The organism is Veillonella sp., from assembly GCF_041333735.1.
Taxonomy (GTDB): Bacteria; Bacillota; Negativicutes; order Veillonellales; family Veillonellaceae; genus Veillonella.
This window is the reverse complement of record NZ_JBGKFB010000001.1, coordinates 1658529-1716199: the sequence shown is the minus strand read 5'-3', so window position 1 is coordinate 1716199 and position 57671 is coordinate 1658529. Positions and strand designations below refer to the sequence as shown.

The following is a 57671-nucleotide window of genomic DNA, read 5'->3' as shown; positions in this document are numbered from 1 at the left end:
AATAGGTTCATGTTCATGATAACAAGGATTAAATTTACATGTATCAACATAATCACTAAATTCAGGGAATAACGTAGGTAACCGTTCTAATGAAACATCATTGAACTCAATGGCGCTAAAGCCTGGTGTATCCATGATAAAGGAATTTGAATCCAAACTATATAAGGAAGCATGACGAGTAGTATGTTTACCACGCTTAATTTTGTCACTAACCTCTCCCGTTTGGAATGCAAACTTAGGGTCCACTGCATTTAATAAACTACTTTTACCAACCCCGGAAGGACCTGCAAAAGCAGTTACCTTGTGTTCTAAGACATGACGTAAGTCATCAATACCAGTCATATTATATGTTGATGTCATCAATACTTCATAGCCGATAGATTGATAAAGTTTTACCATCTCTTCCGTATCTGAATCCATCAAATCACATTTGTTGATACATAATACAATAGGAATATCTGCATGCTCAATCATAACCAACATTTTATTGAGCAATAACTCATTAATATCCGGCTCATGGGCAGCTACAACCAATACAACTTGGTCTATATTGGCTACCGCAGGTCTTACCATAGCATTATGACGATCATGGATGGACTCAACGAATCCATCCTCTGAAATCGTAACACGGTCACCAACAAGTAAACTGTAGCGACCTTTCTTTAATCTGCCTCGAACTTTACATTCATGAACAGTACTGTTATCGTCTTGTACGTAAAAGTAACCATTCATATTTTTGACAACAATGCCTGTAATCATAATTCCCCTTATAATGCTGTTTCTTGTACTAATGCACCATTGAGATAAACCTCAATACGTACATTACCTACACCAGACACTTTTTTAACGATACGATCACCAGGTTTATTTGTATCATCATAAATAACAGCAGAACCTTCATCATCCTTTACGACAATTTTTAACTCTTGGTTTTTAGAGCCTGCCGGTACTGTAATATCTACCGTACCAGTAGTTTTATTACTACTACTGTCAGATTTTTTATCATCTTTCTTTTTGCCATCTTTATATTCAGTAGTTAGATTTACTGCAGTACCTTCATCAATTTCATCGCCAGCTTTTATGCTTTGTTCTGTTACAATAGATTTCTCCTCTACAGAACCAGCGACTTGATTAACGCCAAGATGAGCATTGCTCAATTTATCGCGCGCATCTTTTAAGGTCATACCAATAACATTTGGCATTTGAATCTTTTTAGCTTTTGCTTTATTTACAACGAGATCAATTGTAGTGCCTTTAGAAACTTTAGAATCACCAGATGGACTTTGAGCAATAATAACGCCATCAGGTTTATTATCAACAGATTGTTGAGTTACTTTACCAACAACTAAACCTACATCTTTGAGACGTTGTCGTGCTTGTTCTACAGTTAAACCGGATAAGTCTGGTACTGTAATATCACCAACACCTTTAGAAACGACAAGGTGTATTGTTCGCTGTTCTTTAACCTTTTCCCCAGCCCCTGGAGTCTGAGAAATAACTTGACCTGCTGGTACATCAGGGTTTGTAACTTCACTTGTAGATACGCGCAAATGTTTATCTTCTAAAATATTTTTAGCTACAGATACTTGCTTACCTACAACATTAGGTACATCTACTGTTGTATTGCTCCAGAAGTTACCATAACTCAAGAAGGCACCTAAGAATGCTACTAAGAAAATAACAGCAGCACCTAGAACAATATATTTTTGTGGAATCGATGCTATTTTGCTTAACATACTCTTCTTTTTACCCTCATCTTTTTGCTCTTCTTCAATGGTGCTGAAATCCTCCATAGCTTCAGGATCGACAGCTGGAATCATTTGTGTAGCAAAGTCATATGGTTCATGACGTTGTGTTTTTCCCATTGTAAATCCTTGGGACAATCGTAAATCGCTAATCATATCAGAAATAGAATCAAAACGATCCGCAGGATTTTTAGATAGAGCCTTCATTACTACTGCTTCTAAAAGCGGTGGAATAGACGGATTATATCGGGTTGGAGGAGCTACTTTTTCACGCACATGTTTTAATGCTACTGCGATTGGTGTTTCCCCTTCAAAAGGAACCCTTCCAGTAAGCATTTCATATAAAACTACCCCTAAAGAGTAAATATCAGTATTTCCATCTACAGGTTTACCACTAGCTTGTTCTGGTGATAAATAATGGGCTGACCCTAAAATAGAGTTCGTATACATCACGGTATTGGTAGCATTCATAGCTCGAGCGATGCCAAAGTCAGTAACTTTTACACGACCAGTACGAGTGATAATAACATTATGTGGTTTAATATCACAATGTACTATTCCCATTGTATGCGCGTGCTCTAAACCCTCAGCAATAGCAATTGTGAATTTAACAGCCTCATCTATGGATAGTCTGCCATGACGAGTAATGTATTCTTTTAATGTTTCACCATCTACATATTCCATAATGATATAGTGTAAGTCTTGATCAAACCCTACATCATACATGTTTACAATATTAGGATGATTTAGTTTGCCTGCAGCTTGTGCTTCTCGTTTAAAACGCGTAACAAACTCATCATCATTGGCAAAGTTAGCATGCAATACTTTAATTGCTACTTGTCTACCTAGTAAGGTATCTTCTCCAAGGTATACGTCAGCCATTCCACCAACGCCAATTTTATCAACTATTCGGTAGCGGTTATCTAGAAGTATACCTTTTATATTCATAGTACTCATTATTTCTCCATTTCTAGATTAGATTGTTCCCACCACAATGGTCACATTATCTCCTGCGCCGACATCATATACGGTTTCCATTAATGATTCTATAACTTTCATATCATCATCAGTAGATTGTAAAGCACTAGCTATTACATCATCTGATACATAACCGCATAGTCCATCAGTGCAAAGTAAAATACGATCACCTGGAAGAATGGATTCTACACCACTATCTACCTCTAAAGTATCATCAACACCGACTGCACGGGTTAATAAGTTTCTTTGAGGATGATTTAGCATTTCATCCTTTGTAATCTCTCCAGCAGCTAATAATTCTTGTACCATAGAATGATCTGTAGTAATTTGTCGTAAAAGACCATCTCTATATACATACAAACGACTATCGCCAACACTTGCCCAGTATAATTGGTTACCATTAATAGCTGTAACAACAGCAGTAGTACCCATACCAGCAAGACGTTCTTCATGAGCTACGCGATTGGCTATACGTTCATTTGCATGAATAATAGCATCACATAAGTCTTGTTGACCAACCGTTTGAAGGGAGGCCAAATATTCTTTTATTTCATCAACAGCATAGGTACTAGCAATTTCACCACCACTATAGCCACCCATGCCATCAGTGACAGCACAAATAGGACCGTCTATAAAAAATCGATCTTCATTGCGCTGACGCACAAGTCCAATTTTACTTAAACCAACAAAATTATTCATGATTCTCCTTTTTCCGACCGTGAGCTGCTTTTAATTGCCCACATGCGGCTTGGATCGCATCGCCCATCTCTTTACGTACCGTTACAGATACACCATAGGAAGCAACGATGTCTTTAAATGTATTCATATTCGTAATAGATGGTTTATATAATTCAATATGTTCATTGCCATTAACAGGAATTAAATTTACATGGCAATTAGGGAAATTCTTACAGATTTCTCCCAAAGCATGAGCCTCCTCCATAGATGCGTTTACAGAATCTATAAGGATATACTCAAAGGTAATACGACGTTGAGTCGTATCATAATAATATTTTACCGCATCTAAGACTTCCGTCAATTCATAACGAGCCCCAACAGGCATAATACTACGACGCACTTCATTATTTGTAGCATGTAATGAGAGTGCTAATGTTATAGGCAATCCTTCATCAGCTAGCTTATAGATGTTAGGAACCCATCCACAGGTAGAAATCGTCATCTTACGATAACTAATATTACAAATTACAGGATCGTGTAACAGTTGTAAAGCTTGTAACACATTATCATAGTTTTGTAACGGCTCACCTGCGCCCATAACGACAACAGAATGAATTTGCTCTTTAGTAAGAGCCCCGAAGATAACAACTTGACCTATGATTTCAGCCACTGTCAAATCACGGTATAAACCGCCTTGTGTTGAAGCACAGAATACACATCCCATAGCACAGCCCACTTGAGAAGAAACACATACAGAATATCCATAATGTTGTTCCATCAAAACGGCTTCTACTCGGCTTTGATCTGTCATTTCAACGAGTATTTTACGAGTCTTCCCATCTGGAGAAACAGACTCTGTAATTAATGTAGGTAAAGAAATAATACAGTTATCACTTAACCATTGACGCAATTCTTTTGGAAATTGTGTCATGTCTTGAAAATCAAACACATATCTATGATAGATATAGTCGATTAACTGTTTCGCTCGAAACTTTTGTATATTATGGGTCTTAAAGATAGATTGTAATTCTTCTAAAGACTTACCCAATAATTCTATCATGGTACTCCATTTCTATTATTATGATATGCGCTTCATACGAGCCATGAAGAATCCATCCATATGATCTCGCGGTGGATATGTTGTAATCATACCATCGGTAGATGGTGGTAATCCTTCATAGGATACAGGGTCAATAACAAAGTTCTTATGAGTTGCTAAGAATTTTTCCAATACATCCTCATTTTCACCGCTATTGATCGTACATGTAGAATATACTAAATATCCGTTAACTTTGACCATTTCAGCGGCTTTTTCTAATATTTCAAGCTGTAATGGAGGCAATTCAGTAAGTAAGGATTCTGTTTTTCTCCAACGCATATCTAATTTTTTTTGTAAAATGCCAAGTCCAGAACATGGTGCATCAACTAAGACACGATCGAATTGTTCCTTCCAATTATCAGGTAAATAACGACCATCTTGGAGCTTAGTAGAAACAATAGATACGCCCAATCGCTGAGCATTGTGATTCATAAGGTCTAATTTATGATCGTATATATCACAACTCATAATAGCGCCTGTATTATTCATGAGGCTTGCCATATGCATAGACTTACCACCTGGCGCAGCACAACAATCTAATATGCGCTCTCCTGGCTGCGGATTTACTACATGGGCCACTAACATAGATGCTTTATCCATAAAGGTAATGTGCCCATCGATAACAGGTTTTGCTTTTTCTAAATGGCCTTGATGCGCATTAATATAAACTACTTCTGGAATATATGTATCCTGCTCAACGGTCCAACCTAAATCTTGTAATTCTTTTAGGCAATCCTCAATAGATATTTTTATCGTATTGATACGTGCCGTCAATCTAGGTTGTTCATTAAACCAAGCGCAAAGATCTATAGTCTTATCCTTACCCATTTCATTCATCCATAAATTAACCAGCCATAATGGTTGATTATAAATGAAAGAAATTTCTTCAGCCTCAGATTTAGCAAGTTCACCAATAGAAATACTATCACTTTCACGCAAAACGGAACGTAACACTGCATTTACAAAACCAGATAAACCTCTAGTTAACTTTTTAGCCAATTTAACAGATTCATTGACAGCTGCACTTTCAGGTACCTTATCCATATAGATAATTTGGTAAATACCTAGTCTAAGAATTTCTACAACCATTGAAGATAATTTCTTGAGAGGTCGTTTTGCAAAGTGAATAATAATGGCATCAAGATAATTTTTTCTACGAATAACACCATATACCAACTCAGTAAAAAATCGTCTGTCTAAATCGGATAGATGATATTTCTGTAAATACTCCTGTAACTTGATATTCGCATAAGCACCATTACGATTAATATCACTCAAAGCTTTCACTGCGAGCAATCGAATATTTTGTTGTTCATAACTTTTTACTTCAGTCATCGTTTTTCCTACCAATTAATTGTTCAACTGCTGCACGAACTCGTTCAGGATCCACTGTAGTATTGCAACATGGTCCATTAGGTCTTTCATTTAAAACACCAATGACAGGTATAGGAAATACATCGGCCATACCACTTGCTAAATCACGTTCACAAGCAATGGCTACAATAGCCTTAGGCCTTGCTTCTTTTACCTTCATTCGCGCTAATGTACCACCTGTAACAACTATAAATTGACAACCATAATCTTTGGCAACTTGTAATAAACTTCCAACCTGGCATCTACCACACTGCTTACAATTATATACATCATGTGTAACCTTATGAACACAAGAGCTTTCCTGTAAACAATGCGGTGTTAATAACAATATGCGTTTTGGATCAACCGTATACATATCTAGCATCACGAGATGATTAATCAAATCAATCATAGATTGACGCAATTGATCCTTAGTAACCCCTCTCACTTTACCAATCAATAAGGATAATGGAAATAATCCATATATAAACTGATTGGCTAGTCTTAAAACAATAGGATGTAACCGTATTATACCGAAACTAGCAATAATCAAGGATAAACACAATAACCATATAACACCAATACATACAGAAAAAACAACTGTAATAATTATGGGTGCAATAGGATGTAATTGTGTAAGCCCCGGTTCTAACACATACATTAGAAAGCCGATTATGGCAGTAATTAAAGCACATGTAATTGATGATAATATCAGGTATAACGGATACGTTTCGTACTGCTTACATTGAGTCTCCAAAAACGATACCTTCCTTTATTTGATGTCCATTAATAAAATCGGTAGCAGAAATACGCTTTTTATTTTCCGGTTGTACTTCTGTTAATAGAAGTATATTTCCATCACCACAAAATACACCTAACCCGGCTGTTTTAGATACGATTGTACCAGGAACAGTTGTGGCTGAAATAGCAATTGGTACATGTTTACCATGAACATCTATCAAACAGTGAGTCGTATCACTGGGAACCACTTCTCCAGACCATACTTTTAAACGTTTTCCATCGAGATATGTATAACATCCAGGAGCTGGGTTAAGTCCTCTAATGAGGTTTGCAATTTCATTAGCAGGCTTAGACCAATCAATGTGTCCCATTTCTTTTGTAATTTTGGTCGTATGTGTAGCTATTGAGTCATCTTGTGGAGTAGCTACAATCTCTCCGTTAACCCAACGAGTTAATACAGGTACAATCGTTTCGCCACCAAGTACGGCCATACGTTCAAATAATTGACCCGTTGTTTCACCAGGTAAAATATCGGTCTCTACGATATCGATGATATCACCAGTATCAAGACCATCATCCATATGCATAATGGTAACACCTGTTTTAGTATCCCCATTTAAAATAGCATAGTGAATCGGCGCAGCCCCTCTATACTTAGGTAAGATAGATGCATGAACGTTAATACATCCATATTGAGGTAAGCGAATAAGCCATGGCGGTAAGATTTTACCGTATGCAATAACCACTACTACATCTGGTTTTAATGCTTCTAATTCAGCTTGCACTTGCTCATCCCGTAAGGTAACAGGTTGGAAAACAGGTAAATTATGTTCCAGAGCTGCCACTTTTACAGGTGGCATTTGAACTTGTTTACCGCGACCTTTTTGTTTATCAGGCTGACAGTATACACCAACTATAGAGTGTCCAGCCTTAATTAATGCTTCTAAAGTAGGAACCGAAAAGTCTGGCGTCCCCATAAATACGACGCGCAATTGTTTTTGATTAGACAATTTCTTTCTCCTCTGGATGATCCGTAATCAATCGTAAATTAGTTGCTTTTTCAATAAACAAATGCCCTTCTAAATGGTCAATTTCATGTTGAAAAATACGCGCCAAGAACCCTTCAGCTTTAATTGTTACCTTTTTATTATGAGGGTCAATACCTTTAACTGTGATTTTATCGAATCTTTCAACATCACCAAAATAACCAGGTACACTCAAACATCCTTCTGGGCCCACTTGGGAGCCTTCAGCATGAGTAATCTCAGGATTAATTAAAGCAATGAGACCACTACCAGCATGATCATCTACGACGATAATTCGTTTAGATACAGCTACTTGAGGTGCAGCAAGTCCAACGCCTTCGGTTTCATACATTGTCTCAGCCATATCATCGATAAGGGCTCTAAGTTTTTTATTAACATGTTCTACAGGTTCCGCAATTTGTTTTAAAACGGGATGACCTGCTTTCACAACGTCTAATACTGCCATTTATACTCCTATACTAAACTGGATCTACATCAATCAAAAGTCCTTCTTGTGTGAAGATCCACGAATTATATATATATTCTTTTAAATTTGATAAATCGGTACCGCGAATCATAATCGCTAAACGATACATATCCCGTACCTTTTTAATACTTGCTTCATAAGGACCATTGATGAGAATATCGCTATTATCTTTATGAGCCTCTAAATCGCTTACAATGCGATTAGCAATGGTCTCCAAGGTGTCCATGTTCTGATGACGCACTACCATATGTATCATCTCTCTAAATGGAGGATATCCTAAGGCTTTACGATTTTGAATTTCTTCATTGTAAAAGCCTACATAATCATGAGCCTTACTCTTTATTATAGCATAATTTAAAGGATTATATGTTTGTATAACAACACTGCCCGTTTTATCACCTCTGCCAGCCCTACCAGAAGTCTGGGTAAGCAGATCAAAAGTTCGTTCAGATGCAGTATATACAGGAATATTTAAAACGGAATCAGCCGTTAAAATACCAACAGCTGTTACATCTTTAAAGTCATGCCCTTTTGATACCATTTGAGTTCCCAATAAAATATCATATTTATGGGCCCCAAAATCATGTAAAATATCTTCTGCTAATTGCTTATTCTTTGTCACATCTTGATCAAGTCGAGCAATACGTGCAGATTTAAAGTGCCGTCGTAATTCTTCTTCAACCTTTTGTGTACCTGAGCCAAAGAACTTAATACGTTTGCTATGACATTTTGGGCATACTGTAGGAATTGGTTCATGATGTTCACAATAATGACAACGTAATTCCTCACCAGCCTGGTGATACACCATGGCCACATCACAATGTGGACACATTATGGTTTCCCCACAATCTCTACACATAACAAAGGTATTGTAACCACGTCTATTCAAAAGAATAATCATTTGATTATGTTCATTCAATGTTTTTTGAATCAAGCTACTCATAGCATCAGAAAAAACAGAATAGTTACCATGAAGAATTTCTTCCTTCATATCAACAATCGTTACCTTTGGCATTGGTTGTTCAAAAATTCGATGTGGCAACTCTAGCAACTGATACTCCCCTTGCTTGGCTTTATAATAAGAAGTAACAGCTGGTGTAGCAGAGCCTAATATAACTGGACAACCATGTGCTTCTCCACGCCATAAGGCAACGTTGCGGGCATGGTAACGAACCATATCCTCTTGCTTATAAGATGTATCATGTTCTTCATCGACTACGATAAGACCAATATCCTCTGCTGGAGCAAAAACTGCTGATCGAGCACCAATAATAATATGACTATCCTTACGACGTAAACGCTCCCAGTTATTATTGCGTTGTTGGACCGTCAATTTACTATGAAATACTACAACTTCATCACCAAAGGTTTCTACAAAGCGCCGTACAATTTGATCTGTCAGAATAATTTCTGGAACTAGTATAATAGCCGTCTTATCTTGACTTATACATTTTGCTGTGGCTTTTAAATACAGTTGCGTTTTCCCACTACCTGTTACACCATGCAATAAAAAGGTTTTATGTTGATGTGAATTCATCGCCTTTTGAATAGGCTCATATACCGCTTGTTGTGCATCAGTTAATGGTATATTTACTTCTTCTGTAAACAGTTCATCAAAGGTAGTCTTTGTAGCTTTAAATCTAGATTCAATGGTAATCCCTTGAGCTTCACTCACTTGTTTAATGACCATACGTGAAAATCCTTTGGCCAATAATAAAGCTTTTGATGCACCACCTACTTCAAGTAAATATTTGGCTAACTCTCGTTGCTTCTTTTTTCGCTCACTAAATTGTTCTATAGAAAAAGCAGGCGTAACAACAAGCCATTCTTCCTTAGGTGCTTCATAGGATTTAAGAGTTTTATTAACTGTAAACAAACGTAATGCATCGCCATAAGAGAATAAATAATATTCATTTAAACGACGTGCAGTATCCATCATTTCAGGAGTAAACCACGGTTCATTGTCTAATACTTGAACAATATTTCGTAATTTAAATTCAGGGGGTTCTAATAATTCTTCATAACCAATTAGAATACCCTCTTCACGACTATTGCCTAATGGAATGAGTACACGTGTGCCAGGTAAGACATTCCCAAACTTTTCAGGCATTAAGTAGCTTAATGGTTTATGAAGTTGTTTAGCAGGTCTATTAATAATAACTTTTGCGACACGCATACACTATTTCCTTTCATTTATTATAAAAGGTCTCAGTAGAAATTCTACTAAGACCTTTTGTATTATAAGCCAGCTTCAGCTTTTAAAATTGCTGCTTTGTCAGTACGTTCCCAAGGTAAATCTACATCAGTTCTACCGAAGTGACCATATGCAGCAGTTTTGCGATAATGAGGTTTTAACAAATCAAGCATTTCAATAATACCTGCTGGACGAAGGTCGAAATGTTTCTTAACGAGTTCTTGAATTTTAGTTTCCTCAACATGACCTGTACCAAAAGTATCAACTAAGATAGATACAGGATGAGCAACGCCGATTGCGTAAGCAACTTGTACTTCACATTTATCAGCAAGACCTGCTGCAACAACGTTTTTAGCTACATAACGAGCAGCATATGCTGCAGAGCGGTCTACCTTAGATGGATCTTTACCAGAGAAAGCACCGCCGCCATGACGAGCCATACCACCATAAGTATCTACGATAATTTTACGGCCAGTCAAACCAGCATCCCCATGAGGGCCACCGATTACGAAACGGCCAGTTGGGTTGATGAAGTATTTTGTATTTTCATCAACAAATTCAGCAGGTAACGCTGCGTCGATAACAAAGCGTTTCAAATCTGCTTTAATTTGTTCTTGAGTTACTTCAGGACTATGTTGCGTAGAAATAACAATTGTATCAATACGTTTTGGTTTACCATCAACATATTCAACAGTAACTTGAGTTTTACCATCTGGGCGAAGGTATGTCAAAGTGCCGTCTTTACGAACTTCTGTAAGACGACGGGATAAACGATGAGCCAAAGAAATAGGCATTGGCATAAGTTCAGGTGTTTCATTAGATGCATAACCGAACATCATACCTTGGTCACCAGCACCGATTTTATCTAGTGCTTCACCATTACCATCTTTAGATTCAAGAGCTTCATCTACGCCCATAGCGATATCAGCAGATTGTTCATCAATAGAAACAAGTACACCGCAAGTGTCGCAGTCAAAGCCAAATTTTGCACGTGTATAACCAATTTCACGAACTGTATCACGTACGATGCGAGGAATATCTACATATGTATTAGTAGAAATTTCACCTACTACATGAACTAGACCAGTAGTAACTAAAGTTTCACAAGCTACACGAGCAGTTGGATCCTTTTCAATAATCGCATCCAAAACAGCGTCAGAAATTTGGTCAGCTATTTTATCTGGATGGCCTTCAGTAACAGATTCAGAAGTAAAAAACATATGTTTTTCAGCCATTTTATCCTCCTAATACGAAAAAAAGCCTCTCATGTACTCATGAGAGACCCTCCCATCTAACGACATTTGTCATAGGAATTAGCACCTTTTCCTCTTGGAATGGTTGCTGTAGCTTCATAGGGCCTATCCCTCCACTACTCTTGATGAGTTACAGAAATATTATAGTGTATTTACATTGATAAAGCAAGTCATTATTACATATCTTTCTATCAATTACAAACTACAAACATAAGATTCTCTCATGTATGGTGTTATTTATTTTTTACTAATTCCACAACTTCTTTCATAATATTATGGGCCAATTCAGATTTTTTCATATTCGGCATTTCTTTTGGATCTTTATGAGGATATAAGAAGTATCCTTCATTTGTATCTACATTAAAGCCTGCATTAGATTTACTAACATCGTTTGCTACGAGCATATCTAAATTTTTTCTAGCAACCTTATCTTGACCGTATTTAATAACATGCTCAGTTTCTGCTGCAAAACCTACAAGAATTTGATGATTCTTTTTAGTACCTAAACCTTGTAGTATATCTGGATTTTTAACAAGTTCTAAAGTCATGGACTCCATTTTTTTTATTTTTTGTTCTGCCTTATGAAGAACTCGGAAATCAGATACAGCAGCCGCCATAATAACAACATCTACCTCATCATATCGAGATTCAACAGCATGTTGCATAGATAAAGCAGAATCTACAGGAACAAACTCTACACCACTTGGGACAGGTAACGATGTAGGAGCACTTACCAAAATCACATTGGCTCCCATACGAACAGCTTGTTCCGCAATAGCATACCCCATCTTACCGCTAGAACGATTACCAATATAACGAACAGGATCGATATTTTCTTGCGTACCACCTGCTGTAACAAGTACTGTAATACCTTCAAGCTCATTAGATTTGCACATCTGTGATTCAAGCCAATCTACAATGGCTTCAGGCTCTGGTAAACGCCCTATACCGGTAACCCCACAAGCAAGCCATCCTTCAGCAGGTTCCATAATATGGTAGCCAAGAGAACGTAAACCTTCCAAATTACGTTGAGTAATCGGATTGTTATACATTTCTGTATTCATAGCGGGACAAAGATATTTTGGAGCCTTAGTAGCCATTATTGTTGTTGTTAGCATATCATCTGCAATACCAGCATATATTTTACCAATTACATTTGCCGTAGCTGGAACAACCACATATGCATCTGCCCATGTAGCTAATGCAATATGCTCCACATCCCATTGATGTACTTGTTCAAACATGTCGATAGCTACAGGATGTCCACTAATTTCACCAAATGTAAGAGGTGAAGCTATATGAGTGGAGTTTTGAGTCATAACCACCTTCACTTCAGCACCTTTTTTACGAAATCTGCTAACTACTTCAATTGCCTTATACGCAGCAATACCTGCAGATACAGCGACAATGATATGTTTTCCTCGCATTTTCTTCTCCTTTTAAAAATTCCTTGTATCAATGATACAAGGAATTGTTGTTCTTATTTAATGCCTTCTTTAGTGCGTTTATAAGTCACTTCACCTTCGGCAATTTCATAGAATGCCAAGGAAACAGGCTTGTCAGTTGCATGTGTAGATTCAGCTAAGCATGGTTCACCATCTGTTAGTTCACGAGCGCGTTTAGCTGCCAATGTTACCAAAGTGTATTTGCTATCTACTTGATTTTCCAATTTTTTCAATGGAGGTTTTACCATCATACTATCACTTCTCCTTAGACTCTTGATATTGTTTATAAATAAATTGAATTTGCTCTTTATTGCGACTAATCTTACAGGATTCAGCTCGTAAAATAGATGCAACCTTCTCAGATGCCTCTCCGAGATCATCATTTACAACTATATAGTCATATCGATGGGCTAATGCCAATTCAGAACAAGCTAATGACAACCGTTTATCAATAACTTCTTTCGCATCTGTACCGCGGTTGTGTAAGCGCTCAGATAACTCAGTTAAAGACGGTGGTACTATATAAATAAACACAGCATCACTAAAACGCTCTTTTACTTGCATAGCACCTTGAATATCAATTTCTAACAGTACACTTTTACCATCATCCAATAAATCCATTACATGTTGCTTCGGTGTACCGTAGTAATTATCATATACTTTTGCATATTCTAAAAATGCATCTTCACTTAATAAAGTTTCAAATTCTTGTTTCGAGCGAAAGAAGTAATTAACCCCTTCTACTTCACCAACACGAGGTGCCCGTGTGGTCATTGAAACAGAATATACTAAATTAGGCATTTCTTTTCGAATATTCGCACAAATCGTACCTTTACCTGCGCCAGATGGCCCGGATATAACGATTAATAATCCTCTGTCTGACATATGTACTCCTATGATTCTACTGTATCTTCGTCTACATCATATTGCACAAGTCGATGTGCTACGGTTTCTGGTTGAATTGCAGATAATACAATCTGACCACTATCCATAACTAATACAGCACGAGTCTTACGACCATATGTAGCATCAATGAGCAGGCCCTTATCACGTGCATCTTGAACCATACGTTTAATTGGTGCAGATTCGGGACTAATAATAGCCATAACACGATTAGCAGATACCATATTACCAAAGCCAATATTCAATAATTGAATACTCATTTATGGACCTCCTATTACTCTACATTCTGTACTTGTTCTCTAATTTTCTCTAACTCACATTTTAGCTGAACCACAAACTCTGTAATACTTGAATCCATAGCTTTGGAACCAATTGTATTCACTTCACGATTCATTTCTTGCAAAATAAAATCCACCTTACGACCGATGGAATTCTCATCTACAAGTGTGTTTTTTAATTGTACCACATGTGAGGTAAATCGGACAATCTCTTCCGTAATATCAGTCTTATCAGCCAATAAAGCAATTTCCTGCAAAAAACGATCTTCACTGATACTCGCTTCTAAAGACACTAAATATTCTTGAATTTTTCCCTTTATATGCTCACGATACGCATCTACAGCGCCGGCCTTATTCTCATCAATACTCTTGATTATATTTTCTAAAGTAGTGATACGAGACAATAAATCTTGTTCAATATGTTTACCTTCTACAGTACGCATTGTTATTAAGGCATCTAGTGCTTGGTTTGTAGATTCTTGTACTATTTCTGAAAGCACATCTTCTGCAATCGGAGTATCTTGTTGTTGTATCCATTCATTAGAAATAGAATTGACCGCTTGTAAAGGAACCTTTTTAGGGTCATCATAAAACTCTTCTTGAACAAGTAGTTCTTGTATCTGTTTTCTCAATACACTGTTTATTGTAAAGGTCTTAGGTCTCTCTCCCGTATCTTGGATAGAAACCGATACTTCGACCTTACCGCGGGTAATTCGATCTTGTACTAAACCGCGAATAATGGTTTCAAAAGGGTTTATTTGCTTTGGACTACGTATAAACAAATCAAGAAATCGCGCATTTACGGACTTTATTTCTACCGTGCAGGTAATGCCATCTTTGGTTGCCGTGCCAGAACCAAAACCGGTCATACTTTTCATGTGATATCCTCCTTAGCAGTTTTTATTATTGTACCACGAATTATACATTCCGTGTTTAAATACTAAGAATTATATGTACATTATGTTATACTAAACTATACTTCTAAATAAAATTGAAAGGAGTACCATGAATTTAGACGGACTTACCATGTCTGTTCTCGCTAAAGAATTAAACGAGCGATTACAAACAGGTCAAATACAAAAATTATATCAAATAGATAAAACTACATTACTATTTAAAATTCGAGCCCTTAACGAAGATCAAAACTTGATTATTACCGTTGGTGCAACCCCTGCAATGTATCTTAGCAAACCGCTCCAAGATTTACCAAAAGAACCAAGTTCACTATGCATGTTTCTTCGTAAACATATTGAAGGTAGCCGCATTGTAAAGGTGGAACAAATTAATGGTGACCGAATCATGTGTATCCAAACGGATAAGCTTGAAATGGATGGATCTATTACAAGTACATTTATCTATGTAGAATTAATGGGCAAATATTCAAACTGTATCTTTGTGCAAGATGGAGTTATTTTAGAATCCTTAATTCACGTATCCCCTTTAATGAATCGTGAACGTTCTATTAGCCCCAAACTACACTATGAATTACCACCAAATGCTAATCGTGTTAGTTTAATGGACTTCAATTATGAAGAAATAAGAAATCTACTGACTTCCTTTGGTAATGGTAATGTACAACAATCTATACGAGCTATCTTTAACGGTTTCGGTAAACCTTTATTAGATGAAGTATTATGGACTTCCAATCTAAATGGAGATGAATCTATAACTGATTTAAGTCCAGATCAAATAGATACATTAGCTAAATCATTATATAACCTAAAAGCAAAACTCCAAGACAGTCATGGCTTGCTTACTTTAATCAATGAGAATAATAAAAAAGCTCACGCCACCTTTACGTTACACAATTACAAGGTACTAAAAGAATATAGTACGATTTCAGAAGCTCTAGAAGAATCGATTCACAATACAAAATCTATTCACACTGCTGATAAGGAACTAGAAAAGATTTTAACAGCAGCCATCAAAAAAGAAGAAATCCGTCATCAAAAAATCAAAGATGAATTAGATGATACTAATAAAATGGATACCTATAAACTGTATGGCGATATCTTAATGATCAATGCTCACTTACAGGTGCAATATGAACCTTCTATCCAATTACCAAATCTTCTTTCTGAAGATGGAGAGTTATTAACAATCCCTCTAAAGCCAAATCTTACGATTGTAGAAAACGCTCAATGGTATTATAAGCTCTATACTAAATTAAAAAATCGTATGGTCAGCGGTGAATATCAACTTAATGCTAGTACTACAAAACTTGAATACCTCAAATCGATTTTATATAGTATTTCATTAGCTACTACCCGTGAAAGCTTAGAAGAAATTCGCAAAGAATGTATGGATGCGGGCATCATAAAAAAATCTAAGAAGCCTCTCTCTTATAAGCTAGGGAAATCCAATTACATTCATTTAACCATTGATGAAGGCGAAATATTTATAGGTCGAAACAATCAACAAAACGAATATTTAACTCATCGATTTGCAAAACCAACCGATATTTGGTTCCATACACAAGATATTCAAGGTTCCCACCTCATATTAAGACTCAATGTGGAGCCTGATGATATGATTTTATCTAAGGTTGCTCAATATGCAGCCTACTTTAGTAAGGCTCGTGAAACTAGTAAGGTGCCTGTAGACTACACATATATTAAAAATATTAAAAAACCACCTGGGTCTCCTCTTGGATTTGTTATCTTTAATACTCATCAAACAATGATTGTAGAGCCTAAAAAACCTGATAATTATACTGAATAAAAAAGAAGCGAAGGATTTCCTTCGCTTCTTTTTTATTTATATTATTGGTTTTCTTCTGTACGTTGTTCAGTTTGTTTCAAACTTTCACGATTTTGACGTAAGCTTTCCAATGTTTTCTCTAAGTTGTTTTCCACATATTTAAGAACATCACCAGCATATTGAATAGAGCTAGATTTCAATTCTTCAGAGGATTGGTTAGCTGCATTGATAATTTGATTTGCTTGTTCTTGCGCTTGTTTAACAAGTTCGCTTTCAGCAGTTAATTTAGCAATGTAATCTTTTGCTTGATCAATTAAAGTTTCAGCTTGACGTTGAGCATCAGCTAATACTTTATCTTTATCAGCTACAATACGACGAGACTCTTCAAGTTCCAATGGTAAGGACTCTTGAATAGAATCAATAATACGCATAATTTCGTCTTCCTCAACCATACGTTTAGTAGTCATAGGAATACGGCTGCTAGATTCAATAAGAACCTCTAAATCTTCTAATAATTTTTCTGTTTTCATACAATTCACCCCTATTTATTATGGACCGTATTAAAGCGTTCTTCAAGTTTTTCCTTAACATCATCCGGAACTAACCCATCTAGCTTACCGCCAAATTTTGCAAGTTCACGAATACCTGTGGAGCTGACGAAAGAGTATTTATTATTAGTCATAATAAATACAGTTTCAATATCATCATCCAAATATTTTGCAAACAAAGCACGTTGAAATTCATATTCAAAGTCGCTTAACGCGCGCAAACCACGAATGATTATAGTAGCATTCTTAGATTTAACATATTGGTTAAGCAAACCGCCTGTACAATCAATCTCAACATTAGGAATATGTTTGACAGAATTTCGAATCATCTCAACCCGTTCTTCCATGGTAAACAAGGAATTTTTATTCGGATTAGAGCTAACAGCAATAATTAATTTATCAACTAATCGACTGCCACGTTCAAAAATATCAACATGTCCATTTGTAACTGGGTCAAAACTACCCGGACACACACCTATACGCACAGGTTTAGCTCCTTTCAGCTGTGTTTACAAAATAGGAAACCATCGTATAACCAAATTTCTGTTCTTTTATACATTTCCATGATTCAGGCAAGGTAAATGCCTCGTCCTTATGGTGCTCTAGTAATAAAACACCTTCGGGCTTTAATAAATCACAGTCTACAACCATATCTATGGTCTCTTGTATAAATCCATTTTCATATGGTGGATCAGAAAAAATATAATCGAACTGTCGTCCCATTATATAATTTTTTAATTGTGAAAGTTTCCTCGGAATGATTTCTAACCGATCTTCCACATGACAATGTTTGGCATTCTCCAAAATCAATTTTCCTGTTTTAAAGTCTACCGCTACTGCATGTGCTGCACCACGACTTAAGGCTTCAATAGCTACTGCACCTGTACCTGAAAATATATCTAATACATTAGTACCAAATATACCTCTATTAGATAATACATTAAACACACTTTCACGAACACGATCAAGTGTAGGTCTAGTATCTACCCCTTTAGGTGCTTTTATAGTATGTCCCTTTGCAGTTCCGCCAATAATTCGCATACAACCCTCACAAGATTATACTCATTAATTATAGTATATAAATAACCAAATTAAAAGTATCTTTTATTTATGATACTTCAATTTTAATATCTCGTCCCATCAATTCAGCTAATGCCAAAGCTGGAGATTTTTCTTCATATAAGACTTCATATAAAGCCTTAGTTATAGGCATTTCAATATGATGTTCACAAGCCATCTTATAAACAATGTCTGTAGCAAAAAAGCCTTCTACAACCATATTCGTATGATTAATGATATAGTCCATTGTTTTTCCATCTGCTAATTGTTGACCAGCGGCTCTATTACGTCCATGAGGACTCATACAAGTGGCAATCAAATCACCCATACCAGCAAGACCAGCATAGGTTTCCTTTTGTGCCCCCAAAGCTACACCAAAGCGAGTCATCTCATGTAAACCACGAGTTAAGAGCAATGCTTTACAATTATCCCCTAACTTTAGACCGTCTACAATACCAGCAGCGAGAGCAATAATATTCTTTGTAGCCCCAGCTAATTCAACACCAGTAATATCTGTATTTGCATAAATCCTAAAATTTTGACTACATAATATCTTCTGTAACATAGTGGCCACTTCAAGATTTTCTGTACTCAATACAGAGGCAGCGGGCAGATCACGACCGATTTCCTCTGCATGATTTGGACCAGATAGAACTGCGAGATTACATCCAACTGTTCCTAGAACCTCTCTCATAACTGTAGTCAGCAATTTGCCAGTAGTACGCTCTACACCTTTTGAACAAAGTATATACGATTGTTCTTTATGAGCATATGGTCTAATAGACTCTAAACTAGTACGTACATGTACAGATGGCGTAACCATGAGAATGATATCGGCCCCTTTAATACAGGTAGCAAGATCTGAACTATATACTAATTCATTTGGTAATGTTACGCCAGGTAAATACTCTTTATTCTCTAGATCTTTAGCTAATTGATCTGCAAATTCTGGGCGACGACAATATAAAGTTGTAGTATTTCCAGCTAATACGGATTTAATAGCAAGAGCAGTACCCCAGCTACCAGAGCCGACAACAACAACATTCATATATTAATCCTTTTTGATACGTTCTACTTTTAACTCATTACCTGCAAGTAAACGTTTGATATTATCCCAATGGCGAACAATGACAAATAAAGCAGCCAAAGCGCCAAAGCCAACGAACCAATACGATTCGCCTGTAAAATACATTAAGATTGGTACCAAAGCGGCAGCTATAATTGATCCTAGTGATACGAGCTTAGTGAAATAGACAATAACGCCCCATACCAAGAAAGCAATCAAAGCAACTAATGGTGACAAAGCAATTAATACACCTAGTCCTGTAGCTACGCCACGACCACCTTTAAAGCCTAAGAATATAGACCAGTTATGGCCCATCATAGCAAGGATACCTCCTAAAATCATATACATAGGTCCATAAGAGGATAATAATATTACCCCAGCCGCGCCTTTTAAGGCATCACAGAGAAATACAGGTAATGCAGCTTTGAGACCTATAACGCGATATGTGTTAGTGGCACCTATATTTTTAGAACCATATTGGCGGACATCTGTATTAAAGAAGGTCTTACCAATAATTAAGCCACTAGGAATTGAACCAATAAGATATGCCAATATAGCATATACGATAACCATAATATCCATTAGTCTTCATCATCCCGTTTCTTACCACGCAACACTAAACGAATTGGTGTTCCTTCAAAGCCAAAGGACTCACGTAATCTATTTTCCAAGAAACGCATATACGAGAAGTGAATTAACTCTGGTTCATTTACAAACAAAATAAATGTAGGTGGTTTAACACTTGCTTGTGTCATATAATAAATTTTTGGAATTCTGCCATTACGAGATGGTACAGGATTAACTGTTTGGGCATCTTGCAATAATTGATTTAATGTACCTGTAGATACACGGCGATACTGTTGTTCAGAAACGAATTTTAACATATCTGCTAAGCGATGAATACGTTGCTTAGTCAAAGCAGATGCAAATAGAATCGGCGCAAACTGTAAGAACCCTAATTCATCATAAATATCTTCAGTAAAGCGCAGAGTTGTTTTATCATCTTTTTCAACAAGATCCCATTTGTTTACAACAATAATTACACCCTTACCTGCTTCATAGGCATAACCAGCAATTTTCTTATCTTGTTCTGTAACACCATCTTGAGCATCAAGCACAAGAACAACAATATCCGAACGGTCTACAGAGCGTAAAGAACGCACAATACTATATCGTTCAACAGCTTCTTCGATTTTAGATTTACGTCGCATGCCTGCAGTATCGATAAGGACAAATTTTTGGTCTCCATGAGTCCAATATGTATCGATAGAATCACGTGTTGTGCCTGCTACATCAGATACGATTACGCGGTCTTGTCCTAATAATGCATTAGTCAAAGAAGATTTACCTACATTAGGACGGCCAATAACTGCTACGTGAATAGTATCTTCATCATCAACATTTGTACCAACTGGAGGGAAATGTTTAACAGTATCGTCAAGCAAGTCACCTAAGTTCATTAAATTCTTAGCAGAAATACCAATTGGATCACCTAAGCCAAGATTATAGAATTCATAAATATTAGGTTCTTGATTAACACTGTCAATTTTATTAACAACTAAAACTACAGGTTTGCCGCTAGCACGTAATATATTTGCAACTTCTTCATCAGCCGGAACAATCCCTTGTTTACCATCAACAACAAATAATATTACATCCGCTTCTTCAATTGCTAATTCAGCTTGTAAACGCATCATCTTAGGAATAACATGACTATTATCTGTTATGAATTCGATACCACCTGTATCTATCATTGTAAATTCACGATTTAACCACTCTGCGTCAAAGTAAATACGATCCCGTGTTACACCAGGAATATCTTCAACAATAGAGATTCGTTTATTAACAATGGCATTAAAAAGTGTAGATTTCCCTACATTTGGACGACCTACAACAGCCACTAATGGTTTTGCCATGGTTTCACCTCATTATCTAATCTAATACATTACTATATTTTATCATATTCTACGTAAAGTACGCAAAAAGGCTAACCAAGGAAACCTTGGTTAGCCTTATATTAGACAATGAATTATTCAGCGTCTTCTGCAGTTTCTTTTGCTTCCATCAATTCAGTTAAAGCCAAACCCAATTTCTTTTCGTCTTTGTTAAGAGAAATGATTTTAACTTCTACTTCTTGACCGCGGTTTAAGTAGTCTTCAACTTTCGCATTACGTTGTTTTGTAATTTGAGAAATGTGAAGTAAACCTTGAATGTCGTCGTTAACAGCTACGAATGCACCGTAAGCTACCAAACGAACAACTTTGCCGTTAATAACATCGCCAACATGCAATGTTTCTTCAGCTACGTCCCATGGGCTCTTAGTCAAAGCTTTTAAGGACAAGGATAATTTGTTGCTTTCAGCGTCGAAGGATTGTAATTTAACTTCGATTTCTTGACCAACGGAAAGAACATCTTCCACTTTTTTGATTTTTTGCCAAGAAATGTCGGAAATGTGAAGTAAACCTTCAATACCACCGATATCTACGAAAGCACCATAAGGCATGATTTTACGAACAATACCTTTATAGTTGTCGCCAACGTTGATGTTTTTCAATGCTTCAGCTAATTTAGCTTGACGTTCTACTTCCAATACTGCACGACGGGAAAGAACCAAACGGTTTTTCTTTTCGTCGATTTCAAGTACTTTAGCTTCGAATTCTGTACCAACCAAGTTGTCCAAGGATTTTACGAAATGAACATCACCTTGGGACAATGGAATGAAACCACGAAGGGATTTAACAGTTACTACCAAACCTGCTGGGATAGCATCAATACCTTTACATACGATAGCTTCATCTTTTTCTTGTGCTTCGATAACATATTGCCAATCTTCATCTTTAGCCAAGCGAGTCATGGAAAGATAAATAGGATTATCTTCTTTGATGTGGTTCATGATAACTGCTTTAATTTCATCACCATTTTTCAACACATCTTTGGCAGATTCTGGTGCGGGATAAGAAATTTCAGTTCTGTTCAAAATGGCTTCAGTTTTGTAGCCAAAAGATACATAAGCTCGTTCATCTTCAACTTGAACTACTGTACCTTCTACAACGTTCCCTTTCTTAAATTCTTCTTGACCTTCTGCTGCTAATAATTCTGCAAAATCTTTCATTGTCTCAATGACCTCCTTAATAATCCAGTCGGGAGTCGATGCTCCTGCTGTAACTCCTACCGTCTGTACTCGGTTAAACCATTCCAGTTGTAATTCAGTAGAAGTTTCAATGTGATAAGTTGTACATCCAACGTCACGACAAACCTCTGCCAATCGGTTTGTGTTTCCGCTATTCTTACCGCCTATCACTATCATAAGATCTACATTACGTGCTAAGTCAACGGCAGAGTTCTGTCGTTCTTGCGTTGCATTGCATATCGTTTTGAAAACCTTAAGATTCTTAGATTTTTTCTCTAATATCTCTATTATACTGTTAAATTTGAATTGTGAAAAGGTTGTTTGTACAACAACACCCATTTTTTCCACAATTTGTAGTTTTTTGGCGGATTCTTCATCTTCAATGATTATTCCTTTGTTATTTGCCCATAAATTGATACTTTTTACCTCAGGATGGTTTTTTTCGCCCAAAATCACCAAAGTCATTCCATCTTCTATGACAGACTTAGCATCTTGTTGCGCTTTTTTTACATGAGGACATGTAGCATCTAAAATATGTAATCCCTTTTCTTCAGCTTCTTCATAAATAGCAGGGCCTACACCATGAGATCGAATAATCATTGTCCCTTCGTCAATATCTGCTACCTCTTGAATAGGACTTACACCTTTACTTTCAAGGCGACCTACAACTTGAGGATTATGAATGATAGGACCTAATGTATAACTTTTACCCTTACCATCGGCAGCTTCATTAGCCATTTCAACGGCTCGCTTAACACCATAACAAAAGCCATGGTTTTCAGCCAAAATTATTTCCATAAAGTCTCCTCTATACGATTTTCATGATACGAATCTATCATGCGTTGAATTTCACCTTTAACACGATCATTAACCTCTTTGATTGCTTCAGGTGTTGGTTTAGCTTTATTTACAGGAACTTGTTTACCAATAATACAAGCTACTTGATTTTTCTTCATATTATGAGATCCAATAATAGCAACTGGTGTTATACCAATGCCTGTACGCAATGCAATTGATGCTGCGCCATCATGAAATCTTCCAAGCTTACCGCTCTTTTGACGGTTTCCTTCAGCAAATATCCCTAGCACCTTATTGTCTTTCAATAATCCTAAGGCATGACGTATAGCTACCTTGTCGATAGCACCGCGATTTAGTGGAAATGCACCAAGCCATGTACAGAAAAATCGAGAAATGGGATTCACAAATAATTCCTGTTTCGCCATGAAATGTACATGTCTAGGTAATGCATAGCCACAGATAGGCGGATCATTGTTACTCAAATGATTTGGTACAACAATAACGGGACCTTCCATAGGAAAATTATCACGCCCATATACCTTTAGTCCATAACCGACTTTATAGCGCAACCAAAAGGCAGTACGCCAAAGCCATGTAGAAAATTTATTCATCTTAGATTCGCTCCTGTACTAGATGTAATATATGTTCCACTGTTTCATCAAACGTCATGTTACTAGAATCCACAACAATAGCATCCTCAACGCACACCAGTGGAGATTCATCGCGATTTTTATCCATTTCATCGCGACTTTCAACATTCTTTTTAATGTCTTCTAATGATTGTTCATTAGAAGTACCTTGAACTTCAAGCCATCTACGTTTTGCTCGTGCATCTACAGATGCTGTTAAATATATCTTCAACTCAGCCTTTGGTAGTACAACAGAACCTATATCGCGACCATCTAAAATAACACCACCAACAGCAGCCATAGCTTGTTGGCGTTCAACTAAGTATTCACGAACACCTTTATAAGAAGCAATAGTCGATACATTCTCATTGATTTGTTGTTGTCGAATTAGATCTGTCACGTCTTGACCTTTTACAAATACTTTACAAGCATTTGCAGTAGGCTCTAATGTTAGATCTAATGAAGGGAGCAATGATTCTACATCTTTTTGATTGTTCACATTAACATGGCTATCGAGAATCGCCCATGTTACACCTCGATACATAGCGCCTGTATCAATATATAAATAACCCAATTCATTGGCCACTACTTTTGAAATACTACTTTTACCAGCCCCTGCAGGACCATCAATAGCAATGGCAATTTTTTTAGTATTCATAATAACCTCTATTCTTCATCACCATGTACAGCATGCATTGCCGCCACATAACCAGTGGAAAAAGCAGCTTGTAAATTATAGCCGCCCGTAAAGGCATCAATATCTAGAACCTCACCAGCACCATATAAGCCTTTCACCAATTTAGATTCCATGGTTTTGGGACTAAACTCTTTTAACGAAATACCACCGGCTGTAACAATTGCTTCTGTTACAGGGCGTAACTCCTTTACAGTTAATGTCATATGTTGTAATACATGACATAAACGCATACGTTCTTCTTTTGTAATTTGATTAATGGGTTTACTTGGATCTAATTCAGCAAGGTTTATCACAATCGGAATCAGATTGACAGGTAACAAATCTTTCATCCCATTAGCTAATTGTTTTTTTGAATATAAATCAAAATCCTTCTGTAAGCGTTTGTCTAAAACTTCTGCAGTTAATGCAGGCTTCAGATTTATTTCAATAGTGATTTGTGGATTTTTCTTACGCAACAATTTGCCTACTGTATGACTTAAAGACAAGATTGTAGGACCCGTAAGGCCAAAATGAGTGAACATCATTTCCCCAAATTGTTTTGCTTGTAACTTATTTTTCGAAATAACGGATACCTCAACATTACGAAGACTAAGCCCCATAATATCTTTTACCCAAGATTCCCCTGTTACAATTGGTACCAATGATGGTCTTATATCTGTAATGGTATGACCAATTTTTTTAGCTAAAGCATATCCATCACCAGTAGAACCAGTTAACGGATAAGAGGCACCACCGGTACAAATGATAGCGGCATCACAAGCATATTGTTCCTTATCTGTTGTAACTCCTACAACACGACCATCCTCAACAGTAATTGATGTAACAGGTTCATTTAAATGAACTTGTACTTTATACTTTTTAAGGATTTTCATGAATATATTGCGTACTTCTAAAGCAGAATCAGATTCTGGGAATACACGTCCCCCTCGTTCAACCTTAGTTTTTAAGCCCCAACTATGTAATAATTCAAGCAAGTCTTCATTACTAAAGCGTTCATAAGCGCCATATAGGAACTTACCATTACCAGGCGTATTTTTAATGAACTCGGTCATATCTGCACTATTTGTAATATTACAGCGACCTTTACCTGTAATGCCCATCTTCTTACCAACCATATTCATTTTTTCTAGTAAGATGACACGTGCCCCTTCACGACCAGCTATAACAGCTGCCATAAGACCTGCTGCACCACCGCCAATGACTACAATTTGTTTCATTCCTTATCTGCTCCTAACGCTTTTAGAGCTTTTACTTCACGAATTGTAAGCTGACGAGAACCACCACGTTTAACACCACCTAAGGTAAGCCCAGCATAGGCAATTCGTTTTAAGTTATGAATACGGTACCCAAAGTGTTCAAACATACGACGAACTTGGCGATTACGACCTTCATGGATTGTAATTTCTACTTCATGAACACCATTATGATCATCAAAACCGAGATCTACAATTGTTGCAGGAGCTGTTATACCATCTTCCAGTGCTACACCATTGGCAATAACCTGTAAATCTTCATCACGAACACGGCCCTTAATACGCACCTCATATGTTTTTTCTACGCCCTTAGACGGATGAGTTAAGTTTTGTGCTAACTCACCATCATTGGTAAGTAATAATAAACCTTCAGTATATAAATCGAGACGACCAATAGGATAAATGCGTTTAGATTCATTTTTGATATAATCTAAAACAGTTTCTCGACCTTGAGGATCAGATACCGATGTAATAACGCCTTTTGGCTTATTTAATAAATAATATACAGGCTTTTCTTGCGCCAATAATTGGCCATTAACCTTAACCTTATCTTTTTGAGGGTCAATTTTAACGCCCAGCTCAGTTACCTTGCGGCCATTAACCTGAACTTTCCCCTCCGTAATTAATTCTTCTGCCTTGCGTCGTGATGCTACACCACAACTAGCAATAAATTTTTGTAATCGTTCCATATTATCCTTCTGTTTCTGAAACTTCTTGATGTAAAGCTTCAATAGATTCTACGCCAGCACTTCTTAAAAACTCGTCAGTTGTTCCGTAAAGAATAGGTCTTCCTACAGTATCTTTATGACCTAGTTCCGCAATAAGAGATCGAGTGAGTAATTGTTTAATAATCTTATCACTATTTACACCGCGGATTTCTTCAATTTCAGCTTTAGTTATAGGTTGTTTATAGGCTATGACAGCTAATGTTTCCATCGCTGCATTAGATAATTTATCTTCTCTCTTACGGATATGACCTACATAGTCAGCACTTTCCATGGCACTAACTAACTCAATACCTGCTCCAGATACTCTCAAACGGATGCCGCGATTTTGCTCTTCTAGTTCCCGTTGTAATGTATCTATATAATCTTGTACTTCCTCTTTTGAAAGTTCAAATACTTCTTCAAGCATTTCTATTGATATAGGTTTTGCCGCTGAGAACAACACGGCCTCTAAATGCATTGTTGGTAAGCTCATATAGCCCCCTTTCTATACGGTACCTTCTAAGGCTGCAGTGAATATAATATCATCCTCTTCATAGCGCATTTCCATAACTTGTTGCTTCAACAATTCTAAAACAGCCATAAAGATTGTTACCATACCACTTTTTGTTTCAATTGCTATTAATAACTCCCTAAAATATAAACTTTCACCACGTCGTACTCGACTAGATAAAGACAAAATCATATCCTCTAGACTATAACTGTCTTTTTCAACCTTGACCTCGCGAATAGGCTCCTCTTCAGGTAATTCCTTAGCGCGTTTTATGGTCTGATAAAAAATCTCATATAATCGGGAAAGTTCTAAATTATATACATTATCTAACCCAAGTACGCTTGTTTCTTCAGGTCTACTAAATATATTGGCGGATACAGCCGTACGTTCCATCAGTATAGCTGTAAAATCTTTGATTTTTTTAAACTCTACTAATTTAGCTACCAATTCATCACGTGGATCTTCAGCATCTTCTGGCTCAGGTTCAGCTTTAGGTAATAGCATACGCGATTTAATCTGTAACAAAGTAGAAGCCATTACAAGAAACTCACTACTATAATGAATATCAAAGTGATTCCAATTATCTAAATATTCTAGGTATTGACTCGTAATTTCAACGATAGGAATATCGGTGATTTCTATTTTATGTTTTTCAATAAGATGCAAAAGCAAGTCCAAAGGGCCTTCAAAGACATCCAACTTATAATTATAATCTCCCATAAACCCCAATCCTTAGAAAATATACTTTAACTATATAATTATAAAGCATTTATAGTAGTACTTTCAAATAATTGTTTTTTTTACAGTCATCTGCTATCTTTATTATAGTAATTATTATATATTATAGAAATAAATTATTGTGTATTCCTTCAAGAGGGGATTTATTATGTCATCTAATTTAAAGCAAATTGGGAGAAACCCCATCTTTCGCTTTGGTATCATTGGTATTGCTTTATATATAGCTCTATTTTTCATCTATGAACCTATTACACTAGGTCTAGATGTTGAAGATATAACGATTTTAGCAGTACCAACAATTGTAGGTACTTTTTTATTTCAATATTTTATGGGATGTACCGTTTTTCATAGACCATTTTTGGGATATGGCTTAGTCGGTATTCTTTGGGCCCTTACATTCCCACTTTTGTTCCACTGGTCCTATGTAAAACCTTTATATTTTTATGAATTTGCTAATGATTTTTTATTTGGCTTATTAATCTTTATGGGTTTATCGGGGATTCAATTTTTACTGAACCAAACGAATCGTCTCCATAAAACTACATCATTAATCATGGCAATTATTACCATGATATTGAGCCTTATCCCATTCTTACAAATAGGATACTATCTAACTACATGGCATTGTTTAACGCCAGCTAGTTTACTAGCAGTATACATGACAAATCCTGAAGAAGCATTTGGTTTCTTAAAAAATGCTGCTGGTATTCCTGGTCTTATCGCTGTTGGTATTGGCCTTGTAATATGGACCTATCTACTCTATTGGTCTAATCTAGGAATGAAAGCGGTAGTAAACTTAAATACTACACGACCTATGCGCTCTACATTGCTCATTGCATCCATAGTAGCATTCTTAGTATACGTACCATTCTTCTTATTCCCGAAAACATGTATTGTAGCAAACTGGATTGCAGCTGGCGACTATGTAAAACAAATGCAACAATATAATGATAACCATCATTTAGTATTCGATTCCTTCAATTTGGATACAAAGGAAACTTCTGCTAATAAAACACCAGGTACTATCATATTAGTCATCGGTGAATCTAGTTCTCGTGATTATATGAAGGTATATAATCCAAACTTCCCTTATGATGATACGCCATGGCAAGGTACTATGCGTGCAGATAATAAAGATTTTGTCTTCTTTGATAACGCATATTCATCATACGTACAAACAGTACCTACCCTCGAACGTGCTTTATCAGAACGTAATCAATATGATGATAAACCGTTCCTCGATTCTGCAAATATTTTAGATGTTGCTAAAAAAGCTGGATATACTACTTCTTGGTTTAGTAACCAAGGTGTATTTGGTGAATATGATACAGCTATTTCATTAATGGCTAAAACAGCAGACACCACTAAATGGTCACATGAATCTTATGCTTTCTCTGATCGCTATGATGAATCACTCTTACCATTATTACAGTCTGTTGATCCAAGTAAAAATAACTTCATCGTCATTCATATCATGGGTAGTCATATTTACTACAACGACCGTTATCCACATGAATTTAGTAAATGGAAACAGGGCCCATATCCAGATGGTCAAGAAGCATATGCTAATAGCCAACTTTATACAGACTGGTTATTACAACAAATTTATACTTATGGTAAGGAAAAATTAAACTTGCAAGCCATGGTGTATTTCTCTGACCACGGTGAAAGTTTAGATAAATCTCATAATCCAGATACATTTGACTTTGTTATGACTCATATTCCATTCTGGATATATTTATCACCTCAATATCGTGCTGAGTATCCTCAAACAGCAGAAGAACTCTCTAAACACGAACATCAATACTTTACAAATGATTTACTATATGACACATTGATTGGTCTTATGCACGCACCTAATCAACGGTATGATGCAACAAGAGACTTTAGTAATGGTAAATATCGATTCAATTTACATAACCTAACTACCTTACTAGGGGAACAACCATTAACTAATGATCCTGTAAACGCAGGAAAATAAACTTTAACATTTCTAGTAATATAAAAGCATTTTTATTATGTTAGTATAAAGTAGTTTAGGTTTCATTAACACGAAAAAAGAGATGAGTTAAAAACTCATCTCTTTTTTTGTTCCATTAATAAGTCAATTTCTTCTTCCGTATAAACCTCTATATTATTCATTAATAAGGCCTCTACAGTACATCCGTGCCCCTCTCGCAGGGTTTTACTAAAGGTACCATCATAAATACGCTTATAACCGCAACTAGGACTTTTTGCTTTCATTAGAGCCTGCTTACATCCCCGTTGAATTGCTATATGCAATGCAATTTGAGCTCCTTTATGGAATTCTGTGGTTACATCAGTTCCATTAGCCGTACATACACGTTTACCTTGTCGTTCCGCAGGATCTCGAGGTATGGTAAGACCACCTAATACTTCTGGACATACGGTTACTAGATCAAAAGTATCCTTTAACAGTGGTAACTGTTCTATAAGATTGTCTTTCCCATCATAACGACAGGATACGCCACATAAACATTCACTAATTAATAATTTTGCTTTATTATTCATAACATTATTAAACATAGAGAATCGTATTTGAAATATGCCATTCTAATAACAAACGCACTCTCATATTTTTAAATTATACACATTTAAAATCTAGATTTACATAAGAAAAAAGACTAACCGAAGTTAGTCTTAATTGGTGCCGAGGACCGGAATCGAACCGGTACGGTTGTTTCCAACCGACGGATTTTAAGTCCGTTGCGTCTGCCTGTTCCGCCACCCCGGCATGGGTAACGATTGTGGAGGCGGCACCCAGAATCGAACTGGGGAATAAAGGTTTTGCAGACCTCTGCCTTACCGCTTGGCTATGCCGCCATATAAAGTTGGAGCGGGAAACGAGATTCGAACTCGCGACCCCCGCCTTGGCAAGGCGGTGCTCTACCGCTGAGCTATTCCCGCATGTACATGGTGCCTCAGGACAGAATCGAACTGTCGACACACGGATTTTCAGTCCGTTGCTCTACCAACTGAGCTACCGAGGCATGAATGGCGACCCCGATCAGATTTGAACTGACGATCTTCGCCGTGACAGGGCGACATGTTAACCGCTACACCACGGGGCCGTATCCAAAGTACTTGCTTAGTATATCGGTTATCAGGACTTTTGTCAACACTATCCTACAATATTTTTGATGAATTCTTCTTCATCTTTTAATGTTGTAGATTCTTTATGTCCTGGTTCGACAATTAAATCCTTTGACAACGTTAATATATGCTTCAAACTAATGATTAAATCACGGGGATTACTCTTATAGTTGTCGGTATTTCCTACATTTTGTTTGAATAAAGTATCTCCAGAAAATAGATGTCCACCAATCTCCAAACAAACTGAGCCAGCACTATGGCCTGGTGTATGATGTACGATTATTTTAAAAGGCCCTACTTCTAATTTACCGGCCACTAAATCTTTACAATTCGTGTACATCTTCTTTTTATATACACTAGGTCTACGTCGGATTAGTTGTAATAACTCTTGATCCAAAGGATGTAAATAAGCAGGAATATTATAATACTCACAAACCTCATCAAGAGCCGACACATGATCACAATGACCATGTGTTAATAATACTGCTATAGGCTCAGAATCTCCTACCATTTCAATTATATGCTTACTATGAAACCCGGGATCAATAATAAGAGATTTTCCATCTTTAATTAATACATAACAATTTGCTTTATAAAGCCCTAGAGGGCGTTTTATAATATTCATATTATTCGCCCTCCTATAGGATACGATACCGTTTAGCAGATTGTTTTTTTATAAAATACCCTTCCCAGAATTGAGGATGAAGCATAACAAGAATTGTAAATAATTCCAAACGACCTAATAACATGTCTGCCATTGCTACGCATTTAGCACTATCAGACATACTACCAAAGGCATCTGTAGGCCCAAAACCACCAAATCCAATGCCTACATTACTAAGAAAAGCTGTTATAATTTGCATCGCATCATAAGTAGACATTCCAGAACAAGTCATAAGGAAAACAGATATAACGTAAATCATTAAATATAAAAATAAAAATTGCTGTGACATCTGTATCCATTTAGTAGGCATCGGTTTACCATTAATGCGCACGACTTGTACCATCTCCGGATGAATTGATTTTCTTAAATAAATAATGCTGCTCTTAATTAGAATAATGAGGCGAATAATTTTTACGCCCCCTGTTGTAGAACCACTACAACCACCAAAAAATGATGAAATAAATAACATCATCTGTGCAGCGGCTGGCCATAAATCATAATCGCTTACAGCAAATCCACTACCAGTTTGAATCGATACATAATTAAAGGAAACATCTCTAAAGATTTGAATTGGATCATTAATATTTGATTGTACTACCATCGAAATTGATACTATAGCAATTCCAATAAAAATAACTAGCCAATACATACGTGTTTCAAAATCATCAATCAAAACACGAATGCCTCTTTGCAGTGCATTATAATATACTGCAAAATTACCACCAGCAAGTATCATGAAAAATATAAATACAAAACAGATATAGTTGCTTTGTTCATAAATAAATGTACCTGCAGATGTAGGTGCAAAACCACCTGTAGCAATAATGGAAAATGCATAATTTAATGCATCAAAAGGCTCTATACCACCAGCCCATAGCATAACGAAACAAATGGCGGTAAAAGCAACATATAAACGCCAAAGTTTACTGGCCATTGATTGAATACGAGGCATAACAACACCAGGTTTTGGTACCGATGCTTCTGCATTAAACATATGAGCTGCATCTGCACCTAAGTTCTTTAAGAACGATAAAATAAGGACAATAATCCCCATCCCACCAATCCAGTGCATTAATCCACGCCATAAAACATATGTCTTAGGTAAATCATCTACGCTATTAATAATTGTAGCACCAGTTGCTGTAATCCCTGATGTAGCTTCAAATAGAGCATCAAATACATTGGTTAATATACCACTAAGAATAAATGGTAAGGAACCTAAGATAATTGTTAATATCCATGTAGATGATACAACTAAAAACCCATCACGAAGACTAAAGCTTTGAGTTTCATGACCATAATAAGATAAAAGTCCACCTAAGCCAAATGAAATACCAGTAGTAACCAAAAACGACCAATATGCAGTTTCAAATACAATACCATATATAAAAGGAATTAATGTAAAAATCCCAAAGATATATAATAATCGCCCCACTAAGGACATGACAATTTGAATGCGCATAGTCCCTCCATACTAGGTAAGATATTTAAGTAATTTACTTACAGATTCAGGTAACGCAAATAGAACAATGTGATCTCCATCTAAGATTTCAGTATTACCACGTGGTACGATGGCTTCATCTCCACGTAAAATTACACCAACTAACGCCTTCCCTGGTAAACGGATGTCCTTTAATTGTTTACCAGCCACAGGTGATTCACTTGTAATGGCAACCTCTATAGATTCCGCTTTTCCACCTTCAAAGGTCGAAATAGATAAAACACCTTCTCCACTACGCACGAAACGTAAAATTTGACTCGCTGTAAATAAACGTGGCGAGAATACCACATCAATTCCCACTTGTTCCATAAGCATAATGTATTCAGGTCGACCTACGCGCACAACTGTCTTTGGTATGCCCATATGCTTGCCTACAAGAGCAACGAGCAAGTTGAGCTTATCATCATCTGTAACAGCAATTATAACATCACTATCTGCAATTTCTTCTGCTTCTAAAAGGTCAAAGTCTGTAGCATCTCCATTGATAACCATAGACTTATCTACAAGATTAGCAAGTTTTTCACAGCGGTTAAAATCTTTTTCAATAACCTTAACAGAGAATCCAGCTTGTTCTAAAAGAACTGTTAGATTTCTACCTAATAGACCAGCCCCAATGATAACAGCCCGTTTATAAAATGTACTGTGATTATGGAACCAAAGATTTTCTACTTCTTCAACAGACTCTTTTAAGCCTAAGAAGAATACACTGTCATCAACTTGTAGAATACTTTCACCATGGGGAATAATCATTTCACCATAACGTAAAACCCCTACTAGTAAAACACCTTCAGGGAATTTAATTTCTTTTAAAGGTTGACCTATTAATGGAATATCATCTGTAATCTTAAATTCCATAAGGCGTACAGTACCTTGGCCAAATTCTTCTACATCAATAGCTGATGGAGTCTCTAGAATTTGTAAAAGCTCTTGAGCCGTAACCATTTCAGGATTGATAAATAAATCGACCCCTAATTTAGCACGCATCTCATCATCCATATGTTCTGCTACGGTATTATCTCGCACACGAGCAATCGTTGTAGGAACACCTGTAATTTTAGCTACAGAACAAGATAACATATTTACTTCATCAGAATCGGTAACAGCAATAAACATTCCTACATCATCCATACCGATTTCGTTGAGCAATTGTATATCACTGCCATTTCCTTGAACAAGGCTAACATCTAGTGTATTTTCAAGATTTTGTATACGTTCTGGAGAACGATCAATTACATATACATCATGATTATCTTGTATCAAGCGTTGTGCTAAGGAATAGCCAACCTTACCAGCACCTACAATGACAATTTTCATCGCCTTTATTCCTCTTCTTGTGATTCATTACCAACAGGAGGTGTCCATTGACGTCCTGTTTCAGTTAACAATGTCCAACCATTATCTTGAACAATTTTTTTCTCTTTCATCAAATGCCCTAAAGCACGCTTAAAGGCAGCTTTACTGATATTAAATTTATCTTTAATCAACATCGCAGAAGATTCATCGCTATATGGCATCTTGCCTCCACGATTAAGAAGGTACTCCATTATAATGTCTCCATCAGAAATGAGTGCCTTTTCCTTAGTAGGACGCATCGATACATTGACACGACCATCTTCACGTTTGAAAGTAATACGACCTTCAACCATTTCTCCTACATTTAATTTTCTAGTCATCTCAGAACGATGTAAAAAGGCAATCCATCGTTCAGGAGTGATGAAGAATGCCCCATCACTAGTCAAGTTGTAGATAGCGCCTTTAACAAGTTGTCCTACTTTAGCATCTGTAGCAGCCTTAGATGCGCGACGCATTTCGTCATCAACATCCATAGATACTGCAAAACGACCAGATTTATCTGTATAGAGACGAACCCAAACTTTTTCGCCCACTTGAGGACGACCACGCATCTCCGCGTGAGGCATGAAGATACCACGCTCAGTACCAACCTCTACGAAACAGCCAAAGTTTGTAGTATTGATTACCTCAACATACCCAATTTGCCCTACCTTCATCGCTGGTAAACGCATAGAAGCAGTCAAACGCCCCTTTGGATCGCGATATAAAAATACCTCTACTTCATCACCAATGGCAACAGGAGATGTTTGTTGATCCTTATGAAGCAAAATATCATCATTTGTATTGCCAGTTTGACCATCTAGAAAAGCCCCTTGATCACTAGTACGCAATACTTTTAATGTGGCAATTGTATTTTCCAACAATTCTGTAGCCATACTATACTCCTTCAAATGGAACTCGAACTGCATCATTCCATAATTCTTCTAAACCGTAGAATTCTCGCAACTCATCACCACCAAAGACATGACAAATAATATCGCCAAAATCAAGTAAAATCCATTCACCTTCACGATAACCTTCTCTATGATTTACTGTCATGCCCAATTCTGCTGCTTTATCTTCCATTTCATCAGCAATACTCTGAGATTGCTTAATATTATTTGCACTAGCAATTAGGAAGTAATCCCCTAACATAGATACACCTTCTAAATCGAGAATTTCGATATCTCTGCCTTTTTTATCAAAAGCAGCTTGTGCTAATTGTAATACGATTTGTTTAACTTCTTCTTTATTTTTCATACTATTCCCCTTTTAACGTTTATTAGTACTCTCATCACCCGGTTCTGATGGCTTTGTGATAGTGCCGCCATTATGTTCTGATTCAGGTGCAACCTTAGCTGTGCTATTGGTTGGAGCCGTTACAAATTGTGTCATTTCATTGGCTGGTAGATTTCCCATCGTAATGCCTACTAATCGTTGTGCTTCCGTTGGATTTACCTTCCAATATGTCATATCGCCAACTAACTCTTTTTCACCAGGAAGAATATAGAAATGAATCTCTTCCTTATTAATTTTACTAGCATTATACACGAGCTTAATGGCATCTAATGTAGAAATATTACTATCATAATGATCCCAAATTCTCCAAATATGCCATGCATTTGTTAAGAAGAACGAATTATGCTCTTCTTCTACCCAAAGTTTCAAAAATCTTTCTTGTCGTTGTACACGTGTAAATGTATCGTGTTTTGGATCAGAATACCGTAAATAGGATAAAGCCTTATCACTATCTAATGTTTGATATCCTCGTTGCAAATCAATATCTTTATTTCCGTCTGCATCCACGTGTTCCATAGTCTGTTCTACATAGATTTGTTGATTTCCTAATACATCGTTAGTCTTTTTGAAAGCATTTTGATTAACTACAACATAATATGGTATAGAAATATGGAACATATCTTCTATAACAGCCTTTGTTAGATCAATACCACCTTTTTCATAGATGCTATTGAGCATTGTTGCATCAGTCTGATCTCTGTTATCAATTTTACTATTACTAGGTATGCCAATAACATCCATAGTCTTTTGATCTAAATTAATAGATAACAAGAATAAGCTATCACTTTGACTGGGATTATTATCATCAGTACCGACAACAAGAATATATAATGGTTTATCTAAGCCTTTTTGCTCTACAGATACCGTATTACCATCTTGTTTATTTCCATTATCTCCAGATGCATCAGTTGATTCAGTAGTACCTACAATAGCTCTATATGCATAAGATACGCCAGTATATAGACCGTATCCTATACCGCCAAGTAATGCTACTACTACAATAATAGCTAATATAATTCTAGGCCATTTAACAGATGACTTTTGTTGACGTCTTCTTCTTCGACGGCGAGCTCTTGCTCGTTCACGTTCTTCCATATATAAACTCCATTATTTACAAGATTGTAACACATCATTACGACCAAGAATGGTCAAAGGATAAATAGATTGTTTTTGCTCTATAAGATGAATAATAGTATTATCAAAACCAAGCAATACAGCCTTATCTAAATCTAGTTCTGAAACGTTACGCAACTCATCCACACCGGGAAAATTTCGATTAGGCTCAATATAGTCTGCTAAAAATATCACCTTATCTAGCGTAGACATATGTACCTTTCCAGTCGTATGAACCCTAATAGCTTCTAAAACCTCATTATCAGATATAAAAAATTCATGTTTAGCACGAATCATACCAGCTAAACCATGTAAGAGATTACCATTACTTAATAATTCTTGATCAGCATCATAAGATTCACTTTTCACAAGATTTTGCATATCCTGTAAAGGCAATTCTTTAGCGCAATCATGTAGTAATGCGGCTAATCTAGCCTTTTCCACATCAACGCCATAAAGTTCAGCTAAATGAGTGGCTGATTCAACAACGCCAAGAGTATGCTTAAAACGTTTTTTACTCAACCATTGACTCACGCTAACTTGTATTTCATCAAATGATAACATCCTTTATTCCTTCCCATAAATATGGTTTTCTTCTATATACTCCACTACACATTTAGGCAACATGTACCGAACAGTTTTTCCAGAACGTAACCGCTCTCGCAAATACGTAGCAGATAATTTCATCTCAGGAACCTCCATAAGATGTATTTTTTCTCGTGCTTTTGGTCCTAAAATATCTAATGTTTCATCAATTGCACTAGATCCATCAGGTCTTGTAGCACCAATAAAGTGGACCTCATCTAATAATTCCTCAATAAATTTCCACGTTGGCAACGCACGAATTGTATCCGTTCCCGCTATAAAGTAAAATTCAACATTTGGTCCATAGAGCATCTTAAAATGTTGAATCGTATCAACTGTATACGAAGGGCCTTCACGACGCATCTCTACATCAGAAATTTCAAAATTTGGATTATCTGACACGGCTGCTGCTGTCATAGCATATCGATGATGACTATCTATTACATCATGTTGCTTATGAGGTGGTATCCGTGCTGGCACGAAAATAACCTTCTCAAGGTTAAAACTTTCACAAGCCACCTCAGCAATCATTAGATGCCCTAAATGGATAGGATTAAATGTTCCACCTATGATACCTATACGACGTTTCTCTACCATAATAATGTCACACCCTTAATGACAATGACACAAATAATGATAAATAAGAGCAGTGCTTTTCCATAGGATATCCATTCGTATCGACCTTTTGGGGTCTGAATATATCTGTAGTATGCCCTTATTAAGTAATATACTGTCTTCACTTTCGAACTTGGCCTTCTCCAAATACAAAGTATTTATATGATGTTAGTGCTTGTAATCCCATTGGCCCACGAGCATGGAGCTTTTGAGTACTAATACCGATTTCAGCACCAAAACCAAATTCAAAACCATCAGTAAAACGCGTTGAAGCATTATGATACACAGTAGAACAATCTACTAAGTTCATGAATACTCTTGCACGCATCGGTTCATCTGTTACGATAGCCTCTGAATGATGTGTAGAATAACAATTAACATGATTAATGGCTTCTTCAAGATTTTCAACAATACGTACATTTAAGTCCATATCGTTATATTCAGTATGGAAGGAATCCTCTGTTAAAGGAATTGTATTCTCCATATATTGAGCCACAGCTGTATCACCGTGAATTCGGACGCCATATTCTTGTAGAACCTCATCAAGACGTGGTAAAAACTCACCAGCCACCGCTTGGTGTACTAGCAATGTTTCCATAGAGTTACATACAGACGGACGTTGTACCTTTGCATTGATTGCAATTTCTAATGCCATATCGAGATTCGCATATTCATCTATATATGTATGACACACACCACTACCGGTTTCAATAACAGGAATACTACTTTCCTCTACAACACGACGAATCAGTCCAGCTCCACCACGAGGAATGATGACATCAATATATTCACGTTGGTGCAATAATACACCAACCATATCCCGATCAAGAACTTCCACAAGTTGAATAGCATCTGGCGTAATACCTAAAGATTCTAAGGTATTACGCATAATAGTCACGATAATTTGGTTGGTATGGAATGCCTCCTTACCACCTCGCAGTATCGTAGCATTCGATGTTTTTAAACAAAGCACACCAGCATCAATTGTTACATTTGGACGAGCCTCAAAAATAATGCCAATAACACCAAAAGGTACCGCTCTTTTTTCAATAGTCAAACCGTTAGGCCGTGTAATTGTTTCTATAACCGAACCTACTGGACTTTCAAGAGCAGCTACTTGACGAACACCTTCTGCCATTTGAGAAATACGGCTAGGTGTCAATGTTAGTCGATCTATCATGGTTTGAGGCACATTATAATCACCAGATTTATCTAAGTCTAACTGATTAGCAGCCATAATTTCATCGGCTTGTGCTTCTACAGCATCAGCGATTGCTAATAATGCAGAATCTAATGTACCTTGATCAATTTGAGCTAATTCAAAGGATGCCGCTTTAGCTCTTTGACCCATATCTTTACAAATTTCTTCATACTGGTTCATAGGATATCCTCAATGTAATAAAACTAGATTATTACGATGTACTGCTTCATCATAGGTTGTATTAATACCTAAAATTTGAGCTATATCATTTGTATTATGACCTTTAATGGCCTTCATATCTTCGATGCCATAGTTGATAAGTCCACGGCCAATTTCTTTACCACCATGATAAATAGAAATTGTATCACCAGGTCCAAATGAACCATCTACATCAATAATACCAGCTGGTAAAATGCTTGCCCCTTTATCTAATACAGCACGTGCACAACCATCATCAATAGTGATTGACCCTTTCAATCGTTTACCAAAGGCAAGCCAATGATGTTTACCTGATAGCCCAGCATCATGCGCTTCAAAGAGAGTACCAATTTGTTCGCCCTTACATACACGACGAACAGAATCTTCCACTTCACCAGATGTGATTACCATCGGTACGCCTGAGTTTGTAGCCATATGAGCTGCTTTAATTTTAGTATACATACCGCCAGTACCCATGTTAGATCCTGCTCCACCTGCAATAGCATAGGTTTCATCAGTAATTTCAGAAACTGTTTCTATTAATGTAGCACCTGGATGAGTAACTGGATTAGCTGTATATAAACCTTCAATATCGGACAAAATAATGAGCAAATCAGCATCTACAATACCTGCTACGGTAGCAGATAAAGTATCATTATCTCCGATTTTAAATTCTTCAATAGCAACCACGTCATTCTCATTAATAATAGGAATAACATTAAGTTGCAATAACGTATGTAATGTATTACGCAAATTAAGATAACTATGGCGACCAGTACTATCCTCTTTTGTTAAAAGAATTTGACCTACTGTACGTCCATATTCACGAAACATACGCTCATACATATGAATAAGGATGCCTTGTCCTACTGCTGCAGCAGCTTGTTTTAATACGAGGTCTCTAGGTTTTTCCTTAAATCCTAAAGGGGCCAGTCCAGCACCTGTTGCACCAGAAGAAACGAGAATAACCTCTTTACCTTGGTTAGCTAAATCTGATAGTTGGCGTACTAATCGTTCAATGCGTTCTAGGTTTAAATGACCATTAGCATAACAAAGCGTACTACTGCCTACTTTAACTACTATTCTTTTTGCGTTGATGATAGCACTGCGCATAGAATAACCTCCTAGGGCTAACAGGTTATGTAGACCCCCATATAATACATGTTAGTAATATGACGATTTATTTAGGTAGAATAATTTTTGGTTCTTTTTTAGCTTTATATAATACACCGTTAAAGCCGATAACTTGGACTAATTCAGCACCAAGCATATCAGCTAACTCTTGGAAAATCGTCTTATCTTCAGGGCTATTGTTGAGTAATTTTACCTTGATTAATTCACGAGCCATTAATGCTGCGCGAGCACTATCAATAACACTATTTTCTAAACCATTTTTACCAATTTGAACTACTGGTGGCATTGTTGCTGCCAAAGAACGTAAATACCGTTTTTGTTTTCCTGTCATTATTACTCCTACTCTTGGAATGTAAAGCGTTGATCGCCAATCACAACTTCATCACCGTCTTTACAACCTTTTTCCTTCAATTTAGCATCGAGCTCCATAAAACGCCAAATGCGTTGGAATCTACGAAGAGATTGATCATCACTTAAATTTGTCATTGCCACTAAGCGTTCAATACGTTTACCGGTAATATAGAATGCAGCATCATCACCACGTGTAATAACAAATTCTACATCTGGTTTTGCTTCGTATACAACTGTATCATCAGTTGCTTCCGGTTCTGGTTCATAGTTTTCTACATAGTAGTAAGCTCGTTCCATGAGCTCTGGTAAACCTTCACCGCTTAATGCATTGATAAGGAATACTTCATATCCTTTATCTTCAAAATATTTTTTTGTATCAGGAATTGTTGTATCATCAAAGACCATATCAATCTTATTGAGTGCAACAATTTGTTTTTTATTGGCTAATTTTTCAGAATATTTACGAAGTTCTTCATTAATAGCATCAAAATCAACCTTTGGATCGCGTCCTTCCATACCAGATACATCAAGGACGTGAATTAAAATATTAGTCCGTTCTACGTGGCGCAAGAAGTTATGTCCTAGGCCAACACCTTCGCTAGCCCCTTCAATAAGACCAGGAATATCGGCTAATACAAAACTACGGTCTCCAGAGATTGTTACTACCCCAAGTACAGGTGTCAATGTAGTAAAGTGGTAAGCAGCTACCTCTGGTTGCGCTTTAGAAACCTTACGTAAAATACTAGACTTACCAACAGATGGGTAGCCTAATAGACCAACATCTGCCAATACTTTAAGCTCTAGTTGTAACCAGAACTCTTCACCAGGTTCACCCTTTTCTGCAAATGTAGGTGCACGGTTAGCACTTGTTTGGAAGCGTGCATTACCACGGCCACCACGACCACCTTTAGCAATAACAAACGTATCGCCGTCGTTAACGAGGTCACAGAAAATTTTACCTGTTTCTTCTTCTTTAATTACAGTACCCAATGGAACCGGGATAATAAGTGGCTCAGAACCGCGACCATGCTTGTTAGAGCTTTCACCATTACCACCAGCAGGTGCCTTAAACTGACGTTTATATCTAAAGTCTACAAGAGTATTAATATTCTTATCCGCTTTAAAAATAACGTCTGCCCCTTTACCACCATCGCCGCCACTAGGGCCGCCATTTGGCACGTATTTCTCACGGCGGAAGCTAGACATGCCGTCCCCACCGTCACCGGCCTTAACAAAGACACGCGCTCTATCTATAAACATACTTTAACTCCTATGCATTATTGCTGTAATAACTCTAATGCTTTTTTAATTTGAATATCATCTAATGTACTAGATGGATTTACACCTTTTGGTAAATCCAGTTCTACATCAGGTTTAATACCAATGCCGTCAATAACACGGTCATTTGGTGTATGGTATTTGGCAATAGTTACCTTAACACCTTCATTATCAAGGCTAGGATAAATAGTTTGAACTGTACCCTTACCATATGTATTAGTACCTAAAATAGTACCTAGTTTACGGTCTTGAATAGCACCAGCTATAATTTCAGATGCACTAGCAGACCCTTTGTTAACAAGAACTACTAATGGCATAGCTACGTCTGGACCATTAGACTTATAAACCTCTTTTTTCCCAGCTCTATTTTGTACGGTTACTAGTGTTCCTGGAGGCATAATATAATTAGAAATCTTTTCTGTAGTAGATAATAAACCACCAGGATTATCTCGAAGGTCTAAAATTAATTCCTTCATACCTTGAGCTTGTAATTCTTTAAATTGTGTTTCGAAATCATCAGCTGTATTTTCTGCAAATTGACTAATCCGAATATATCCAACTGTACTTGTGAGCATTTTGCTTTTAACAGTAGGTAACACAATGGATTCACGAGTAATATCAAAGTGTAATTTTTCACCATTACGCTCTATATCAAGGGCGACAACGGTACCAGCCTCTCCGCGAATTCGAGAGGATGCATCTTCTACAGTAATATCACTTGTAGATTGACCATCGATAGCAATAATATGATCACCAGGTTTTATGCCCGCTTTGAAAGCTGGTTGATCTTCCATAATACTAACTGCATATAAACCTTTATCATCATGACCAAGAACCATGCCAACACCTGCATAAGTGCCAGATGTTTGCATTTTCATGGATTTAAATTCGTCAGCATCTAAATAAATACTATGGGGCTCTCCCAAAGAGCCAATTAAGCCTTTAAGCATACCATCATAAAGGGTCGCTTTAGACATCGGTGTCATAAAGACTTGACTCGCAGCATAGTAGGCTACAAATAGTCTTGGTAATCCCCAGAATGAACCAGATAAGTACCAAAACGTAAGCCACATAATAACGATGCCGGAGCCTATATATTTCAATAGACTCCATAACACCGTACGTGTATCAAATTTCATATTATAAATATCCCATAGGATCAACAGGATCCCCACTTATACGAACTTCAAAATGTACGTGTGGCCCAGTACTATTACCAGTGCTACCAGCATAGGCAATAACTTGACCTTTAGATACATCTTGTCCTTCAGAGACAGCAAGCTCAGAATTATGTCCATAAAGGGTGGACATACCATTACCATGGTCGATAACTACAGCGTAACCATAGCCACCCATCCAACCAGACCAAACAACAGTACCTCCATCAGCAGCATGAACTGGTGTACCTTCATCAACACCAATATCAATACCGGAATGGTAGATAGTTGTACCCCAAATTGGATGTGTACGATAGCCATAAGGAGAAGTAATTTCACCACTTACAGGCCAACCAAGTTGACCAGATCCTTGAACCCAAGAGTAGCTTGGTGCAGACTGTTGAGCCGCAGCTGCCGCTGCTGCTTCTGCAGCTGCACGAGCTGCCGCACGTTCAGCTTGGCGAGCTTTCAATAATGCTGTAATTTGAGCGGAAGAAGCATTAAGTTCTTCCACTGCTTGCATCGCCGTAGCACGGTCATTTTGTGCCTTATGAAGAACTACTTCACGTTCTTTTTTCTTTTGTTCAATTTCAGCTTGTTTTGCTACAGCAGCTTTTTCAAGCTCTACTAACTTAGCTCGTGATTGTTCAAGAGCTTGTTTACGTGCCGCAATTTCAGCACGTTCTTTTTTAATTTCATCGATTAACTTAATATCGGAATCGATAATGCGTTTTAAGATCTCTAATCGATTTGCAAAATCGCTAAAGTCTTTAGATCCAATAACAACATCTAAATAGCTTAGACGACCATTGATATAAATATCTCGTACACGCTTATAAAATACAGCCTCTCGCCCTTCTAAGCGCTTTTGTGCTTCAGCTAGTAACTTTTCATTAACAGTAATATCATTTTCAACGGCTACACGTTGCTGTTGAATAGATTCTAACTGTTGTTGGGCCTGACGCAATTGCTCTTCAATTTGTCGCAACTGTTCAGATACACTTACAATGACAGTTTCTGCATCCGCTTTAATAGAATTTTGTTGATTAACTTGTTGTTGAATTGAATCTAATTGATTCGTTAAATCCTCATCTTCGGCAACAATATATAGTGGTGTTCCCAGTACCACCATACCTGTTAAAATTGTTGCTACAAGACGAGATTTGATTGTGTTGTATTTCATAAACATTACACCTTCATGTATTGTTTTAAAGAAATCGTACTACCAATAGCACCGACTATAATACCGCCACCTAAAATATAGATAGCCACATCATAGAAGAATGGGAACATTGGTACTAATGGGAAGAATGCTAAGGACTCAGAAACTTCCATGGTAATGAAATGGTAAAACTCACCTACACAAAGTACGGCGATTACAGCCCCAACTAAGCCCAACAACATACCTTCAATCAAGAATGGCCAGCGAATAAAACCATTGGTAGCACCAACATATTTCATAATGGCAATTTCTTTACGACGGGCGAATACAGTCAAGCGAATTGTATTAGAAATGATGAATAATGTAGCTGCTGCTAAGAATGCGATTAATACAATACCACCAATTCTAATAACTTGAGTAATACGGAAAAGTTCTTCTACAATATCTTGACCATAATGTGTACTTTCAACACCTTGGAATGTAGTGGCTAGTTTAGCTGTAGCCTTAACATCACTAGGATTGTCAAAGGTTAATACATAAGAATTTGGCAATGGATTTACATCGCCTAATGCATTTACCAATTGCTGTTGATCACCGAGCCGTGCTTTGAATTCTTTCATAGCTTGTTCTTTATTAACAAACTCTAAATGCTTAAGATTTGGTATAGCTTTAATTTGCTTACCTACCGCCATAATTTGGTCAGTTGTTAAACCATCTTTTAAATAGATGCTCAATTGAACTTGGTTTTCTAAACTAGATGCCATGTTATTCAAATTGATAACACCGCAAAGGAATACACCAAGCATAAATAAAGATAAAGCCACTGTAGAAATAGATGCTAACGTCATAAGACCGTTACGCTTCATAGATTTGAGGGCTTCTTTAAAAAAGTATTTCAATGTTCTAGGCTTCATTAATTTCTGCACCTCTCATATTATCACTTTGAACGCGACCATCTTTTAGACGAATAACACGTTTATTTAAATACGAAACAAGATCCATATTATGGGTAACCATAATAACAGTTGTGCCAAAATTATTGATATGCTTAAACAAATCTACAATACCTTTACTTGTATCAGGATCTAAGTTACCAGTCGGTTCATCAGCAATAAGTACAGATGGACGATTTACAATAGCGCGAGCAATAGCAACACGTTGTTGTTCACCACCAGACAGATCCTCTGGTAAATCATTTGCTTTATCACTTAAGCCAACAAGTTCTAGTACATGACTTACCTTTTCCTTAATTACCTTTGGTTTTTCTTCAATTACTTCAAGCGCAAAGGCAATATTTTCTGATACCGTTTTGTTTGGTAATAAACGGAAATCTTGGAATACAACACCAAGTTTTCTACGTAATTTTGGAATTTTACTACGATTCATACGCGTAACATCAAAATCATCAACAATGACAGTACCAGAATCAGGTACTACTTCATGAGTTAACAATTTAAATAGAGTTGATTTCCCTGCACCGCTGTGACCACAAATGAGGACAAATTCGCCCTCATTTATAGTTAAACACACATCGTCTAATGCAACAGAACCATTATCATAGACTTTACTAACATTCTTAAATTCAATCATGGGATCCCCTTTGATTATTTACGAGTGATTACACGTTTTACTGCTTCTACAATGTCTTTTGCTGTCAAACCATATTTAGCCATCAATTCTTTTGGCGTACCACTCTCCCCAAATGTATCTTGGACACCAACGAATTCCATAGGAACAGGCTTATTTGCCACAACAACTTCAGACACAGCAGAACCAAGACCACCAATGATATTATGTTCTTCTGCTGTTACAATAGCACCTGTTTCAGTAGCTGCTTTTACAATTGCTTCTGCATCGATAGGCTTAATAGATGCCATATTGATAACGCGAGCAGACACATTAGATTCAGCTAAAGTTTTAGCTGCTTCTACTGCAGGTCCAACCAAAGCACCACAAGCGATAATTGTTACATCAGAACCATCTACTAATGTAGTAGATTTACCAGGTACGAATGTATAACCTTCAGCTGTAACATCATCTACTCCAGCACGGCCTAAACGAACATATACAGGACCTTCATAAGATGCAGCCCATTCAACTACTGCTTCTGTTTCACGTTCATCTGCAGGTACTACTACAGTCATATTAGGTAAAGTACGCATACAAGAAATATCTTCCAAGCTTTGATGTGTAGCACCATCTTCACCTACAGTAATACCAGCATGAGTAGCACATACTTTTACATTCAATTTTGGATAACATACAGCATTCCGAATTTGTTCAAATGCACGACCTGTTGCAAACATAGCAAAGGAAGAAACAAATGGAATTTTGCCTGCTGCTGCAAGTCCGGCACCAACAGAAATCAAGTTTTGTTCTGCAATGCCTACGTTAAAGAAGCGATCAGGGCAAACATTTTTAAATGTGTCAGTTTTAGTAGATTTAGACAAATCTGCATCTAAAACAATAATATTTGTATTTTCTTTACCAATGCGAGCTAACGCATTACCATATGCTTCACGTGTTGCTTTACCCATTATTTTACCCCCATAATTTCATTAACAAAGGCTTCACCTTGCTCTGCGCTTGGCGCTTTACCATGCCAACCTGCTTGTCCTTCCATTTCTTCAACGCCCTTACCTTTTACAGTATGCATTACAATGCATGTTGGGCCTTCTGTGAAAGCTTTTGCAGATTCAATGGCATTATGAAGTTCATCAAGATCATGACCATTGACTTCAATAACATTCCAATTGAAAGCTTTAAATTTCTCAGGAATTGGCAATGGAGAAAGTACTTTAGTAATATCACCATCGATTTGAAGGCCATTAAAATCAACAAAAGCAGTCAAATTATTGAGTTTATAATGACCAGCAAACATTGCTGCTTCCCATACTTGACCTTCTTCAAGCTCGCCATCACCTAAAATGGAGTAAACGCGATAATCAGCATTGTCAATTTTGCCTGCCAATGCCATACCACATGCGGCAGAAATGCCTTGGCCTAAGGAACCTGTAGACATATCTACGCCAGGAGTATGTTTCATATCAGGATGGCCTTGTAACATATGGTCAATTTTACGTAAATTCAAAAGTTCTTCTTTAGGGAAATAACCTTTTTCAGCCAATGTAGCATATAAAGCAGGAGCTGCATGACCTTTAGAAAGGACAAAACGATCTCTATTTGGAGCTTTTGGATTTGCTGGATCTACATTCATTTCTACATAGTACAACAAGGCCATCACATCAGCGATAGATAAAGAACCACCTGGGTGACCGGATTTTGCTGCCGTTACAGACTGAACAATACTAACGCGAATAGCTTTTGCCTTCTCTTGAACTAGTTGTTTAACATCTTGTGTTAATGTAGCCATAGAGACCTCACTTTCTGGATTGGATCCAATATATTAATAATCTTTAAGTAATGAAATAGCGATTTCTGCATTGCGTTGAGAGTTTAAACGCAATGCTTCAATACAATCATAAGAGGATTGATACTCTTCTCTGGAATTTAAGAGCTTATGACATCGCTGATATAGCGCCTCTTCTCTAAGATGTGTCATTGTTCCTATTGGTTCCTGACCAATCATATGTAAGAAGCTTGTAATTTTAGGATCGTAGGAAATACCAATAACAGGTTTCCCCATTAAAGAGCTAAATACTAGAGCATGAAGACGTATACCAATCATTAGATCCACATTCCCCGATAAGGATACTTGTTCCTCTGTAGAGAATGGGCCTTCAAGAACAATAGCCCCCTTTGGCATATAACTAGCGATAATTTTAGCTTCTTTTGTATCCTCTGGATGAGACATAGGAATAAAAATAATTTCTACCTCATCTTGCTCTTGTAATCGGCTCAACACATTGGCTAATGATTCACGATATTCTGTATCATCTTTCCAACTACGAACAGCAACACCAATTCGTTTTGGATTCTCTATAGATTTAGGTAGTTTAGATGTATAGCCTTCTAAAATACGTTTACCAATAGACAAATCTGCCGGTTGCATAGCCAAAACAGCATCAGCTGTAACCTCTACATCTTCAATTCCTAAGGACTCTAATTCAGATTTTGAAATAGAATCACGAACTGTAATGGTATCCACAAATCGCAATATAAAGCTAACAGCTCTTCGTGTAGAGGGACGATTTAAAGGCCCAATACCTTGAGAGTAAAGCATTACCTTTTTTCCCATCATTTTAGCTAAAGCCATAATACTTAAATAGTAATATGTATTACGAATACTTGTAGCATCTTGTAAAAGACTGCCTCCACCACTGATCACTAAATCAGAATTGGCAATTGCCTTTAAAATACCAAATGCGGAAAATGTCCCCACTGCATGAATGTTATGTTTTTTGCTTGTCTCTGTAGGATTACCAGAAATAACCGTAATATGCGCATCTGCTTCCTCTTTGCGAATGGCATCGATAATGGCACAAAGCATTGCTTCATCGCCAGCATTACCAAAACCATAATAACCAGAGATAACAATATTACTCATGGTCAACCTCCCGCGCTTGGAACCATTGTGTTACATACATCATGAAACGTACAGCAATGATAAGAAGCAAACCTAAGAGAGCACCAATTAATAAACCATCATATCCACGCATAATAGACATGAATACAGGAGTTCTAATATGACAGAATGTTTCAACCATTGAAGCTATGCCGATAACACCTGCAATAGTTAATAAGAAATGGATTACTGTAGGCCATTTACGTAAGAATGCAAACGTAGCCAACATTAATGCTGGGTGACCAATAATGAACTCTTTTTCTCTAGGTCTTGCATACAATGTATTTTCAAGGAAACGACGAAGCATAAGTTCAAATCCTGGTACAGGAACACCTGCTGTATGACCACTGCGGCCAACAAATACCCATGCCACGCCACCAAGAGCAGCCATTACAAAGAATACGTAAAATTTAACATCCATTGTTAAGAATTCAACTACAAATTTCTTTGCTTCTTCTTTAGAGTTAATCATACGACCTTTCCACAAAGGGAAACGTTGTAAGTACGCGATGATCACCAATACAATTGGAAGTACAAATGTTAACTTAACACCTCTAAAGATAGCAAATTCCATAAAGAATTTCGTATTTCCTAATAAAGATGCAATATACATACCGCCAATAGCCGCAAATAATGCAGCAATTACGAGATAAAGCACTGCTAATACGGTAGATTTAATAGCACCTAATGGACGAGCTCCATCATAACGACGCCATTCCTCCATCAAGCGAATCATGGCACCTACAGGAGCCATAATAGCACTAGATAAAGCCCAGATTTGAGTAATCAATGTACCACTTGTAATGATGAATAATACTACAGATACAAGGGAAATGCCAAAGAATGCTACCAATTGTGTATGTTTACGCATTGGAACTAACATTTGAGCAACATAAACGAATAGCGCAATAGCACCAATCATTGTGATGACTACTAATAAAGGATTTGGCGTATAAGGAGGATAAATATCAGCAGGACCGAATTCATAACCTTTAGTAGATAATTTTTCAGTGGTCATCCCAATATAGTTAATAGTTGTTTGTAATACTGTTTCATTGTTTACACCTGTTTCATACATAGGGAATAAGTTAAAACGAATATTACGTTCAATATCACTAATATAGAATCGTTGAGCTGCTTCTTCTGGAGTGATTTTCTTTAATTCATCCTTAGCAATTGTATATACACGGCCCACACTATAATTATCTTTAGCAGCCATTTCCAAGAAACCTTGTTGTGGCTCATATTGAAGTTGGTTAACGGCTTCAATACCAACTAGAGGAATATGATTCTTATGTAATAGTTCTAATGTTTCATCCGTTAAATCAGGAGCTCCTAGGGCCTCTTTACCAGCAAAGATCATGCCTGTTACATGTGGAATTCCTTCAAGACGCTTAAACACATATTGGAGGTCATCTGATGTTACATTTCTGTAGTTTGTAGGACGAACTATAACATTAAATCCACGATTAGCAACTTCTTGAGCTTGTAGCTTGGAAATACCAAGATTCATTTTTAGATAGCTATCAGCGGTAGCACCATATAATTCAAGGACCGGACCAATACTAGTATTAAGCTCTTTAACTTTATCTTTACCAATACGATGATACAAGTCTTCGCGAATTTCTTTATAATAGCCTTCTTTACCTGAAATTAATGCTACATAGGTTGCACCATTTTTAACGGATGCCCCATTAATACGCACTGCATCCATCTCTTCGGAGCTTAACACCTTAACTTGACCTGCATCTTTAGCTTTTTCTAAGGTACGATCATAAATGGCAAATGCTGTTACACCTGCATTACGAAGTGCATCAAAAGCCTCTTGTTGACTACGCTTTTCAAAGGCATTAGCTCTTAGAACAGCATCATAATCTACGATATTTTCAATATGATTTTGAGATTTTTCAATCTGATGGCGTTCAAATACTAAATATAAAGAGGATACAAGTCCCACTATAATACAGAGTATTAGAATCCAAGAGTACTTACTTTTTTGTGTATTCCGATGATTCACGATAAATCCTTTCTAGTTAAGTACAGGTTTAACTTTGATGTGAATTTCACCATTATCAACAGTTAAGCTTTCAGCTTTCACAGGAATTGGGAAGTTATTAAAGTTATAAACTTCTGTAGCCTCTAATACATTAGATGTCAAACCTGGGATAGTAGCACCATTAATGGTGAACTTTTTAGGTGCGAATAGTAAAGTATTATCTTTTAATTCTAAGTTGCCATCTAATCTAACAGAACCTTTAAATACCATGCCAACATTCATATTACCAGTTAAGCTGATGTTATCTTTATTGATGTTTACTTTTACATCTTGAATTTCACTACCAGCTTGAGTGCTTAAGAATTTAGCCAAATCTTCATTAGTCACAGTACCTTCGATACTAGAACTACCTACACTTACTACATCAATTTCTTGGCTAGCCAATAATGAAATTGGATTTACAAGAATTTGTGTTGCATCATAATTGAAGTTTGCAAAGTTTAATTTACCAAGTTTTACATCATCTAAAGAACCATATACATGATCAGCTTCACCATAGAGTAATTTAAATCCTGGTTGAGACTCAACATTTACTGTTTGAGAAGATGGTTTTAGTGAATCATTTAACTGTTTTTCAATACGGGAACTAATATAAGAAGGTAATAAAAATTGAGTTGCTGCTGCTAAAGCAATAATCAGCACTAATAGGAATAGTAAAAACTTTTTCATAAGAACTCCTAAATTGTTAAATTCGCTTCTTTTTTCAAGAAACCTTCCATAAATTGATCTAAATTACCATCCATAACGGATTGTACATTCCCTGTTTCAACCCCTGTGCGATGATCCTTAACGAGATTATATGGGTGGAATACATACGACCGAATTTGACTACCCCATTCAATCGCTTGATAGGTACCACCAATTTGCTCTTTAAGTTCTGCTTGTTTTTCTAATTCTAATTCAAATAATTTGGCGCGCAATAATCGTAATGCTTGTTCCCTATTTTGCATTTGAGAACGTTGAGTTTGACACTGTACTACGATACCTGTTGGTCTATGCGTCATACGTACAGCAGAATCAGTTTTATTAATATGCTGACCACCAGCACCGCTAGCTCTATATGTATCTACTTGTACATCTTTCATATCAATATTAATTTCTACTGTATCATCAATTTCCGGCATTACATCAACAGCAGCAAAGGATGTATGACGACGTGCAGCAGCATCAAATGGTGAAATACGTACTAGACGATGTACACCTTTTTCAGATTTCAAATAACCAAAGGCATTTTCACCTTTAATTAAAAATGTAGCAGATTTTGTGCCCGCCTCATCACCTGGTTGTTCATCCATCAATTCAATAGAGAATCCTGCTTTTTCAGCCCAACGCAAGTACATGCGAATTAGCATGGAACACCAATCTTGTGCCTCTGTGCCACCTGCACCGGCATGGAATGTTAAAATCGCATTATTAGCATCATATTCACCACTAAGCAATAAAAGAACTTCTTGTTTCTCTACAGTTTCTTCTATTTGTTGAACATAATCCTTGATTTCACCTTCTAGAGAACAATCATCTTCCTCTATTGCCATCTCAAGCATTACATTAGCATCTTCAATATCACTAACAAGTTGTTTATAGCTTTCTACAGCATTTTTCAATTGTGTGGCTTCTTGAGAAATCTCACGAGCCTTGTCTGGGTCATCCCAAAATGTAGGGTCGCTCATTTGCACATCAAGTGTAAAGATTCGATCTTCTTTCTGAGCGATGTTAAAGTGAATCCCTCATTCCATAAATACGTTCTTCTAGATTAGAAATAATAGGTTTTAAATCTTCTAACAATTTATGTTCACCACCTTTAACTTATTAGCTTATTACATCGATAAACTATCACCTTAATAAAATAGAAAAATGGCCGTTGCCCAGAAGGAAATCCCATTGAGCAACGTGCCATTCACAAATCTTAATCTATGTTTTGTGGCTCCAACACATCTTCATGATGGGGTTGTGCACCTTCTAAGTGGTCAACTGGTTCTTCAATTTCTTGAATCAATTGTGCACGAATTTTGTACAACGCCATGATTGTTTCATCTTGGATAGCAGCAATCATGTTTTGGAACATATCAAAGGCTTCAAATTTATATTCCACCAATGGATTTTTTTGGCCATATGCACGAAGGCCGATACCTTCACGCAACATATCCATATTATCCAAATGTTCCATCCATTTGTTATCAACAACGCGCAACATAATAGCCTTTTCAAGTTGGCCAAACATAGCATCACCAAGCATATCAACGCGATCTTGATACTCAGCATGAGCAATTTCAAGCAAGCGTTCTAATAATTCTTGACGACTATATTCTTCCATATCTTGAGGAGTCATAATATCTTCGGTTAAGAAATATTGACTCAAGTGCTTGTAGAGACCTTCGTAATCCCATTCTTCTGGATATAATTTCTCATCTGCATAAGCATCTACAGATTCAGTAACAAGTTTATCAATCATTTCATTGATTGTGTCACGTAAGGACTCATTACGTAAAATACGACGACGTTGTTCGTATAATACTTCACGTTGTTGATTCATAACATCATCATACTCGAGTACATATTTACGAATATTATAGTTATGATCTTCTACTTTCTTTTGAGCACGTTCAATAGATTTAGTAATCAAAGAATGCTCAATAGGTTCATCCTCTTCCATGCCAAGTTTATCCATAATGCCTGTAATATTGTCAGCACCAAAGATACGCATCAAATCATCTTCTAAAGATAAGAAGAATTGAGAGGAACCTGGGTCACCTTGACGACCAGCACGACCACGCAACTGATTATCGATACGGCGACTTTCATGACGTTCAGTACCTAAGATGGCCAAGCCACCTAATTCAGGTACACCTTCACCTAATGTAATATCAGTACCACGACCTGCCATGTTTGTAGCAATTGTTACCATGCCCATTTGACCAGCATTGGCAACAATTTCAGCTTCTTTTTCATGATGTTTAGCATTCAATACTTTATGTGGTACGCCTGCACGTAATAACATATCTGAAAGCTCTTCAGATTGTGTAATAGATGTAGTACCAATCAAAATAGGTTGACCAGTTTGATGTCGTTCTACAGCATTACGTACTACGGCACGATATTTAGCAGCCTTAGTTTTAAAGATTTGATCTGGCAAATCTACACGGGCTAATGGTTTATTTGGAGGAATAGGCAATACTTCCAAACCGTAAATATCGATGAATTCTTTTTCCTCAGTCTTAGCTGTACCAGTCATACCAGCAAGCTTTTTATACATACGGAAATAGTTTTGGAATGTAATAGAAGCCAATGTTTGACTTTCACGTTCAACCTTCAAGCCTTCTTTAGCTTCGATAGCTTGATGTAAGCCATCAGAATAACGACGACCAAACATCAAACGACCTGTAAATTCATCGACGATAACAACTTCACCATCTTTAACTACGTAATCAGTATCGCGATGCATCATAGCATAAGCACGTAAAGATGCACCAAGTAGATGGTTTAACTCGATGTTTTCTGCATCATACAAGTTTTCAACACCAAGCATTTTTTCGACTTTTGCGATACCAGAATCAGTAGGTGCAATAGTCTTTTGTTTTTCATCAATTGTATAATCTTCATCTTTTACAAGATGAGGAACAATTTTAGCTAACTTGTAGTAATTATCTGTGGAACGTTGACCAGGACCAGAAATAATTAATGGAGTTCTCGCTTCATCGATAAGAATAGAGTCAACTTCATCGACAATTGCGTAATTCAATGGACGTTGTACCATTTGAGATACATCAGATACCATGTTATCGCGCAAATAGTCAAAACCAAACTCATTATTTGTACCATATGTAATATCACATGCATATGCTTCTTTACGTTGGTTATAATCGAGATTAGCCACAATAAGACCTGTAGAAAGGCCTAAGAAGTTATATAAACGACCCATTTGTTCACTATCGCGAGTAGCCAAATAATCATTTACTGTAACAACATGTACGCCGTTACCTGTCAATGCATTTAGATATACTGGCAATGTAGCAACTAATGTTTTACCTTCGCCAGTACGCATTTCTGCGATATTACCTCTATGAAGGCAAATACCACCGATCAACTGCACATCAAAATGACGCATGCCTAACACACGTTTAGATGCTTCGCGAACTACAGCAAATGCTTCTGGCAAAATGTCGTCTAACGTTTCCCCTTTTTGCAAACGACGTTTAAACTCATCGGTTTTTGCTACTAAGTTAGCATCACTTAATTTAACATAATTCGGTTCAATTTCATTAATATGATCAGCAATAGCACGCATTTTTTTAATTTCTTTTGCGTTATTATTGCCTAATAGCCTTTGTAAAAAGCTTAACAAACAAATCACTCCTCTATAGGACATCTTACATTATTTTATCTAATTTATTATAACGAAAATGCCTTGAATAGTCAAAGAATTCAAGGCATTTCACGATTATTTATAGCATTTTATAAAAAAGGTGGATGACTCAAAATGGTCATCCACCTTGATATAATAATCGGCTGATTTAAAAAGTAGAAAGGAGTTAGGATTATTGTCAGCCGATATTATAGGTTATTGTAATTCTGGCTCAATCAAACCATAGAATCCATCATGTCTACGATATACTACGTTCATTGCTTCTGTTTCAGCATTGAAGAACATAAAGAAGTCATGGCCAATAAGATTCATTTGTAAGATAGCTTCTTCTACATCCATAGGACGTACTGCAAAGTGTTTCCGTTTTACAACTTCGATAGTTTCCTCTTCTACAGGAGCTGCTAAAGCTTCAGGATGGAAAGCTTCTTGTTTTTTGAAGCGTTTTGCTAAACGAGTTTTATGTTTATGGATTTGACGTACGATCTTGTCTATTACTAAATCAATAGCTGCATACATATCATCGTTTGTTTCTACACCGCGAAGAACGATCTTATCAACGAAGCATGTAAGTTCAACAGTAGATTTATCTTTAACAACGGATAAAACCGCTTGTGCATCTAACTCATCATCGAAGTAACGAGTTAATTTGCTCAATCTTTTTTCGATGTATGCTCTTAGAGCATCTGTCACTTCAATGTTTTTACCTCTGATTGCTACTTTCATAAGTCAACACCCTTTCTAAAAATCATCCACGAGATACGAGTGTGTAGTAATTTTTTACTTATCTCTCGTGTTATATTTAGTATTTCTACATCAAGGTATAAAACTCCTCTTTTTTTCAAAAGAATTTTTATATTTTTTGCAGAATTATAAATATTATTTCCAGTAACAATCGAAAAACTCCAATATCATGCGATATCGGAGTTTCTTTATATGTTGCTTTTATGTATTTTTTGGTATGTTATTACGCTTTTACAACGTTAGCAGCTTGAGGGCCACGGTTACCATCAACGATATCAAACTCTACATTTTGACCTTCTGTCAAAGATTTGAAGCCTTCGTCTTGGATCGCAGAGTAATGTACGAATACATCGCTACCGTCTTCACGTTCAATAAAACCATAACCTTTTTCTGCGCTAAACCATTTTACTTTACCTAACATGGTAACATCCTCCTAAAAATATATATATTGTCTTACTGTCTTGCACTACACTTGTATCATAACACAGCATGTATAAAATATCAAACAATAATATTAACGCTTTTAATGAATATACAAATATATCTTATTGATAATTCATCCCCTAAAAACTACTTTAAAACCTTTATTTATCTATATTATAAATATTTCCGAACAGCACATTAAATTATTACATAATTTTATAATCATAAAATTATATGAATTAAAAATTATTACTCCAAAATATATATGTATAAAATATTTATATATCACAAATATTTATGGCGATAATCGTATTTTATAGATTAAGAAAAGCCTAAAAGCGCTTATTTACAAGGGTTGAACAGATACGGATAAAATAAGTCATCAAATATATTAATAGATATAAATCGATTCATATATTAAGAAATTTAATATCTACAAATTTGGTTATCTTTAAAAATACAAAAAAAGGAAGCAAACTCTGAATTTCAGAACTTACTTCCTTTTATGTTAGAAAATATTATTATAAAATTTTCGACAAGAACAATTTTGTTCGCTCATTTGTTGGAGCATCAAATACCTTTTCAGGAGTATCATCTTCTAAGATTAATCCACCATCAACGAATAATACGCGGTCAGCTACTTCTTTAGCAAAGCCCATTTCATGAGTAACAATAACCATCGTCATCCCTTCTTCTGCGAGAGACTTCATTACATCTAGAACCTCACGAACCATTTCTGGATCGAGTGCAGATGTAGGTTCATCAAATAGCATAACTTTTGGTTTCATCGCTAGGGCACGGGCAATAGCAACACGTTGCTTTTGACCACCAGATAAGGAATCAG

Annotated in this window: 57 protein-coding genes, 5 tRNA genes and 1 riboswitch (2 of these 63 cut by a window edge); of the genes, 2 read left to right on the top strand and 60 right to left on the bottom strand. The window is 36.7% G+C overall.

The genetic code is table 11. The features are described from left to right. From rsgA to ACDF53_RS07835, 15 genes are all read right to left on the bottom strand, one after another. On the bottom strand, window positions 1-759 hold the 5' portion of the coding sequence (gene rsgA, locus ACDF53_RS07905; RefSeq protein WP_295232145.1) for a ribosome small subunit-dependent GTPase A. The gene continues 105 nt to the left of window position 1, outside the view; the window shows 759 of its 864 coding nt (coding positions 1-759); it begins with the start codon at window positions 757-759; the stop codon falls past the left edge of the window. 8 nt (window positions 760-767) lie between these two features. Continuing rightward, complete coding sequence (pknB, locus tag ACDF53_RS07900) at window positions 768-2693, bottom strand: Stk1 family PASTA domain-containing Ser/Thr kinase (RefSeq protein WP_370816201.1); 1926 nt, start codon at window positions 2691-2693, stop codon at window positions 768-770. A gap of 27 nt (window positions 2694-2720) precedes the next feature. Continuing rightward, the gene (locus ACDF53_RS07895; RefSeq protein WP_105089143.1) at window positions 2721-3422 is read right to left on the bottom strand and encodes a Stp1/IreP family PP2C-type Ser/Thr phosphatase; all 702 of its coding nucleotides are present in this window, start codon (window positions 3420-3422) and stop codon (window positions 2721-2723) included. Then, a complete protein-coding gene (rlmN, locus tag ACDF53_RS07890) occupies window positions 3415-4461 on the bottom strand; it encodes a 23S rRNA (adenine(2503)-C(2))-methyltransferase RlmN (protein ID WP_105089142.1) in 1047 nt (348 codons plus the stop codon). The genes ACDF53_RS07895 and rlmN overlap by 8 nt, the downstream gene beginning before the upstream one ends. A gap of 18 nt (window positions 4462-4479) precedes the next feature. Then, on the bottom strand, window positions 4480-5835 hold the full coding sequence (gene rsmB / locus ACDF53_RS07885; RefSeq protein ID WP_105089141.1) for a 16S rRNA (cytosine(967)-C(5))-methyltransferase RsmB: 1356 nt from the start codon (window positions 5833-5835) through the stop codon (window positions 4480-4482). Beyond that, entirely contained in the window at window positions 5828-6610 is a 783-nt protein-coding gene (locus ACDF53_RS07880; protein WP_119206414.1) for a DUF116 domain-containing protein, read from the bottom strand. Before ACDF53_RS07880 ends, rsmB begins: the two co-directional genes overlap by 8 nt. Beyond that, window positions 6594-7604, bottom strand: a complete 1011-nt coding sequence (fmt, locus tag ACDF53_RS07875) for a methionyl-tRNA formyltransferase (protein WP_119206415.1) — start codon at window positions 7602-7604, stop codon at window positions 6594-6596. Before fmt ends, ACDF53_RS07880 begins: the two co-directional genes overlap by 17 nt. Continuing rightward, the gene (def, locus tag ACDF53_RS07870; protein ID WP_005386746.1) at window positions 7597-8085 is read right to left on the bottom strand and encodes a peptide deformylase; all 489 of its coding nucleotides are present in this window, start codon (window positions 8083-8085) and stop codon (window positions 7597-7599) included. The genes fmt and def overlap by 8 nt, the downstream gene beginning before the upstream one ends. Before the next feature lie 13 nt (window positions 8086-8098). Continuing rightward, on the bottom strand, window positions 8099-10282 hold the full coding sequence (gene priA / locus ACDF53_RS07865) for a primosomal protein N' (RefSeq protein ID WP_370815928.1): 2184 nt from the start codon (window positions 10280-10282) through the stop codon (window positions 8099-8101). 62 nt (window positions 10283-10344) lie between these two features. Then, window positions 10345-11535, bottom strand: a complete 1191-nt coding sequence (gene metK / locus ACDF53_RS07860; RefSeq protein WP_105085557.1) for a methionine adenosyltransferase — start codon at window positions 11533-11535, stop codon at window positions 10345-10347. Between the two features lie 49 nt (window positions 11536-11584). Continuing rightward, window positions 11585-11685: riboswitch (SAM riboswitch) on the bottom strand. A 101-nt stretch (window positions 11686-11786) separates the two neighbouring features. Next, entirely contained in the window at window positions 11787-12980 is a 1194-nt protein-coding gene (gene coaBC, locus ACDF53_RS07855) for a bifunctional phosphopantothenoylcysteine decarboxylase/phosphopantothenate--cysteine ligase CoaBC (protein ID WP_370815926.1), read from the bottom strand. A 53-nt stretch (window positions 12981-13033) separates the two neighbouring features. Further along, window positions 13034-13249, bottom strand: a complete 216-nt coding sequence (gene rpoZ, locus ACDF53_RS07850) for a DNA-directed RNA polymerase subunit omega (RefSeq protein ID WP_060924653.1) — start codon at window positions 13247-13249, stop codon at window positions 13034-13036. Between the two features lie 4 nt (window positions 13250-13253). Further along, complete coding sequence (gmk, locus tag ACDF53_RS07845) at window positions 13254-13883, bottom strand: guanylate kinase (protein ID WP_060924654.1); 630 nt, start codon at window positions 13881-13883, stop codon at window positions 13254-13256. 8 nt (window positions 13884-13891) lie between these two features. Then, a complete protein-coding gene (gene remA, locus ACDF53_RS07840; RefSeq protein WP_005386753.1) occupies window positions 13892-14161 on the bottom strand; it encodes an extracellular matrix/biofilm regulator RemA in 270 nt (89 codons plus the stop codon). Window positions 14162-14175: 14 nt separating this feature from the next. Continuing rightward, window positions 14176-15057: a YicC/YloC family endoribonuclease gene (locus ACDF53_RS07835; RefSeq protein ID WP_370815924.1), complete on the bottom strand. Its 882-nt coding sequence runs from the start codon at window positions 15055-15057 to the stop codon at window positions 14176-14178. A gap of 127 nt (window positions 15058-15184) precedes the next feature. Here ACDF53_RS07835 and ACDF53_RS07830 point away from each other — a divergent pair, with 127 nt between their 5' ends. Further along, on the top strand, window positions 15185-16900 hold the full coding sequence (locus ACDF53_RS07830) for an NFACT family protein (protein ID WP_370815923.1): 1716 nt from the start codon (window positions 15185-15187) through the stop codon (window positions 16898-16900). Between the two features lie 41 nt (window positions 16901-16941). On the opposite strand, the gene ACDF53_RS07825 is transcribed toward ACDF53_RS07830, so the two are convergent. The 13 genes from ACDF53_RS07825 to ACDF53_RS07765 form a co-directional block, all read right to left on the bottom strand. After that, a complete protein-coding gene (locus ACDF53_RS07825; RefSeq protein WP_005386756.1) occupies window positions 16942-17409 on the bottom strand; it encodes a hypothetical protein in 468 nt (155 codons plus the stop codon). A gap of 11 nt (window positions 17410-17420) precedes the next feature. After that, window positions 17421-17912 (bottom strand): pantetheine-phosphate adenylyltransferase, encoded by a 492-nt coding sequence (gene coaD / locus ACDF53_RS07820; RefSeq protein WP_295202637.1) that lies wholly within the window; start codon window positions 17910-17912, stop codon window positions 17421-17423. A gap of 4 nt (window positions 17913-17916) precedes the next feature. Further along, entirely contained in the window at window positions 17917-18468 is a 552-nt protein-coding gene (gene rsmD, locus ACDF53_RS07815; RefSeq protein ID WP_370815922.1) for a 16S rRNA (guanine(966)-N(2))-methyltransferase RsmD, read from the bottom strand. Window positions 18469-18535: 67 nt separating this feature from the next. Beyond that, on the bottom strand, window positions 18536-19534 hold the full coding sequence (locus ACDF53_RS07810) for an NAD(P)H-dependent glycerol-3-phosphate dehydrogenase (RefSeq protein ID WP_370815921.1): 999 nt from the start codon (window positions 19532-19534) through the stop codon (window positions 18536-18538). Window positions 19535-19537: 3 nt separating this feature from the next. Continuing rightward, window positions 19538-20134, bottom strand: coding sequence for a glycerol-3-phosphate 1-O-acyltransferase PlsY (gene plsY / locus ACDF53_RS07805; RefSeq protein ID WP_060924658.1), 597 nt, complete (start codon window positions 20132-20134; stop codon window positions 19538-19540). Beyond that, window positions 20134-21468 (bottom strand): ribosome biogenesis GTPase Der, encoded by a 1335-nt coding sequence (gene der, locus ACDF53_RS07800; RefSeq protein ID WP_060924659.1) that lies wholly within the window; start codon window positions 21466-21468, stop codon window positions 20134-20136. The genes plsY and der overlap by 1 nt, the downstream gene beginning before the upstream one ends. Window positions 21469-21581: 113 nt before the next feature. Next, window positions 21582-23480, bottom strand: a complete 1899-nt coding sequence (locus ACDF53_RS07795) for a bifunctional 4-hydroxy-3-methylbut-2-enyl diphosphate reductase/30S ribosomal protein S1 (protein WP_370815918.1) — start codon at window positions 23478-23480, stop codon at window positions 21582-21584. Next, window positions 23471-24091, bottom strand: coding sequence for a 1-acyl-sn-glycerol-3-phosphate acyltransferase (locus ACDF53_RS07790; RefSeq protein ID WP_105085548.1), 621 nt, complete (start codon window positions 24089-24091; stop codon window positions 23471-23473). Before ACDF53_RS07790 ends, ACDF53_RS07795 begins: the two co-directional genes overlap by 10 nt. 1 nt (window position 24092) lies before the next feature. Then, entirely contained in the window at window positions 24093-24767 is a 675-nt protein-coding gene (cmk, locus tag ACDF53_RS07785; protein WP_370815916.1) for a (d)CMP kinase, read from the bottom strand. Between the two features lie 8 nt (window positions 24768-24775). After that, on the bottom strand, window positions 24776-26023 hold the full coding sequence (locus ACDF53_RS07780; RefSeq protein WP_370815914.1) for an NAD(P)/FAD-dependent oxidoreductase: 1248 nt from the start codon (window positions 26021-26023) through the stop codon (window positions 24776-24778). Further along, on the bottom strand, window positions 26020-26748 hold the full coding sequence (locus ACDF53_RS07775) for a pseudouridine synthase (protein WP_370815913.1): 729 nt from the start codon (window positions 26746-26748) through the stop codon (window positions 26020-26022). Before ACDF53_RS07775 ends, ACDF53_RS07780 begins: the two co-directional genes overlap by 4 nt. Window position 26749: 1 nt before the next feature. Further along, entirely contained in the window at window positions 26750-27259 is a 510-nt protein-coding gene (gene scpB, locus ACDF53_RS07770; protein WP_105085544.1) for an SMC-Scp complex subunit ScpB, read from the bottom strand. Window positions 27260-27271: 12 nt separating this feature from the next. Further along, window positions 27272-27997: a ScpA family protein gene (locus ACDF53_RS07765; protein ID WP_105085543.1), complete on the bottom strand. Its 726-nt coding sequence runs from the start codon at window positions 27995-27997 to the stop codon at window positions 27272-27274. A 166-nt stretch (window positions 27998-28163) separates the two neighbouring features. Here ACDF53_RS07765 and ACDF53_RS07760 point away from each other — a divergent pair, with 166 nt between their 5' ends. Continuing rightward, entirely contained in the window at window positions 28164-29996 is a 1833-nt protein-coding gene (locus tag ACDF53_RS07760; RefSeq protein ID WP_370815912.1) for a phosphoethanolamine transferase, read from the top strand. Window positions 29997-30091: 95 nt separating this feature from the next. Here the strand turns inward: ACDF53_RS07760 and ACDF53_RS07755 are convergent, their stop codons facing one another. The 32 genes from ACDF53_RS07755 to ACDF53_RS07600 all read right to left on the bottom strand — a co-directional run. Next, on the bottom strand, window positions 30092-30547 hold the full coding sequence (locus tag ACDF53_RS07755) for a DUF523 domain-containing protein (RefSeq protein WP_370816200.1): 456 nt from the start codon (window positions 30545-30547) through the stop codon (window positions 30092-30094). Between the two features lie 134 nt (window positions 30548-30681). Further along, window positions 30682-30770: transfer RNA gene (locus ACDF53_RS07750), tRNA-Leu, on the bottom strand. Between the two features lie 14 nt (window positions 30771-30784). After that, a tRNA-Cys gene (locus ACDF53_RS07745) sits at window positions 30785-30859 on the bottom strand. Window positions 30860-30868: 9 nt separating this feature from the next. Continuing rightward, window positions 30869-30943 (bottom strand) — tRNA-Gly (locus ACDF53_RS07740). A 7-nt stretch (window positions 30944-30950) separates the two neighbouring features. Beyond that, a tRNA-Phe gene (locus ACDF53_RS07735) sits at window positions 30951-31026 on the bottom strand. Window positions 31027-31031: 5 nt separating this feature from the next. Then, window positions 31032-31107, bottom strand: a tRNA-Asp gene (locus ACDF53_RS07730). 50 nt (window positions 31108-31157) lie between these two features. After that, complete coding sequence (locus tag ACDF53_RS07725) at window positions 31158-31754, bottom strand: MBL fold metallo-hydrolase (protein ID WP_119208202.1); 597 nt, start codon at window positions 31752-31754, stop codon at window positions 31158-31160. Window positions 31755-31767: 13 nt separating this feature from the next. After that, the gene (locus tag ACDF53_RS07720) at window positions 31768-33255 is read right to left on the bottom strand and encodes a TrkH family potassium uptake protein (RefSeq protein WP_370815910.1); all 1488 of its coding nucleotides are present in this window, start codon (window positions 33253-33255) and stop codon (window positions 31768-31770) included. Between the two features lie 12 nt (window positions 33256-33267). Continuing rightward, window positions 33268-34608, bottom strand: a complete 1341-nt coding sequence (gene trkA / locus ACDF53_RS07715; RefSeq protein ID WP_105094312.1) for a Trk system potassium transporter TrkA — start codon at window positions 34606-34608, stop codon at window positions 33268-33270. Between the two features lie 5 nt (window positions 34609-34613). After that, window positions 34614-35522, bottom strand: coding sequence for a S1 RNA-binding domain-containing protein (locus ACDF53_RS07710; protein WP_295198978.1), 909 nt, complete (start codon window positions 35520-35522; stop codon window positions 34614-34616). Between the two features lies 1 nt (window position 35523). After that, on the bottom strand, window positions 35524-35886 hold the full coding sequence (gene rsfS, locus ACDF53_RS07705) for a ribosome silencing factor (protein WP_024066146.1): 363 nt from the start codon (window positions 35884-35886) through the stop codon (window positions 35524-35526). Between the two features lie 12 nt (window positions 35887-35898). Further along, window positions 35899-37020: an LCP family protein gene (locus ACDF53_RS07700; RefSeq protein ID WP_370815908.1), complete on the bottom strand. Its 1122-nt coding sequence runs from the start codon at window positions 37018-37020 to the stop codon at window positions 35899-35901. 12 nt (window positions 37021-37032) lie between these two features. Beyond that, window positions 37033-37602 carry a bis(5'-nucleosyl)-tetraphosphatase (symmetrical) YqeK gene (yqeK, locus tag ACDF53_RS07695; RefSeq protein WP_370815907.1) on the bottom strand — a complete coding sequence of 190 codons (570 nt, stop codon included), beginning with the start codon at window positions 37600-37602 and terminating at the stop codon, window positions 37033-37035. A 3-nt stretch (window positions 37603-37605) separates the two neighbouring features. Beyond that, window positions 37606-38220 (bottom strand): nicotinate-nucleotide adenylyltransferase, encoded by a 615-nt coding sequence (gene nadD / locus ACDF53_RS07690; protein WP_370815905.1) that lies wholly within the window; start codon window positions 38218-38220, stop codon window positions 37606-37608. A 139-nt stretch (window positions 38221-38359) separates the two neighbouring features. Further along, window positions 38360-39619: a glutamate-5-semialdehyde dehydrogenase gene (locus ACDF53_RS07685; RefSeq protein ID WP_005386813.1), complete on the bottom strand. Its 1260-nt coding sequence runs from the start codon at window positions 39617-39619 to the stop codon at window positions 38360-38362. A gap of 9 nt (window positions 39620-39628) precedes the next feature. After that, window positions 39629-40750 carry a glutamate 5-kinase gene (gene proB / locus ACDF53_RS07680; protein ID WP_370815903.1) on the bottom strand — a complete coding sequence of 374 codons (1122 nt, stop codon included), beginning with the start codon at window positions 40748-40750 and terminating at the stop codon, window positions 39629-39631. Between the two features lie 67 nt (window positions 40751-40817). Continuing rightward, window positions 40818-41102, bottom strand: a complete 285-nt coding sequence (gene yhbY / locus ACDF53_RS07675; protein ID WP_005386817.1) for a ribosome assembly RNA-binding protein YhbY — start codon at window positions 41100-41102, stop codon at window positions 40818-40820. Between the two features lie 8 nt (window positions 41103-41110). Next, a complete protein-coding gene (obgE, locus tag ACDF53_RS07670; RefSeq protein ID WP_005386821.1) occupies window positions 41111-42382 on the bottom strand; it encodes a GTPase ObgE in 1272 nt (423 codons plus the stop codon). Between the two features lie 17 nt (window positions 42383-42399). Next, the gene (locus ACDF53_RS07665) at window positions 42400-43539 is read right to left on the bottom strand and encodes a S41 family peptidase (RefSeq protein ID WP_295793032.1); all 1140 of its coding nucleotides are present in this window, start codon (window positions 43537-43539) and stop codon (window positions 42400-42402) included. A 1-nt stretch (window position 43540) separates the two neighbouring features. Then, window positions 43541-44746 (bottom strand): murein hydrolase activator EnvC, encoded by a 1206-nt coding sequence (locus ACDF53_RS07660; protein ID WP_370815900.1) that lies wholly within the window; start codon window positions 44744-44746, stop codon window positions 43541-43543. After that, window positions 44746-45633 (bottom strand): permease-like cell division protein FtsX, encoded by an 888-nt coding sequence (gene ftsX / locus ACDF53_RS07655; protein ID WP_005386828.1) that lies wholly within the window; start codon window positions 45631-45633, stop codon window positions 44746-44748. The genes ACDF53_RS07660 and ftsX overlap by 1 nt, the downstream gene beginning before the upstream one ends. Continuing rightward, on the bottom strand, window positions 45623-46309 hold the full coding sequence (gene ftsE / locus ACDF53_RS07650) for a cell division ATP-binding protein FtsE (RefSeq protein WP_346660674.1): 687 nt from the start codon (window positions 46307-46309) through the stop codon (window positions 45623-45625). The genes ftsX and ftsE overlap by 11 nt, the downstream gene beginning before the upstream one ends. A 14-nt stretch (window positions 46310-46323) precedes the next feature. Beyond that, window positions 46324-47256, bottom strand: coding sequence for a transketolase family protein (locus ACDF53_RS07645; RefSeq protein WP_005386832.1), 933 nt, complete (start codon window positions 47254-47256; stop codon window positions 46324-46326). After that, window positions 47256-48092 (bottom strand): transketolase, encoded by an 837-nt coding sequence (locus ACDF53_RS07640; RefSeq protein ID WP_370815898.1) that lies wholly within the window; start codon window positions 48090-48092, stop codon window positions 47256-47258. The genes ACDF53_RS07645 and ACDF53_RS07640 overlap by 1 nt, the downstream gene beginning before the upstream one ends. Window positions 48093-48125: 33 nt before the next feature. Beyond that, the gene (gene csaB, locus ACDF53_RS07635; RefSeq protein WP_303931666.1) at window positions 48126-49226 is read right to left on the bottom strand and encodes a polysaccharide pyruvyl transferase CsaB; all 1101 of its coding nucleotides are present in this window, start codon (window positions 49224-49226) and stop codon (window positions 48126-48128) included. Continuing rightward, window positions 49219-51261: a DUF5693 family protein gene (locus tag ACDF53_RS07630; RefSeq protein WP_303931664.1), complete on the bottom strand. Its 2043-nt coding sequence runs from the start codon at window positions 51259-51261 to the stop codon at window positions 49219-49221. Before ACDF53_RS07630 ends, csaB begins: the two co-directional genes overlap by 8 nt. Before the next feature lie 12 nt (window positions 51262-51273). Next, window positions 51274-51969: an LmeA family phospholipid-binding protein gene (locus tag ACDF53_RS07625; protein ID WP_119206738.1), complete on the bottom strand. Its 696-nt coding sequence runs from the start codon at window positions 51967-51969 to the stop codon at window positions 51274-51276. Window positions 51970-51977: 8 nt separating this feature from the next. Then, window positions 51978-53085, bottom strand: a protein-coding gene (gene prfB / locus ACDF53_RS07620) for a peptide chain release factor 2 (protein WP_295793020.1) whose coding sequence is annotated in 2 segments (ribosomal slippage) — window positions 51978-53027 and window positions 53029-53085 — 1107 coding nt in all. Because the reading frame shifts where the segments join, the coding sequence is not laid out codon by codon here. A 121-nt stretch (window positions 53086-53206) separates the two neighbouring features. After that, complete coding sequence (secA, locus tag ACDF53_RS07615; RefSeq protein WP_126413452.1) at window positions 53207-55642, bottom strand: preprotein translocase subunit SecA; 2436 nt, start codon at window positions 55640-55642, stop codon at window positions 53207-53209. A gap of 216 nt (window positions 55643-55858) precedes the next feature. Then, complete coding sequence (gene hpf, locus ACDF53_RS07610; RefSeq protein ID WP_005386845.1) at window positions 55859-56386, bottom strand: ribosome hibernation-promoting factor, HPF/YfiA family; 528 nt, start codon at window positions 56384-56386, stop codon at window positions 55859-55861. A gap of 241 nt (window positions 56387-56627) precedes the next feature. Beyond that, window positions 56628-56825 (bottom strand): cold shock domain-containing protein, encoded by a 198-nt coding sequence (locus ACDF53_RS07605; protein ID WP_005386847.1) that lies wholly within the window; start codon window positions 56823-56825, stop codon window positions 56628-56630. A gap of 523 nt (window positions 56826-57348) precedes the next feature. After that, window positions 57349-57671, bottom strand: partial view of an amino acid ABC transporter ATP-binding protein gene (locus ACDF53_RS07600; protein WP_005386848.1) — the final stretch only. It continues 397 nt past the right edge of the window; 323 of the gene's 720 nt are visible here — the last part of the coding sequence; the start codon falls outside the window, past its right edge; its stop codon occupies window positions 57349-57351.

Coding starts and splice junctions, on each gene's coding strand:
- pknB (WP_370816201.1), bottom strand. CDS start 2,693: ATGAATATAAAAGGTATACTTCTAGATAACCGCTACCGAATAGTTGAT.
- ACDF53_RS07895 (WP_105089143.1), bottom strand. CDS start 3,422: ATGAATAATTTTGTTGGTTTAAGTAAAATTGGACTTGTGCGTCAGCGC.
- rlmN (WP_105089142.1), bottom strand. CDS start 4,461: ATGATAGAATTATTGGGTAAGTCTTTAGAAGAATTACAATCTATCTTT.
- rsmB (WP_105089141.1), bottom strand. CDS start 5,835: ATGACTGAAGTAAAAAGTTATGAACAACAAAATATTCGATTGCTCGCA.
- def (WP_005386746.1), bottom strand. CDS start 8,085: ATGGCAGTATTAGACGTTGTGAAAGCAGGTCATCCCGTTTTAAAACAA.
- priA (WP_370815928.1), bottom strand. CDS start 10,282: ATGCGTGTCGCAAAAGTTATTATTAATAGACCTGCTAAACAACTTCAT.
- metK (WP_105085557.1), bottom strand. CDS start 11,535: ATGGCTGAAAAACATATGTTTTTTACTTCTGAATCTGTTACTGAAGGC.
- coaBC (WP_370815926.1), bottom strand. CDS start 12,980: ATGCGAGGAAAACATATCATTGTCGCTGTATCTGCAGGTATTGCTGCG.
- rpoZ (WP_060924653.1), bottom strand. CDS start 13,249: ATGATGGTAAAACCTCCATTGAAAAAATTGGAAAATCAAGTAGATAGC.
- gmk (WP_060924654.1), bottom strand. CDS start 13,883: ATGTCAGACAGAGGATTATTAATCGTTATATCCGGGCCATCTGGCGCA.
- remA (WP_005386753.1), bottom strand. CDS start 14,161: ATGAGTATTCAATTATTGAATATTGGCTTTGGTAATATGGTATCTGCT.
- ACDF53_RS07835 (WP_370815924.1), bottom strand. CDS start 15,057: ATGAAAAGTATGACCGGTTTTGGTTCTGGCACGGCAACCAAAGATGGC.
- ACDF53_RS07830 (WP_370815923.1), top strand. CDS start 15,185: ATGAATTTAGACGGACTTACCATGTCTGTTCTCGCTAAAGAATTAAAC.
- ACDF53_RS07825 (WP_005386756.1), bottom strand. CDS start 17,409: ATGAAAACAGAAAAATTATTAGAAGATTTAGAGGTTCTTATTGAATCT.
- rsmD (WP_370815922.1), bottom strand. CDS start 18,468: ATGCGAATTATTGGCGGAACTGCAAAGGGACATACTATAAAAGCACCT.
- ACDF53_RS07810 (WP_370815921.1), bottom strand. CDS start 19,534: ATGAATGTTGTTGTTGTCGGCTCTGGTAGCTGGGGTACTGCTCTTGCT.
- plsY (WP_060924658.1), bottom strand. CDS start 20,134: ATGGATATTATGGTTATCGTATATGCTATATTGGCATATCTTATTGGT.
- der (WP_060924659.1), bottom strand. CDS start 21,468: ATGGCAAAACCATTAGTGGCTGTTGTAGGTCGTCCAAATGTAGGGAAA.
- ACDF53_RS07795 (WP_370815918.1), bottom strand. CDS start 23,480: ATGGAAATAATTTTGGCTGAAAACCATGGCTTTTGTTATGGTGTTAAG.
- ACDF53_RS07790 (WP_105085548.1), bottom strand. CDS start 24,091: ATGAATAAATTTTCTACATGGCTTTGGCGTACTGCCTTTTGGTTGCGC.
- cmk (WP_370815916.1), bottom strand. CDS start 24,767: ATGAATACTAAAAAAATTGCCATTGCTATTGATGGTCCTGCAGGGGCT.
- ACDF53_RS07780 (WP_370815914.1), bottom strand. CDS start 26,023: ATGAAACAAATTGTAGTCATTGGCGGTGGTGCAGCAGGTCTTATGGCA.
- ACDF53_RS07775 (WP_370815913.1), bottom strand. CDS start 26,748: ATGGAACGATTACAAAAATTTATTGCTAGTTGTGGTGTAGCATCACGA.
- scpB (WP_105085544.1), bottom strand. CDS start 27,259: ATGAGCTTACCAACAATGCATTTAGAGGCCGTGTTGTTCTCAGCGGCA.
- ACDF53_RS07765 (WP_105085543.1), bottom strand. CDS start 27,997: ATGGGAGATTATAATTATAAGTTGGATGTCTTTGAAGGCCCTTTGGAC.
- ACDF53_RS07760 (WP_370815912.1), top strand. CDS start 28,164: ATGTCATCTAATTTAAAGCAAATTGGGAGAAACCCCATCTTTCGCTTT.
- ACDF53_RS07755 (WP_370816200.1), bottom strand. CDS start 30,547: ATGAATAATAAAGCAAAATTATTAATTAGTGAATGTTTATGTGGCGTA.
- ACDF53_RS07725 (WP_119208202.1), bottom strand. CDS start 31,754: ATGAATATTATAAAACGCCCTCTAGGGCTTTATAAAGCAAATTGTTAT.
- ACDF53_RS07720 (WP_370815910.1), bottom strand. CDS start 33,255: ATGCGCATTCAAATTGTCATGTCCTTAGTGGGGCGATTATTATATATC.
- trkA (WP_105094312.1), bottom strand. CDS start 34,608: ATGAAAATTGTCATTGTAGGTGCTGGTAAGGTTGGCTATTCCTTAGCA.
- ACDF53_RS07710 (WP_295198978.1), bottom strand. CDS start 35,522: ATGGCTACAGAATTGTTGGAAAATACAATTGCCACATTAAAAGTATTG.
- rsfS (WP_024066146.1), bottom strand. CDS start 35,886: ATGAAAAATAAAGAAGAAGTTAAACAAATCGTATTACAATTAGCACAA.
- ACDF53_RS07700 (WP_370815908.1), bottom strand. CDS start 37,020: ATGGAAGAACGTGAACGAGCAAGAGCTCGCCGTCGAAGAAGAAGACGT.
- yqeK (WP_370815907.1), bottom strand. CDS start 37,602: ATGTTATCATTTGATGAAATACAAGTTAGCGTGAGTCAATGGTTGAGT.
- nadD (WP_370815905.1), bottom strand. CDS start 38,220: ATGGTAGAGAAACGTCGTATAGGTATCATAGGTGGAACATTTAATCCT.
- ACDF53_RS07685 (WP_005386813.1), bottom strand. CDS start 39,619: ATGAACCAGTATGAAGAAATTTGTAAAGATATGGGTCAAAGAGCTAAA.
- proB (WP_370815903.1), bottom strand. CDS start 40,750: ATGCGCAGTGCTATCATCAACGCAAAAAGAATAGTAGTTAAAGTAGGC.
- yhbY (WP_005386817.1), bottom strand. CDS start 41,102: ATGACAGGAAAACAAAAACGGTATTTACGTTCTTTGGCAGCAACAATG.
- obgE (WP_005386821.1), bottom strand. CDS start 42,382: ATGTTTATAGATAGAGCGCGTGTCTTTGTTAAGGCCGGTGACGGTGGG.
- ACDF53_RS07665 (WP_295793032.1), bottom strand. CDS start 43,539: ATGAAATTTGATACACGTACGGTGTTATGGAGTCTATTGAAATATATA.
- ACDF53_RS07660 (WP_370815900.1), bottom strand. CDS start 44,746: ATGTTTATGAAATACAACACAATCAAATCTCGTCTTGTAGCAACAATT.
- ftsX (WP_005386828.1), bottom strand. CDS start 45,633: ATGAAGCCTAGAACATTGAAATACTTTTTTAAAGAAGCCCTCAAATCT.
- ftsE (WP_346660674.1), bottom strand. CDS start 46,309: ATGATTGAATTTAAGAATGTTAGTAAAGTCTATGATAATGGTTCTGTT.
- ACDF53_RS07645 (WP_005386832.1), bottom strand. CDS start 47,256: ATGGGTAAAGCAACACGTGAAGCATATGGTAATGCGTTAGCTCGCATT.
- ACDF53_RS07640 (WP_370815898.1), bottom strand. CDS start 48,092: ATGGCTACATTAACACAAGATGTTAAACAACTAGTTCAAGAGAAGGCA.
- csaB (WP_303931666.1), bottom strand. CDS start 49,226: ATGAGTAATATTGTTATCTCTGGTTATTATGGTTTTGGTAATGCTGGC.
- ACDF53_RS07625 (WP_119206738.1), bottom strand. CDS start 51,969: ATGAAAAAGTTTTTACTATTCCTATTAGTGCTGATTATTGCTTTAGCA.
- hpf (WP_005386845.1), bottom strand. CDS start 56,386: ATGAAAGTAGCAATCAGAGGTAAAAACATTGAAGTGACAGATGCTCTA.
- ACDF53_RS07605 (WP_005386847.1), bottom strand. CDS start 56,825: ATGTTAGGTAAAGTAAAATGGTTTAGCGCAGAAAAAGGTTATGGTTTT.